This window comes from Bradyrhizobium retamae, from assembly GCF_001440415.1.
Lineage (GTDB): Bacteria > Pseudomonadota > Alphaproteobacteria > Rhizobiales > Xanthobacteraceae > Bradyrhizobium > Bradyrhizobium retamae.
In genome coordinates, this window is the sequence record NZ_LLYA01000113.1 from 1 (window position 1) to 54,079 (window position 54,079).

The window sequence follows — 54,079 nt, forward strand, 5'->3', positions numbered from 1 at the left end:
CCCACGATATGCCGCCTTTCCGATTCCCGCCGTCACCAACTTTGGGCCATAGCTCTTGAATGCCTCGGCGCAATGCGCCTGCTCGCACAGCGTCTTCAAATAGGATGCCTGAGCCCCAGTCATAGGCTCATCGCCGGAGACCCAATCGTCAGGGTCCTTTTCCGTGTTCGAGTCTATGCGCGTCTTGGAAGTCATTGTCATTCTCCTTATCCACGAACGCGTTTGTTCATGTATTGTTCCGTGCGCCATGACGCACCCGTGAAACTCTAGAGAACTCCCGCCGTTCAGCAAACCTGCCCTCCGTACTTGCGGCGCGACGAGGAGGCGAGGGAAGAGCAATGGCACCCTTGTGGCGGATATTGAAGGCCGCCGTTTTGGGCTTTGTGGCCAACGACGCCTTAAGCAGGGGGGCCTCCATTGCGTTTTATGCCGCGACTTCGCTGGCGCCAGTGCTTCTGATCGTCGTCGCAATCGCAGGCTTGGCGTTCGGGCACGAGGCTGCCCGTGCCGCAATAAGCGAGGAACTCGGCAAACTGCTCGGGCCGGCGGGCGGCGAATTCATCAAGACCATCCTCGCGCGCTCAAGTGATCCGACGTCGGGGATGACCGCGACTGTTATCGGGCTCGTTACCGTCCTGATAACGGCATCGGGCGTTTTCGGGGAAATGCGCACGGCACTGAACGTAACCTTCAAGGCCAAGCCGGTCGACGAGCCCATCTCCTCGTTGATTAAGGCTCGCGTCGCTAGTCTCGGCCTGGTGGCTGCCCTTGGCTTCATGCTGATCGTTTCGTTGGCTGCCAGCGCCGCGCTATCGGCCCTGGAACAGTGGTCTGCTGATCAGGTCGTCCTGAGTGCTCTCAACACGGTCGTATCGCTGGCGATATTCACGCTGTTGTTCGCAGCGATCTACCGGGTACTGCCCGATACGACGATCTACTGGCGCCATCTCGTCCTGGGCGCATTTGTCACAGCCATGTTGTTTACCGTCGGCAAGTCGCTAATCGGCTTATACCTCGGTCGCGCGGCGCCGAGTTCGTCCTATGGCGCGGCGGGTGCACTGATCGTCCTCATGTTCTGGGTCTATTACGCGTCGCAGATTTTCCTGTTCGGTGCTGAACTGACCAAGGCGATCGATGACGAGCGCCATCCAGCCACGCGCGACGAGCGCGAGGAACAATTCAATAGCGCGTGAGTTCGTCTTCAAAATCAACAAATTCCAACAGGGCGGTGACGACATGACACGATCCGTAGAGGAGCTACGACGGGACTCCGAGCAAAGCCGCGCGCAGCTTGCGGCGACCGTTGATCGGCTGAGGGAACAGATCACCGACACTGCAGAAGACATCCGCTACAAGGTTTCGCCGGATGGCATCAAGGCGGAGGTTTCCGGTTTCATCAGTCACAAGACCCAGACTTGGCTTGGCGCGCTCAGGCAGCAAGCGATGGAAAATCCGATGCAGGCGATTGCCGCGGGCACCGCGATTGCGGTGCCCGCGTTGCGGCTGGCCCGCGGTTTTCCGCTCCCGCTTTTGATGATCGGCGCGGGCCTCGCCCTGAGTTCGAAAACCGTGCGCGACCGCGCAGCGGAAGCGGCGGCACCCGCCGTCGAAAGAGCCCGGGAAGTGATGGACGAGACCGCGGCACGCGCGCAGTCGGTCGGCGATAGCCTGCGTCAGGCGGTATCCTCCACCCAGAGCCAGGCAGCCGCCACGGCCGGCGACGCACGGGAGGTCGCGGGCGAGATGGCGAGCGAGACGAGGGATCGGGCCGCCGAGACCGCTGATGCCGTCAGCGGCAAGGTCAGGGCTGGCATGGATGCCGCTTCGGAAATGGCAAATGACACTATGGAAATGGCGAAAGAAAAGGTGGAGCGCGCTCGCTCCTCCGCCACCCGCGCGGCGACCGCAGCACCCGCAGCGGCAAGCAAGGTGATCCGCGACAACGCTGCATTGATCGGCGGCCTGGGAGTGGCGATTGGTGCGATCCTTGCTGCTTCGCTTCCAAGTACCAGGGCCGAGGCCGGCGTAATGGGTAAAGCGAGTGACAGCGCTAAACGCGCCGCCGGCACGGCAGCTCAATCCGGATTCGATGCGGCTAAGGACGCCGTTATATCGGCTGCGGACGCCGCGGCGAAAAGCGTTTCCGACGCCGACCTCGGCAAGCACGCCAGTCGGATCACGGAAGGCGTGACCGAGAGGCTCCAAGAAGTGGCCGATGACGTCGTGACGACGGCATTTGATCCTTCCCGCAACCCCGCATAGCAGAAAAGAGACCGCCATGAGCGATTTGGATATCAACACCCGTAACACCAATTCCTCTCAGAACCAGAATACGACGACGTCGCCCCAGGACTTGAAGGACCAGGCTACCGAAGCTGGCGCAGAGATGAAGCAGCGCGCCGGCGACGCGCTGAAGGCGTCGACGGATATGGCGCGCGAAAAATTCAAGGAAGCGGCGGATGCCGCCAAGGACGTGGCGTCAGGAACTGCCGATCGTCTCCAGGAGCAGGCTGGAGAACAACAGCGTACGGGCGCGGATTTCATCGGCCGGCTTGCCGGCGATATCAGGAATGCGGCGCGCGCGTTCGAGAATGACGCACCGTTTGCTGCCCGCGGCATCAATTCCGCGGCTGAATATGTCGACGAGGCCGCCGACAAGATCCGCAACGGAAGTCTCCGCGATCTCGTCGACGGCGCGACAGATTTTGCGAGGCGGCAGCCTGCGGCTTTTCTCGGTCTCTCGGTGCTTGCCGGTTTCGCCGCGGTCCGCTTCCTGAAGGCATCCGGGAATCAGAGCTCTTCACCGCAAAGCTCTTCCTCATCATACTCGCCTTCATCGTACACGCCATCACCCTCCACCTCGTCCTCCTACAAAGCGGAGGCATCATGAGCACCAAAACGGATCTTCGGACGATCTCGAACTTGCTGGGCGATGCCCTTTCGCAATTCGCCAAGCTGTTTCAAAACGAAGTCGATCTCGCCAAGGCTGAGCTTGGCGAGAAGGTTCAGCAAATCGGTGTCGCTGTTGGCCTAGTCGCGGCCGGCGCCATTCTCGTCGTTCCTGCGGTTGTCATGGCCCTGTTTGCCCTTTCAGCCGCCTTGATCGCGGGAGGATGGTCGCAGCCCGTCGCGTATCTGATCTCCGCGATCGTGGCCGCGGTGCTTGCGGCGATCCTGTTTGCGATCGGCATGAACCGGCTGGACGCGCGGAATCTGGCCCCGCGCGAAACGCTGCGGCAACTCGAAAAGGACAAGGATACCGTGAAGGGAATGGTGCGATGAGCGGAACACAAGGGACTTTCATAGATGGCCTGACGGCTGCTGCCCGCGACAATCCGCTTGCTGCGGCCTTGATCGGAGGCGGCGCGCTTTGGCTACTTATCGGCAATGACAAGTTGAAGGTCGCGGCGAACTCGGTCATGGGCGCTGCCGCGCCGCTTGCCGATACAGTTGCGCGCGGTCAACGGGCCGCCGCTTCCAAATTCGAGAACAGCTACAATTCCGCTCGGGATCGAACGTCCCGCATGCAGGACGAAGCCTCGCGAGGCATTAGTGAAACCGTACGCAACGCTCGAAGCGCGGCTTCCGACACGATGGGGGATGCGGCGGATACGATAAGCGATCGGTTTGAGGAGGGCGTCTCCGGTGCGCGGGAAATGTGGGACCGTCTGGGCAGGGCCCTGCCACGGAGGGAAACGCTGGCTCAGGCGCAAACCTCGCTTTCCGATCTCCTCGAACGACAACCGCTGGTCCTCGGTGCTGTCGGTCTGGCGATCGGCGCCACGGTGGCCGGGGCGTTGGCGAAGTCCGGTCTTGAGGACGAGTGGGTCGGCGACCTCAGCGACAGTTTGAAGGCGGATCTAAATACCCGCGCTGGTGCCGTATCGCAAAGCGTGAGAGAGGCTTCCGACACGCTCAAGGCCGAGTTCTCGGATGCCGGTGCCGAACTGGTTGATCGGGTCCAACAGGCGGGGCACGATGCAATGGATGCCGCCCGAGAAAAAGCGGACGTGACGTCCCGGTCGACCAATATCGGTTAAAACAGCAGTTGAATCAGCGGCTTGCGAGAAAGATCTGCCGCGTTCCCGGAGCTAGCCGAAAAATGCGGTGAGGACTGCCATATCCGAGGTCGCGGCGTGTCGCTGCGCAGGTCGGCATCGATCACCCGCCGGCAGGCATCGACGGTGACGGTGTCGCCGAGGTCATGTGCCGCGTCGAGAATGGTCCATGCGGTCTCGCCCGAAGGTCTTTCGTAGTCCTGGCCCAACAGTGCCAAGGTCGTCTCGCTCCCCAGTGGAGCCAGCAGGATATCCAGGAGCTTTTAAAATCGGGATGGCGGCCTTGTGTGCATTTGAGCCGACGCGGTACCGGCGGTTAACCAATGGCTCCGCCCCGGTCGGTCGGCCACCAGCCAGCCGACAAGGGGGCGCGGCACCCCGTACCTTGACCTTTTGCCCGGGCGGCAGTAGATACCCGCCACCTGCTGCCGGCCCGTTGAGATGCGGATATCCGGCGCGGCTTTGAATTCCCCCGAACAATCGAGCCCGCTTGGCGGCTCATCCTTCGAGAGAGGGCTGGGCGCTAGAGGGCTGTTCGGATTCGCTTTAGATCACAACCGTCTCACGAAGGACGCGGTAACCAACGATGGCTTTCAGCCCGTTCAAATTCCTGCAGGAAGTGCGCTCGGAGACCGCCAAGGTCACCTGGCCGACGCGCCGCGAGACGACGATCACCACGATCATGGTCTTCGTCATGGTTGCATTGGCTTCGATTTTTTTCTTCCTGTCGGATTTGATCATCCGCTACGTCGTCACATTCCTGCTGGGCGTCCAATGATGAGCACCGGAACCCTTACGATGGACAAGCGCTGGTATATTGTTCACGCCTATTCGAACTTCGAGAAGAAGGTGGCGGAATCGATCCGCGAGCAGGCGAAGCAGCGCGGCCTCGAGGAACTGTTCGACCAGGTGCTGGTGCCGACCGAAAAAGTCACCGAGGTGCGCCGCGGCCGCAAGATCGATGCCGAGCGCAAGTTCTTCCCGGGCTACGTGCTGGTGAAGATGAAGCTGACCGACGAGGCGTTCCATCTTATCAAGAACACGCCCAAAGTGACCGGCTTCCTCGGCGCAGAAAACAAGCCGATGCCGATCTCCGAATCCGAGGCGATGCACATCCTGCAGCAGGTGCAGGAAGGTGTTGAGCGGCCGAAGGCTACGGTGTCATTTGAAATCGGCGAGAACGTCCGCGTGGCCGATGGTCCGTTCGCGTCGTTCTCCGGCGTGGTCGAGGAAATTGACGAGGCGCGTTCGCGCGTGAAGGTCGCGGTGTCGATCTTCGGCCGCGCCACGCCCGTCGAACTGGAATTCGGTCAGGTCGAGAAGGTCTGATCCGACATCGTCATTCCCGAGGCAGGCCCGGGCATGACGAGAAGAGGAAGCGGCAACGCTTCCGTAATGCCGTGGAAGGGGACTGACGGTCGCCAGCCGTCATGCGAACCGCACCACGGTCCTGTGAAGCTTCCGGATTGTCCGGAGCAACATGAGGAGCTGTAAATGGCAAAGAAAGTGACCGGATACCTGAAGCTTCAGGTGCCGGCGGGTGCGGCCAATCCGTCGCCCCCGATCGGTCCCGCGCTTGGTCAGCGCGGCCTCAACATCATGGAATTCTGCAAGGCGTTCAACGCGCAGACGCAGAAGGAAGAAAAGAACACCCCGATCCCGGTGATCATCACCATCTATGCGGACCGTTCCTTCACCTTCGAGATGAAGACGCCACCGATGTCCTACTTCCTCAAGCAGGCTGCCAAGATCCAGTCCGGCTCGAAAGCTCCGGGCCGCGACAAGGCGGGCCAGGTGACACGCGCGCAGGTGCGCGAGATCGCCGAGAAGAAGATGAAGGATCTCAATTGCGACTCAGTCGAATCGGCCATGAAGATGGTCGAGGGCTCCGCCCGTTCGATGGGTCTGGAAGTTGCGGGGTAACGGACCATGGCAATCGGAAAACGTTTGAAGAAGGTCCGAGAGGGCATCGATCGCGAGAAGCTCTATCCGCTCGCGGATGCCATCAAGATGGTCAAGGAACGCGCCACGTCGAAGTTCGACGAGACGATCGAGATCGCGATCAATCTCGGCGTCGACCCGCGCCACGCCGACCAGATGGTTCGTGGCGTCGTCAACCTGCCGAACGGCACCGGCCGCACGCTGCGCGTCGGTGTGTTCGCTCGTGGCGCCAAAGCGGACGAAGCCAAGGCTGCCGGTGCTGACGTCGTCGGCGCCGAAGACCTGGTCGAGAAGGTCCAGGGCGGCACGATCGACTTCGACCGTTGCATCGCAACCCCCGACATGATGCCGCTGGTTGGCCGCCTCGGTAAGGTGCTCGGCCCGCGCGGCATGATGCCGAACCCGAAGATCGGCACCGTGACGATGGACGTCACGTCGGCCGTGAAGGGCGCCAAGGGCGGCTCGGTCGAATTCCGCGTCGAGAAGGCCGGCATCGTTCAGGCCGGTGTCGGCAAGGCGTCGTTCTCCGAGGAAAAGCTGGTGCAGAACGTCAAAGCGCTCGCGGATGCAGTGGCAAAGGCAAAGCCCGCCGGCGCCAAGGGCACCTACATCCAGCGCGTGGCGGTCTCCTCCACCATGGGCCCGGGCGTCAAGGTCGAGCCGGGCACGCTGCTCGGCTAGTTTGTGGCGGTTTAAGTGAATTGCAGGGGCGGAATCGGGCGACCGATTCCGCCCTTTGCGTTTGATGTCGCTTTTGCGTAATCGTCGCCCCGTCGGACTTGGCAAGGACTCGGCAAGAAGGAAGAACAATGCCCGAGAAAGTCCTGATCTATTCGCGTTTCCCGAAAGCCCAGATGGAGCGCTTTGGCGAACGCTTTGAACTGCTGAATGCCGCAGGCAAGGCGCCGAATGAGGTGTTCTCCGCCGAGCAACTCGCAGACATCAGAGCGCTGATCACGGCGGGCGGCACGCCGCTGCGAGGCGACGCGATGGACATGTTGCCGAAACTAGGCGCGATCATCTGCTACGGCACCGGCTATGACGGCGTCGATCTGGCGGCGGCGGCGAAACGGAAGATCGCCGTCGGCCATAGCCCAGGCGCCAACGCGGCGTCGGTCGCGGATATCGCGGTCACGCTGATGCTGGCGGCCACGCGACGGCTGCTCGCGGCCGACGATTATGTGCGGGGCGGCAGTTGGGCGGCGGCAAAACCATCGCCGATGATGCGCCCGCAGGCGGGCATGCTCGGCCGCAAAATCGGCGTCTACGGCATGGGCGAGATCGGCCGCAAGATCGCGGCGCGGGTGGCCGCGTTCGAAACCGAGGTCGGCTATTTCAGCCGCCGGCAGCACGATGTGCCGTATAGGTATTTTCCGAGCCTGGATGCGCTGGCCGAATGGTGCAGTGTCCTGATGATCGCGGTGCGGGCGGGCGCCGATACCCATCACGTCGTCGATGCCAATATTCTGCGCAAGCTCGGCAAGGACGGTTACGTCGTCAACATTTCGCGCGGCTCGGTGATCGACCAGCCTGCGCTTATCGCGGCGCTGACCGATCAGACCATCGCCGGCGCGGGCCTCGACGTCTACGCGAAGGAGCCGCATGCGCCGGACGTGCTGACGGCGCTGCCCAATGTCGTGCTCTCTCCGCACATCGGCGGCCATACGCTGGAGTCGCATGTGGCCATGCAGAACTGCGCACTCGCCAATCTCGACGCGTTCTTCGCCGGCAACCCGCTGCCGTACAAGGTGCCGCTTGGCTGACGGGCTCAGTGTATCCCGGCAGGTGGGATGTGGCGCAGCTTGTCGGGATTGCGGACGACGTAGATCGCAGCGATTTTCTCGCCATCGATCGCCATGCTCAAAATAAGGTCGAGTTCGCCATCCAGGTAGAGTAGGGCGCCAATGGCGCCGTTGATGACAGCCTGCTCGATACGGACGTCCTGGCCGGCGGTTTTGCCGGCAATGCCAACGAAGAAGCGGGCGACCTTGTCTTTCCCAACAATTGGATTGCGCGCCGCGAATTTACGGCCGCCGCCATCGGTGATCGCAACCGCATCCTCGCGCAGCAATTCGGCCAACCGGCTGACATCGCCGCTGGCGACCGCTTCGCTGAAAGCGTGCAGGAGGCGCGCGTGATTGTCCGGCGCGGCCGCGGGTAGCGGGCGGTTGTCGCGCACCGCTCGGCGCGCGCGCGAGGCAAGTTGACGGCAGGCGGCCTCGCTGTGGTCAAGCATCGCGGCGATCTCGGAAAACGGCGTGTCGAACACATCGTGAAGCAGGAAGGCCGCGCGCTCCATCGGAGAAAGCCGGTCCAACGCCAGCAACAAGGCGAACGATAGATCGTCGGCCAGTTCGGTGGCGGCTTCGGCCGACAGGCTTTCCGCGTCGCACACCGGCTCCGGAAGCCAGGGCCCGATATAGATCTCCCGCTGCGCCTTCGCGCTCTTCAGGCGATCGAGACAGAGCCGGGTCACGACCGTGACGAGAAACGCTTCCGCGTTGCTGACATCCCGGGCGCCGGCAAAGCGGAGATAGGCGTCCTGCACGACGTCTTCGGCGTCGCTCCGGCTGCCGAGCATGCGATAGGCGAGCCCGAGCAGGCGCCCGCGATGGGGCGCCAGCGGGTCGCCGTCATGCGGCCTGTTTGACGACATCGACATCGTGCCCATTCACCGAAACGCGGCGGCACTCCTTGGCATAGCCGAGCCCGGCTTTCACCATCGGGAACATGCGGCCCAGCTGCAGCGCCAGCGTCAGGTCTATCACGCCTTTAGGGCCCCATTGGGCGCGGACGGCGTCGCGAAATTCGTCGTCATCGGTCGAGCGGCGCACCACGGCATCGGCAAAGCGGAACCCGAGCATCGTCGCGTCATTCATCGCGCGCGGATCGCGGCGAAGAACCGCCTCGATCTGGTCCTTGGCCATGCCCGCCTCCAGCGCCATGTCGACGACCAGTTGCGTGCAGGGGCCGCAATCTTCCGCCAGCGCGCCGACGATCTTGGCGGCGAAGCTGGCATCAGTCGGGACCGCCGCGCGGTGCGCGGCCGTCTTCATGATGGGCGCGAACTTGAAAAAGGCGGCAGGCGATTCGTTCAGCATCATTTCGAGATAGCTGACGTCGTAGCCATAGCGTTTGCCGAATACGCGCAAACTGCGGCGGGCGATCCAACTACGCATGTTGTTCTCCTTGGTTGGGGAAGGCGGAATAGAGGGCGAGTGCGGAGGGCAGGACCACGGCAAGAAGATCGAACGCGGCGTGATGGGCGTGCCCGCTAACGATCAGCACCAGATGGATCAGACCGTGCGCGGCGAGGAAGCCGGCGCCCGCCACGGCCGCCGGCCAATAGCGCGGGCGCCATGCCCGCGCGGCCAGCGCCAGACCGGCCACGAGGAACGCCGCACCAATGTCCTGAACGAAATGTGGGTTAAACGGGCCGGTGTCCGGCACGCCGGGCACGGTTTCGTACCAGAGCGGTCCGGCCACGAGCATGGCCAGCCCGTTCAGAAGCATGGGTATCGCAAGAATGGCTGCCAACTGACGCCGCATCAGAACCTCCTGCGGCCAAGACGAGGCGGGCGTCGCCGGTGTGACGGAACCGTCAAAAAATTTCGATATCCGGAACGAAAATTGTGTGTCCGGCCGGTCCGTGAACTGGTGTGAATTTTGCTCTTGGCAAGCCGGGCAAGAGTCGTTAAACAACAGCTTCCAGGCGTGCTGGCCGTAGCTGGCACGTCTGTGTGCGCATTCCGAAAACCCGTTACGGTAGGAGATCATTCCTTTCAGGACATCCGCATGGATTGCTCGAAAGGAACGAAAACTCATCGTTTCGTGGAATGCGGCAGGGGTCCTTCGCTTGCCGAATGGCCCCGATCCTGTCCGAGACTGCAGGCGCCCGCGAAGAAACGCAAGTTTCTCAACGGCTTAATCTTATAGCCTGCATAGACGGGTGAAGACCGGATTTCGCTTTAGCGTCGCCGTGCGCGGCGCTATGGCTGATTTGGTTCGAACCTCGACACCCCGCGCCATCTGGTTCGGGAGGGCAGGCTTTTCAAATATCGTCTGCCCGGCGTGTCCTTGAGACTGGTGTCTAGAGGTCAGGTTTTGGGCGAGACGATGGGTGCAACCCGGCGGTCTCGCTCTTAAGCGAAGGCCGCCAACCGGAGAGAGCTTGCTGTGGAAAGAGCGGCAAAAAAGGACGCGGTTGAGGCGCTGAACGAGGTCTTCAAGACCACCAGCGTTGCAGTCGTCGCCCATTATTCCGGCCTCACCGTGGCCCAGATGCAGAAGCTGCGTACGCAGATGAAGCAGGCGGGCGCGTCGGTGAAGGTCTCGAAGAACCGTCTCGCCAAAATTGCTCTTGAAGGCACGGACGTCGTTGCCATTGGCTCCCTCTTGAAGGGGCCGACCGTGATCGCGACTTCAAACGATCCGGTAGCGGCGCCGAAGGTTGCCATGGAGTTCGCCAAGACGAACGAGCAGTTCGTCATTCTCGGCGGCTCGATGGGTAAAACCGTCCTGGATGTGAACGGCGTGAAGGCACTTGCCTCCTTGCCGTCGCTGGACGAACTGCGCGGCAAGCTTGTCGGCCTCCTGGTGGCGCCGGCGACCAAGATCGCTCAGCTCTCCACTGCGCCCGCGGCCAAGCTCGCGCGCGTCGTCCAGGCCTATGCCTCAAAGAGTGAAGCGGCCTGACCCTTCGCAATCAAATCTGGTTCGAACCAAACCTTTAAGGAACTGATCAATGGCTGACCTACAGAAAATCGTCGACGACCTATCGAGCCTCACGGTGCTCGAAGCTGCCGAGCTCGCGAAGCTCCTCGAAGAAAAGTGGGGCGTTTCCGCCGCTGCCGCGGTGGCGGTTGCCGGTCCCGCGGGTGGCGGCGCCGCTGCTGCTCCCGTCGAAGAAAAGACCGACTTCACCGTCGTTCTCGCTTCCGCCGGCGAAAAGAAGATCGAAGTCATCAAGGAAGTCCGCGCCATCACCGGCCTGGGCCTCAAAGAAGCCAAGGACCTCGTCGAAGGCGCGCCCAAGCCGGTCAAGGAAGGCGTGAACAAGGACGAGGCCGACAAACTCAAGGCCCAGCTCGAAAAGGCTGGCGCCAAGGTTGAGCTGAAATAACGCAGGTTACTTCAGCGAAATCCCGGGCGAGCGTCAGCGCGCCCCGGGATCTCCTGCCAGCGGCGTGGATGGCCGGAGCTTGCAAAGTTTGTGCTGTGGGGTAGTCCGGAGCACGGCGTACACAAAAAAGTGTGGGGATTCGCGGGGTTACCCCTCGAATCTCCACGATCGCCGCCCCATATCGGGTCGGCAGCAGGAAAGCGCGGTAAGGTGGCGGGGACGGCAGGGTTCCCGGCCTAACGCGTTGGGAGACAGTCAGATTTCGGGCTTTTTCAGTCCGTGAAACCACCAGTTATGACGGGCGGGTGCAGTCATGCGCCCGCGCGTCGTTTTGCGTTTTGAAGGTCTAAAGTGCGGGTTCAGGATTTAATTCCTGAAAGTGGGCTTTGTTCCTTTTGAGCGATTCGACAATTCAACCCGGGGGCGATGGCAGTCGCGCTTCGGAAGGTTCGCCTACTAAGGCGACGAAAATGAGAGGCCACAATGGCGCAGCAGACATTCACCGGTCGCAAACGGGTCCGCAAGTTCTTCGGACACATCAAGGAAGTCGCCGAGATGCCGAACCTGATCGAGGTTCAGAAGGCGTCCTACGACCAGTTCCTGATGGTCGATGAACCTCCGGGCGGCCGGCTGGACGAGGGCCTGCAGGCGGTGTTCCGCTCGGTGTTCCCGATCTCGGATTTCTCCGGCACATCGATGCTGGAATTCGTCCGCTACGAGTTCGAGCCGCCGAAATACGACGTCGACGAGTGCCGCCAGCGCGGCATGACCTATGCTGCGCCGCTGAAGGTGACGCTGCGCCTGATCGTGTTCGATATCGACGAGGAAACCGGCGCCAAGTCGGTCAAGGACATCAAGGAGCAGGACGTCTACATGGGCGACATCCCGCTCATGACCATGAACGGCACCTTCGTCGTCAACGGCACCGAGCGCGTCATCGTCTCGCAGATGCACCGGTCGCCCGGCGTGTTCTTCGACCACGACAAGGGCAAGACCCATTCGTCCGGCAAGCTGTTGTTTGCTGCGCGCGTGATTCCGTATCGCGGTTCCTGGCTCGACATCGAGTTCGACGCCAAGGACATCGTGTTCGCGCGCATCGACCGCCGCCGCAAGATCCCCGTCACCTCGCTGATGTACGCGCTCGGTCTCGACGGCGAGACGATTCTGTCCACCTTCTACAAGAAGATCAATTTCAAGCGCGCCAAGGACGGCTGGCGCGTGCCGTTCGACGCCGCCCGTTTCCGCGGCTACTCGACCATCAACGACCTGATCGACGCCGACACCGGCAAGGTGGTGCTCGAGGCCGGCAAGAAGCTGACCGTGCGCGCGGCGCGCCAGTTGCAGGAAAAGGGCCTAAAAGCCCTGCGTCTGTCGGATGAAGAGCTGATCGGCAACTATCTCGCCGAGGATCTCGTCAACCCGAAGACCGGTGAAATCTACGCCGAGGCCGGCGAGGAACTCACCGAGAAGTCGCTGAAGGCATTGAACGAGCAGGGCTACAAGGAGCTGCCGCTGCTCGACATCGACCACGTCAATGTCGGCGCCTACATCCGCAACACCCTGCATGCCGACAAGAACATGACGCGTGAAGACGCGCTGTTCGACATCTACCGCGTGATGCGCCCGGGCGAGCCGCCGACGATCGATTCGGCCCAGACCATGTTCCAGTCGCTGTTCTTCGATCCCGAGCGTTACGACCTCTCCGCGGTCGGCCGCGTCAAGATGAACATGCGCCTCGAACTCGATGCGCCCGACACCCACCGCACGCTGCGCAAGGAAGACATCCTGGCCGTCATCAAGACGCTGGTCGACCTGCGCGACGGCAAGGGCGAGATCGACGACATCGACCACCTCGGCAACCGCCGGGTGCGTTCGGTCGGCGAGCTGATGGAGAACCAGTATCGCATCGGTCTCCTGCGCATGGAGCGCGCGATCAAGGAGCGCATGTCGAGCGTCGATATCGACACCGTGATGCCGCAGGATCTGATCAACGCCAAGCCGGCGGCTGCCGCGGTGCGCGAGTTCTTCGGCTCGTCCCAGCTCTCGCAGTTCATGGACCAGACCAACCCGCTGTCGGAGATCACCCACAAGCGCCGCCTCTCGGCGCTTGGACCGGGCGGTCTGACCCGCGAGCGCGCCGGCTTCGAGGTGCGCGACGTGCATCCGACGCATTACGGCCGCATCTGCCCGATCGAGACGCCGGAAGGTCCGAACATCGGCCTGATCAACTCGCTGGCGACGTTCGCGCGCGTCAACAAGTATGGCTTCGTCGAAACGCCCTACCGCAAAGTGAAGGACGGCCGCGTCACCGACGAGGTCGTGTATCTCTCGGCGATGGAGGAGGGCCGTTATCGCGTGGCGCAGGCCAACGTGCCGCTCGATGCCAAGGGCCGTTTCACCGAAGACCTGATCGTCTGCCGTCACGCCGGCGAAGTGCTGCCGATCACGCCGGACAAGGTCGACTATATGGACGTGTCGCCGAAGCAGCTCGTCTCTGTTGCCGCGGCGCTGATCCCGTTCCTCGAGAACGACGACGCCAACCGCGCGCTGATGGGCTCGAACATGCAGCGCCAGGCGGTGCCGCTGGTTCGCGCCGAGGCGCCGTTCGTCGGTACCGGCATGGAAGGCGTGGTCGCCCGTGACTCCGGTGCCGCGATCGCAGCCCGCCGTTCCGGCGTGATCGACCAGATCGACGCCACCCGCGTCGTCATCCGCGCCACCGAAGATCTCGATCCGACCAAGTCGGGCGTCGATATCTATCGGCTGATGAAGTACCAGCGCTCCAACCAGTCGACCTGCATCAACCAGCGTCCGCTGGTGAAGGTCGGCGACATCGTCAAGAAGGGCGACATCATCGCCGACGGTCCCTCGACCGATCTCGGCGAGCTCGCGCTCGGCCGCAACGTGCTGGTCGCGTTCATGCCGTGGAATGGCTACAACTTCGAAGACTCGATCCTGCTCTCCGAGCGGATCGTGAAGGACGACGTCTTCACCTCGATCCACATCGAGGAGTTCGAGGTGATGGCCCGCGACACCAAGCTCGGACCTGAGGAAATCACCCGCGACATTCCGAACGTTTCGGAAGAAGCGCTGAAGAACCTTGACGAAGCCGGCATCGTCTATATCGGCGCCGAAGTCCGTGCCGGCGACATCCTGGTCGGCAAGATCACGCCGAAGGGCGAAAGCCCGATGACGCCGGAAGAAAAGCTTTTGCGCGCCATCTTCGGCGAAAAGGCTTCCGACGTCCGCGACACCTCGCTGCGCGTGCCTCCGGGCGTGCAGGGCACGATCGTGGAAGTGCGTGTGTTCAACCGCCACGGCGTCGACAAGGACGAGCGCGCGCTGGCGATCGAGCGGGAAGAGATCGAGCGTCTGGCCAAGGACCGCGACGACGAGCAGGCGATCCTTGACCGTAACGTCTACGGCCGCCTCGCCGAGCTACTGGAAAACCGCCAGGGCATCGCGGGTCCGAAGGGCTTCAAGAAGGACACCAAGATCACGCGCGCCGTGCTCGAGGAGTATCCGAAGTCGCAGTGGTGGATGTTTGCGTCACCGAACGATAAGCTGATGGCCGAAATCGAGGCGATGCGGAAGCAGTACGACGAATCGAAGAAGGGCCTTGAACAGCGCTTCCTCGACAAGGTCGAAAAGCTGCAGCGTGGCGACGAGTTGCCGCCCGGCGTGATGAAGATGGTCAAGGTCTTCGTCGCGGTGAAGCGCAAGATCCAGCCCGGCGACAAGATGGCCGGCCGCCACGGCAACAAGGGCGTGGTGTCCAAGATCGTTCCGATCGAGGACATGCCGTTCCTCGAGGACGGTACGCACGCGGATATCGTGCTCAATCCGCTCGGCGTGCCCTCGCGCATGAACGTCGGCCAGATTCTGGAGACGCATCTCGGTTGGGCCTGCGCCGGCCTCGGCAAGCGCATCGGCCAGACCATCGACGGCTATTATCAGAAGCAGGATCTCAAGCCGCTGCGCGAGACCCTGAAGAAGATCTATGGCGACGATGAAACCATCAAGACGCTGAACGACAACGAGCTGATGGAGCTGGGCCGCAATCTGAGCCACGGCGTGCCGATCGCGACGCCGGTGTTCGACGGCGCCAAGGAAGCCGACATCGAGGAGATGCTGAAGCTCGCGGGCTTCGACGCCTCCGGCCAGTCGACCGTCTATGACGGCCGCACCGGAGACGCCTTCGATCGCAAGGTGACGGTAGGCTACATCTACATGCTCAAGCTGCACCATCTGGTCGACGACAAGATCCACGCGCGTTCGATCGGTCCGTACTCGCTCGTCACCCAGCAGCCGCTGGGCGGCAAGGCGCAGTTCGGCGGCCAGCGTTTCGGCGAAATGGAGGTGTGGGCGCTGGAAGCCTACGGCGCGGCCTACACGCTGCAGGAAATGCTGACCGTGAAGTCGGACGACGTTGCCGGCCGTACCAAGGTTTACGAGGCGATCGTGCGCGGCGACGACACGTTCGAGGCGGGTATTCCGGAATCGTTCAACGTGCTGGTCAAGGAAATGCGCTCGCTCGGCCTCAACGTCGACCTGCACAATTCCAAGATGGGACCGGCGCCGACGTCCGAGGCGGCTGAGTAACGCTTGAGATTCCATGTCCGGCCCAAAGCGCGAGGCAAGCCTTCGCGCAAAAGGGCCGGGCATTCGCGCTCCTCTCGGACGTTGAGCGGGGCGCGCACCAAATAAGAGTTTCGAATTTGCTGCCGGTGACGACCGGCACGCGAGGAGAAGACGATGAACCAAGAAATTATGAATCTCTTCAATCCGACGACCCCGGCCCAGGTCTTCGACCAGATCCGGATCTCGATTGCGTCCCCGGAGAAGATTCTGTCCTGGTCCTACGGCGAGATCAAAAAGCCGGAGACCATCAACTACCGGACCTTCAAGCCGGAGCGCGACGGCCTGTTCTGCGCCCGCATCTTCGGGCCGATCAAGGATTACGAGTGCTTGTGCGGCAAGTACAAGCGGATGAAGTACAAGGGCATCATCTGCGAAAAGTGCTCGGTCGAAGTGACGCTGTCGCGCGTCCGGCGCGAGCGCATGGGTCATATCGAACTGGCGGCGCCTGTTGCCCACATCTGGTTCCTGAAGTCGCTGCCGTCCCGCATCGGCCTTCTGCTCGACATGACGCTGAAGGATCTCGAGCGGATCCTGTACTTCGAATACTACGTCGTGCTGGAGCCGGGCCTGACCGCGCTCAAGGACCGTCAGCTCTTGTCGGAAGACGAGTACCTGAAGGCGCAGGACGAATACGGCCAGGATTCGTTCACCGCCATGATCGGCGCGGAAGCGATTCGCGAGCTGTTGAAGGGTCTTGAGCTCGAAAAGCTCGAGCAGTCCCTGCGCGCGGAGATGCAGGAGACCGAATCCGACATCAAGCACAAGAAGCTCGCCAAGCGCCTGAAGATCGTCGAAGCGTTCCGCTATTCCGGCAACAAGCCGGAGTGGATGATCCTGACCGTGGTGCCGGTGATCCCGCCGGACCTGCGTCCGCTGGTGCCGCTCGACGGCGGCCGCTTCGCGACCTCGGACCTCAACGACCTCTACCGCCGCGTCATCAACCGCAACAACCGCTTGAAGCGGCTGATGGAGCTGCGCGCGCCCGACATCATCATCCGCAATGAAAAGCGCATGCTGCAGGAGGCCGTCGACGCGCTGTTCGACAACGGCCGCCGCGGCCGCGTCATCACCGGCGCCAACAAGCGCCCGCTGAAGTCGCTGGCCGACATGCTCAAGGGCAAGCAGGGCCGTTTCCGGCAGAACCTGCTCGGCAAGCGCGTCGACTATTCGGGCCGTTCGGTGATCGTGGTTGGTCCCGAGCTGCGGCTGCATCAGTGCGGCCTGCCGAAGAAGATGGCGCTCGAACTGTTCAAGCCGTTCATCTATTCGCGGCTCGACGCCAAGGGCCTGTCCACCACCGTGAAGCAGGCGAAGAAGCTGGTCGAAAAGGAGCGTCCCGAGGTCTGGGATATCCTCGACGAGGTGATCCGCGAGCATCCGGTGCTGCTCAACCGCGCGCCGACGCTGCACCGCCTCGGCATCCAGGCGTTCGAGCCGGTGTTGATCGAAGGCAAGGCGATTCAGCTCCATCCGCTGGTTTGCGCGGCGTTCAACGCCGACTTCGACGGCGACCAGATGGCCGTGCACGTTCCGCTGTCGCTGGAAGCGCAGTTGGAAGCGCGCGTCCTGATGATGTCGACCAACAACATCCTGCATCCGGCGAACGGTCAGCCGATCATCGTGCCGTCGCAGGACATCGTGCTCGGCCTCTATTATCTCTCGATCATGCGTGAAGGCCTGCCCGGCGAGGGCAAGATCTTCGGCGACATGGCCGAGCTCGAGCACGCCCTGCATTCGAAGGTCATCCACCTCCACACCAAGATCAAGTACCGGTGGGACGGCACCGACGAGAGCGGCAAGGCGACCAAGCGCTGGATCGAAACCACCGCGGGCCGCGTCATGCTCGGCAACGTGCTGCCGAAGAACCCGCGGATTTCGTACGACATCATCAACAAGCTGATGACCAAGCGCGAAATCTCCGGCGTGATCGATCAGGTCTACCGCCACTGCGGTCAGAAGGAGACCGTGATCTTCTGCGACCGCATCATGGCGCTCGGCTTCTACAATGCGTTCAAGGCCGGCATCTCGTTCGGCAAGGATGACATGGTGGTGCCGCACAGCAAGTGGAAGATCGTCGACACCACGCGTACGCTGGCGAAGGATTTCGAGCAGCAGTACAACGACGGCCTGATCACCCATGGCGAGAAGTACAACAAGGTGGTCGACGCCTGGTCGAAGGCGACCGAAGAAATCGCCAAGGAGATGATGAAGGAAATCTCCTCGACCAAGAAGACGCCGAAGGGCGCCGACGCCGACATCAACTCGATCTACATGATGGCGCATTCGGGCGCGCGCGGTTCGCCGGCCCAGATGCGTCAGCTCGCCGGTATGCGCGGCCTGATGGCGAAGCCGTCGGGTGAGATCATCGAGACGCCGATCATTTCCAACTTCAAGGAAGGTCTGTCGGTGCTCGAATATTTCAACTCGACCCACGGTGCCCGCAAGGGTCTCGCGGACACCGCGCTGAAGACCGCGAACTCCGGTTACCTGACCCGCCGCCTGGTCGACGTGGCGCAGGACTGCATCATCACGCAGGACGATTGCGGCACCAAGCTCGGCATCAAGATGCGCGCCATCGTCGATGCCGGCACGGTGGTCGCTTCGCTGGCCTCGCGTATTCTCGGCCGCACCGCGGGCGAGGATCTGCGCGATCCCGCGACCAACAAGGTCGTGGTCAAGCGCGGCACGCTGATGGAGGAGACGCATGTCGACGCCATCCAGCAGGCCGGCATCCAGGAAGTGAAGATTCGCTCGGCGCTGACCTGCGAACTCGTCAACGGCATCTGCGGCAAGTGCTACGGCCGCGATCTGGCCCGCGGCACGCCGGTCAACCACGGCGAGGCGGTCGGCGTTATCGCCGCCCAGTCGATCGGCGAACCCGGCACGCAGCTCACGATGCGCACGTTCCACATCGGCGGCGCGGCGCAGATCAACGAGCAGTCGTTCGTCGAATCGAACTTCGAGGGCAAGGTCACCATCAAGAACAAGTCCATCGCCCGAAACAGCGAGGGTCACTTGATCGCGATGGTTCGCAACATGGTCGTTGCGATCGTCGATGCCGACGGAACCGAGCGTGCGACCCACCGCATTCAGTACGGCGCGCGCATGCACGTCGACGAGGGCGACATGGTCAAGCGCGGCCAGCGCATCGCGGAATGGGACCCGTACTCACGTCCGGTTCTCACCGAAGTCGAGGGCACCATCGGGTTCGAGGACCTGGTCGAGGGTCAGTCGATCTCGGAAACGCTCGACGAATCCACCGGTATCGCCAAACGCGTCGTCATCGACTGGCGTGCGTCGCGGGGCGGGGCGGATCTGCGTCCGGCCATCGTGGTCAAGGGCAAGGACGGCAAGGTGCTCAAGCTCGCCCGTGGCGGCGATGCCCGCTACATGCTGTCGGTCGACGCCATTCTGTCGGTCGATGTCGGCGCAAAGGTCAAGGCCGGCGACATCCTGGCGCGTATCTCGACCGAAAGCGCCAAGACCCGCGACATCACCGGCGGTCTGCCGCGGGTGGCCGAACTGTTCGAGGCCCGCAAGCCGAAGGATGCGGCGATCATTGCGGAAATCGCCGGCACGATTCGTTTCGGCCGCGACTACAAGAACAAGCGGCGCATCGCGATCGAGCCGTTGGACAAGACCGAGGAGCCGCGCGAGTACCTGATCCCGAAGGGCAAGCACATCCATCTGCAGGACGGCGACATCGTCGAAAAGGGCGATTTCATCGTCGAAGGCAATCCGGCGCCGCACGACATCCTGGCGATCAAGGGCATCGAGGAACTCGCTGCCTATCTGGTCAACGAAATCCAGGAGGTCTACCGCCTGCAGGGCGTGCTCATCAACGACAAGCACATCGAAGTGATTGTCCGTCAGATGCTGCAGAAGGTCGAGGTCACCGACCAGGGCGACACTGACATGATCTCCGGTGAGCAGGTCGACAAGATCGAGTTCGACGCGCTCAACCTGAAGGCAAAGGAAGAGGGCAAGAAGCCTGCCACGGGAACGCCGGTTCTGCTCGGCATCACCAAGGCGAGCCTGCAGACCCGCTCGTTCTTCTCGGCGGCCTCGTTCCAGGAGACCACCCGCGTGCTCACCGAAGCCGCCGTCAATGGCAAGGTGGATCCGCTGGAAGGACTCAAGGAAAACGTCATTGTCGGCCGGCTGATCCCGGCGGGCACCGGCGCCTCGATGGCCAAGATCCGGGAAGTCGCCGTCAAGCGCGACAAGCTGATCCTGGACGAACGCGAGAAGCAGTCGGCCATCGTGCCGACCGCTCCGGAAGCCGAACCGCTGGCGCTGCCGCCAGCGGAGTAAGGGTTCCACGCCAATCAACTGAAAAGCCGGCTGCGAAGCCGGCTTTTTCTTTTTGCGAATGAGGATATTGCTTCACCCGGATGGGTGACCGCTGCTATCAAGTCAGGAAATGGCCTCCTGCCATAACGGTAATGTTCGCAATTCCCCATGAGCGATTCGGCTCATTTTGAACCCCTGATCGACCGCATTTACGAGGCGGGGCTCATTCCGTCGCTTTGGCCGGCTGTGCTCGGCGAACTCAGTGCCGCGATCGGCGGCAACGGCGGCTTTCTGTTCGGCGTGCGCGACGGCTACACCAGCGCGGTCAATTCCGCCGAATATGACCAGCTCATGCCGGTCTTCTTGAGAGACGGATGGAGCGAACGCGATCCAAATCTGCCGCGCGCCATTGCCCTCAATCATGCAGGCTTCGTCACTGACTATGACCTCCTCTCGGAGGAGGAGATTGCGACCAACGACGTCTATTGCAATTTTTACCGCAAGCACGGCCTTGGCTACCGCGCCGGGACGATCATTCCGATGCCGAGCGGCGATTCAATCGCGATCGTGATGCCGCGGCATCAGGATCACGGTCCGGTGCCTCGAGACGTCGTCAATCTGTTGGATGGGCTGCGGCCGCATCTGGCCCGGGCTTCGCTTGCGGCAAACCGCATCGGCTTCGAGCGCGCCCGAGCGCAGGCTGATGCGTTGCAGGTGTTGGGGCTGCCGGGCGCGGTGTTGCACGGGCGCGGCCGGGTGTTCGCCGCAAACGGTTTGTTCGAAGCGCTGGTCCCTTCGCTGTTTCAGGATCGTATCGAGCGCGTCACGATGACGGATGTCACGGCGGACGCGCTGCTTGCGGAAGCGCTCGGTCCGCGGTCTCTTGCCGGCGGCCGAACCGTCAAATCGATACCGATCGCTGCGACGGCAGACCGCGTGCCGATGGTATTGCATGTCATCCCCGTGCGCGGCGATGCGCGCGATATCTTCACCCAGGCCACCGCACTGCTGGTGGTGACGCCGGTCGATCGCGCTGTGGTGCCGACGGCGGAAGTCCTGCAAGGCTTGTTCGACCTGACGCCGGCGGAGGCGCGCGTGGCGCGGGGCATCGGCCAGACTGTCACAATCGATGCGCTTGCGGACGCAACCGGCGTCAATCGGGAGACGGTGCGCAGCCAGCTCAAGGCCGTGCTATCGAAGACCGGCTTGTCACGCCAGCAGGAGCTTGTCAGCCTGCTCGCCGGAAAGGCGTTCCGTGGCGGATAGACAACCTTGCCGCGTAGCACTGGAGTCGAGATGGCCGACCAGGCCGCTGCCAGAATGGGGCGCCCGCAAGAATACGGTGCGAAGACAAAAGGTCGGCGCAAGCCGGCCTTCTTGCTGCTTTCTTTCATTGCTGCGTTGCGAGGGCGTGCTTTGTTCATCTTCCCTTCAGGGTGAAAAGGGCTTTTGCTAGCGGTTTAGACCGGCTGCTTTACTAAAGGCAGGGGGAGCCGGAGGGCGACGGAAAGACATGTTGGATCTTGCAATTGTAGGGGGCGGCCCAGGCGGCTTGATGAGCGCCTGGTACTTGAAGAAAAAGCTTGGCGATCTCTGCCGCGTCACGATTTACGAGGCGTCCGACCGCGTCGGCGGCAAGATCGTCTCGCGCAAATTCGATTCCGCGCCGGCGATGTATGAGGCAGGCGTCGCCGAAATCTACGATTATTCGATGACTGGTCCAGACCCCTTACGGGAACTGATCCAGCATTTCGGGTTGCAGACCATACCGATGGACGCCGAGCAGGTGCACCTCGACGGCGTGCTGCTCAACGACGTGCCGGGCATGCGCCGCAAGTATGGTGAGAAGACCGCGGCTGCGATCGAGGCGTTCCGCAAGCGCTGCGCCGACTTGGTGTCGCCGATCGAATATTACGAGGGCGTCGGCGCCCACGATAACGAGCATCCCTGGGCCTACATGACCTGCGAGGAAGTGCTCGACAAGGAAGTCGACGATCCCACGGCCAAACGCTTCTTCAAGGTGATGGCGCGCTCGGATATCGCAACCGAAGCCCACAACACCAATGGCCTGAATGCGCTGAAGAACTTCGTGATGGATATCGACGGCTATATCGGCCTGTACTCGATCCAGAACGGCAATGAGCAGTTGATCGAATGCCTGCGCTCGGAAGTCGATGCTGACATCCAGCTCAATCACCGCGTGCTCAAGGTCGGAAAAACCGCTGCCGGCCGCTATCAGCTTAACATGATGAACGGGAAGGGGCCCGAGACACGGGATTTCGATCTGGTCTTGATGTGTCTGCCGCATTCCTGGCTCGCCACCATGGGCTGGGACGGCGAGGAATTGCGCAAGTCGATGGTCAAGCACGTCGCCTATTTCGACCGTCCGGCGCATTACTTGCGGGTGTCGATCCTGTTCGACGAACCGTTCTGGGGCGACAAGATCTCGGGCGCCTGGTTCATGTCAGAAGCGTTCGGCGGCTGCTGCGTCTACAACGAAGGCGCTCGCCACGACGTCGGCAGGCACGGCGTGCTGAATTGGCTGATCGCGGGCTCGGATGCGCTGGCATTTGCCAATCTCAGCGATCAGGAGCTGATCGATGCCGCCATCAAGTCGCTGCCGGCTTCGTTCGGCAACGCCCGCGATCATTTCCTGGAAGGCAAGATTCACCGCTGGCTATCGTCGGTGAACGCGCTGCCCGGCGGCCTGCCGGTGCGCGACGTCATGACCAACCATCGCCCGGAGCCGAAGCAGCATCCGGGAATTGTGGTGGTCGGCGACTATCTTTTCGATTCGACGCTGAACGGACTGCTCGATTCCTCCGACGCCGCCACCGACATCATTCTGACCGAGATGATGCGGTTGCGCCGCGCGCGTGCGCAACAGGGCGAGGTATCGCCCGACAAGATCGACCGCAGCTATTTCAAGAATTACCGTGGGCTTGGCCCCTACAGCGAAGTCTGGAGCCAGTTTACCGATCCGGCCTATCTGACGGAACTGATCAGGATCGTCTGGAGCAGGGCCAAGGGCTACAAGCTCCTGGTCGCCGGCTCCGCCAGCGGGGAGTTGGTTGGCGCGCTGCGCGAGCGCGGCATCGATGCCTGGGGTATCGAGAGCAATCGGGCGATCCACGCCAAGACGCCGAAGGCGCTGAAGAAGTTCAACAAGCTCGGCTCGATCGTCGACATGCCGTTCAAGGACGGCGAGTTTGATTTCGTGTTCGAGACCAGTCTGTGTCATGTCGCCGAAAAGCAGGTCCGGCGGGCGGTGCGCGAACTGAACCGCGTCGTGAAGACCGGCCTGGTGTTCGGGTCGGTGACGTCGGACATGGCCCCTGCACTGATCGACCGCTACGATCTGTTGCGCGGGGTGAAGAAGCTCGGCACCTGGTGGGAATGGTCTGAATTATTCTTCGGCAACGGATTCGACCTCTCGATGCACCGGCGCGACTGCACCGATGCGGTATGGGCAGCGACGCTGGCTGCCAACAAGGGGCCGGGGCAGTGGTATGCCGACGCCGACAGCCTGCGCTATTCGTTTTTTGACAAGGTCGAATCGGACGATTGAGCACCGACTGGTTGCATTGAGCGTGACCGCTCCGCTGAAGCGGGGCCGGTCACGCCAATGTTTGCCGAATTGATCCCGATCGCTTAGAATCCTTGCGGTAGCGCCCGCCGCTGCCGCGTACGATTTGCGGTCATGCCGGCCGTGCAGCATCGGTTGGTTTCATGGCGCCCAAGCCTCCGTCCTCGGATGATCAGAATCCCGCGCCGGCGGACGATCCCGAGCTTGCGAAGAAGCTCGCGGCCGGGGCTGCCGCTGCGCCCGTTGCCGGTGGTAAGGCGGCCGGCATCCCCCCCGACGCTGACAAGGACGACGAAGAGGACGAGATCGAGCTCGACGACGATGATGATGACGAGGACCTCGTCGTTTTCACCGCCAAGGAAGCCGCCGGCGCGATGGCGACCATCTACGGCTTCGTCAAGCCGTATCTGGGCAATTACAGGAAGCTGCTCGTCTTCGTGACCTTCGGCGTTCTCGTCGAGACACTGTTCAACGTCATCATGCCGTTGAGCCTGAAATTCCTGATCGACGATGCGCTGGGCGAAGAGGATTTTCAGGCGCTCTACAAGATCCTCGGCGTGCTCGCGGTCGCCGGTATCGTCACCTCGATCATCGCGGTCTGGTACGAGCGCTGGGATGCGCGACTGGCAGCGTGCGTCATTGCCGATGTGCGGACGCGGCTGTTCGAGCACGTCCAGAACCTGCCGGCGTCGTATTTTGCCCGCACCAAGCGCGGCGAAATCCTCTCGCGCTTCTCGATCGACCTCGCGGCCTTTGAGGGCTCGGTCAAGACGTTCGCCAACAGCGCCGCTTTGCCGTTCCTGGAACTGATCGCCGGCATCATCCTGATGCTGTTTTTGAACTGGCAACTCGCGGCGGTCGCCCTCCTGGTATTCCCGATCACGCTGATCGGGCCGCGGATCCTGACGCCGAAGGCGGTGCAGGCGAATTACGAGCAGAAGCTCAATGAAGCGGCACTGCTCGGCACGGTGCAGGAAAACGTGGCTGCGCAGGCCGTGATCAAGGCGTTCAGCCTGCAGCGCCGCACGCTCGGCTGGTTCACCATGCGGAACCAGGATGTGCGCATCAAGACGGCGTCCGCCGTGTTCCTGTCGACCATGGTGGAGCGCACCGTCACCATTTCGGTGCTGCTGCTGCATCTCGTGGTGCTGGCGATCGGCGCCTATCTCGCCACCAAGGGCCAGATCACCATCGGCACCTTCGTCACCTTCGAGAGCGCGTTCTGGGAGGTGTCCTACAACATCGCCCATTTGATGCATTTCATCCCGGTGTCGATCCAGTCGGCGGCAGCCGTGCGGCACATGCAGGAACTGCTGGATGAGCCGACCCGCGGCGCCGACCGGCCGGGCGCGCCGGATTTGCCGCCGATCACCAACGACATCACCTTCGACCGCGTCACCTTTGCCTACGAAGGCAGCGAGACGCCGGTGCTCGACAATTTCAGCCTCAAGCTCGATGTCGGCAAGCGCATCGCGATCGTGGGGCCGAGCGGCTCGGGCAAGAGCACGCTGCTCAACCTGATCCTGCGCCTTTACACGCCGGACGAGGGGCGGGTGGCGATCGACGGCGTCGATATCCGCCGCGTGACCCGCGAGTCGCTGCGCGGAGGCATGGCCATCGTGTTCCAGGACAACATGCTGTTCAACATGTCGATCCGCGAGAACATCCGACTTGGCAAGGAAGGCGCCACCGACAAGGAGGTCGAGGAAGCCGCGCGCAAGGCCGAGATTCACCGCTACATCATGAGCCTGCCGCAGAAATACGACACGCCGGTCGGCGAGCGCGGCGACACGCTATCCGGCGGCCAGCGCCAGCGCATCGCGATCGCGCGCGCCATCATCCGCAATCCCTCGCTGCTGCTGCTCGATGAAGCGACCTCGGCGCTCGACCAAACCACGGAAGCCGCGATCAACCGCACGCTGATGAAGGTGGCGGAAGGGCGCACCATGATCTGGTCGACCCACCGCCTGACGTCGGTGGTCGAGATGGACGAGATCATCGTGATTTCAGGCGGCAAGGCGATCGAGCGCGGCTCGCATACGCAGTTGCTCGCGGCCAACGGCGTCTATCGCAAGCTCTGGGACGACCAGGGCCACACGCCGTATAACGCCGCTGCGCAGGCCGGCGTCGACAACGAAGACGACGATGATGATGACGACGAGGACGACGACGAGGAGTGAGCAGGGCAGTTTGACCGCGCTGACGCATCCGCCCGGATCGCGCCGTATTGGCCGCTAGGTAGCCGAATCGCGTGATCCAGTTCTCGCCGTGGTGGCCGAGCGCAGCACCGAATCGGCGATTCCGGTCTGGTAGAAGCCGCCGAGCTGCTCGTCGCAGCTGATTTTTCCGACGCGGAAGTCGGATGGGATAGACCTGATGCCCCGCGCGCCCGAGCATGGCGGCCGCGGTCGAGCCGGCGAGGCCGCCGCCGATGATCGCAATATCGGTGTGTTTCACGAAAAATTTCGGCCTTATTGCGCAAGTTTTTCACCCGGAAATGCGATAAGGGCTTGGTCGGGAAAAACTGGAACCAGAAAATTGTCTTTCTGGTCATATTTACCCGGATGAAAATAAGCGATTCGATCCACCCCGAACAGGCAGGCATCGCCATTTCGGCTTTTCCGATTTCGCGGCAAACGCCGAATCCACAGACGCCATAGGCGTTTCCAGCGTTCTCGTTTTGCTTGACTTAGCTATCCACCGCTTATAGAAGACGCCCACTTAACGACAGGCGGTGAGCTACGCCAACGTCGGAACGGATCACCCTTTCAAATCCTTATGGGCAATTCCTAAAGGTACTGGACGGGCACCAACCTCGACGAATGCCGCTCAAACGCTGTCGATCATATAGCTAGGCAATGCCAGGACGATTTTAGTTCTCTTGAGCACGTCCTCTTGAGAGTGAACTCGGGTGCATGATCTCGGTAGCGGGCCGGACAGCGAACGCTGATCGGCCTTAATTCGCGATCCTCTGTGGCGTCGAAGCGCTTTCCGCTCAGCGATGGGTGGTTGGCGCGATTTCGTTTTGCGCGAATGTTTTTTTTCGCGTGAGGCGGGCCGAACGGAACGGCTAGTTCCGAGAAGAATTTACGAAAGCCATTCAAGGTTTTCGTGTGAACTAAAGGATGAAGGCTGACATGCCGACGATCAACCAACTGATCGCAAATCCGCGTACGGTACAGAAGTCGCGCAAGAAGGTGCCGGCGCTGCAGCAGTCGCCGCAGAAGCGCGGCGTTTGCACGCGCGTCTATACCACGACCCCGAAGAAGCCGAACTCGGCGCTTCGTAAGGTTGCCAAGGTGCGCCTGACCAACGGCTTCGAAGTGATCGGTTACATCCCGGGTGAAGGCCATAACCTTCAGGAGCACTCGGTGGTCATGATCCGCGGCGGCCGCGTCAAGGACTTGCCCGGCGTGCGCTACCACATCCTCCGCGGCGTCCTCGATACCCAGGGCGTCAAGAACCGTAAGCAGCGTCGTTCGAAGTACGGCGCGAAGCGTCCGAAATAAGCGGGAACCGACACGATGTCTCGTCGCCACTCTGCCGAAAAGCGTGAAGTCAATCCGGACCCGAAGTTCGGGAACATCGTCATTACGAAGTTCATGAATTCGATCATGTACGACGGCAAGAAGTCCGCCGCCGAAAACATCGTCTATGGCGCGCTCGCCATGATCGAGGCCAAGACCAAGCAGGGGCCGCTCACGGTGTTCGAGCAGGCTCTGGAAAACGTCATGCCGACCATCGAAGTGCGGTCGCGCCGCGTCGGTGGCGCCACCTACCAGGTGCCGGTCGAAGTGCGTTCGGTCCGCCGCCAGGCGCTGGGCATTCGCTGGCTGATCACCGCCGCGCGCGAGCGGAACGAAAAGACGATGACGGAGCGGCTCTCGGCCGAGCTGCTCGACGCGTCGAACAACCGGGGAAACGCCGTCAAGAAGCGTGAAGACGTGCACCGCATGGCGGAAGCCAACCGCGCCTTCTCGCATTATCGCTGGTAACGGCGAAGAACGGATTTAAGGAACAGCCCATGCCCCGCCAACATGCCATCGAGGACTACCGTAACTTCGGTATCATGGCGCATATCGACGCCGGCAAGACCACGACCACCGAGCGCATCCTCTATTACACCGGCAAGAGCCACAAGATCGGCGAAGTGCACGAAGGTGCCGCGACGATGGACTGGATGGAGCAGGAGCAGGAGCGTGGCATCACGATCACCTCGGCTGCGACCACCGCGTTCTGGAACGGCAAGCGCCTGAACATCATCGACACTCCCGGCCACGTCGACTTCACCATTGAAGTCGAGCGTTCGCTGCGCGTGCTCGACGGCGCGGTATGCGTGCTCGATTCCAACCAGGGCGTCGAACCGCAGACCGAAACCGTCTGGCGCCAGGGCGACAAGTACAAGGTTCCGCGCATCGTCTTCGCCAACAAGATGGACAAGACCGGCGCCGACTTCTTCAAGTGTCTGGCCGACATCGTCGACCGCCTCGGCGCAAAGCCGATCGCGATCCAGCTTCCGATCGGCGCCGAGAACAATTTCAAGGGCCTCGTCGATCTCGTGAAGATGCAGGGCATCATCTGGAACGATGAATCGCTCGGCGCCAAGTTCGACTATGTCGACATCCCGGCCGACCTCCTCGACCAGGCCAAGGAATACCGCGAGAAGATGGTGGAAGCCGCCGTCGAGCTCGACGACGACGCCATGGCCGCTTACCTCGACGGCAAGGAGCCGGACGAGGCGACGCTGAAGCGCCTGATCCGTAAGGCGGTGCTGACCGGCGCGTTCTATCCGGTGCTGTGCGGCTCGGCGTTCAAGAACAAGGGCGTGCAGCCGCTGCTCGACGCCGTCGTCGACTACCTGCCGTCGCCGATCGACGTGCCCGCGATCAAGGGTACCGACGATGACGGCAATGAAGTGGTGCGAAAGGCCGACGACAAGGAGCCGCTGGCTCTGCTCGCATTCAAGATCATGGACGACCCGTTCGTCGGCACCATCACCTTCTGCCGCATCTATTCGGGCATCCTGCAGTCAGGCACCGGGGTCATCAATTCGACCCGCGAGAAGAAAGAGCGTATCGGCCGCATGCTGTTGATGCATGCGAACAACCGCGAAGACATCAAGGAAGCCTATGCCGGCGACATCGTCGCGCTGGCTGGCCTGAAGGAAGCGCGCACCGGTGACACGCTGTGCGATCCCGACAAGCCGGTGATCCTGGAAAAGATGGAATTCCCGGAGCCGGTGATCGAAATCGCGATCGAGCCGAAGTCGAAGGCCGACCAGGAAAAGCTCGGCGTCGCGTTGGCGAAGCTCGCTGCCGAAGATCCGTCGTTCCGCGTGTCGACCGACCAGGAGTCCGGCCAGACCATCTTGAAGGGCATGGGCGAGCTCCATCTCGACATCAAGGTCGACATCCTCAAGCGCACCTACAAGGTCGACGCCAACATCGGCGCGCCGCAGGTGGCGTTCCGCGAGCGCGTCACCAAGCGCGCCGAAGTCAAGTACACGCACAAGAAGCAGACCGGCGGTACCGGTCAGTTCGCCGAAGTGTCGATCATCGTGGAGCCGAACGAACCCGGCAAGGGCTACGAGTTCGAGTCCAAGATCGTCGGCGGCGCGGTGCCGAAGGAGTACATCCCTGGCGTCGAAAAGGGCCTCAACAGCGTGATGGGCTCGGGCGTGGTCGCCGGCTTCCCGGTGGTCGACGTCAAGGTTCAACTCGTCGACGGCAAGTACCACGACGTCGACTCGTCGGCGCTGGCCTTCGAAATCGCAGCGCGCGCGGCATTCCGCGAAGCGCTGCAGAAGGGCAAGTCTGTTCTGCTCGAGCCGATCATGAAGGTCGAAGTGGTGACCCCGGAAGACTATACCGGTTCGGTCATCGGCGACCTGAATTCTCGGCGCGGCCAGATCCAGGGCCAGGACATGCGGGGCAACGCCAACGTCATCAATGCGATGGTGCCGCTCATGAACATGTTCGGGTACGTGAATAACCTGCGCTCGATGAGCCAGGGACGCGCGACCTTCACGATGCAATTCGATCACTACGCTGAAGCGCCGGCGAACGTGTCGGCAGAAGTCCAGAAGAAGTTTGCCTGATTGTCGTTGGTTGCAAGCTAACGACTGAACGGAGAGTCAAATGGCCAAAGCAAAGTTTGAACGTACTAAACCGCACTGCAACATCGGAACCATCGGTCACGTCGACCATGGCAAGACATCGCTGACCGCAGCGATCACCAAGGTGCTGGCTGAAACCGGCGGTGCGACGTTCACGGCGTACGACCAGATCGACAAGGCGCCGGAAGAGAAGGCGCGCGGCATCACCATCTCGACCGCTCACGTCGAGTATGAGACGAAGAACCGCCACTACGCCCACGTCGACTGCCCCGGCCACGCCGACTATGTGAAGAACATGATCACCGGCGCCGCCCAGATGGACGGTGCTATCCTGGTCGTGTCGGCCGCCGACGGCCCGATGCCGCAGACCCGCGAGCACATCCTGCTCGCCCGTCAGGTCGGCGTCCCCGCGCTCGTCGTGTTCCTGAACAAGTGCGACATGGTCGACGATCCGGAGCTGCTCGAGCTCGTCGAGCTCGAAGTTCGCGAACTGCTCTCGAAGTATGAATTCCCGGGCGACAAGATCCCGATCATCAAGGGCTCGGCGCTCGCCGCCCTCGAAGACAAGGACAAGAAGCTCGGCCACGACGCCATCCTCGAGCTGATGAAGAATGTCGACGAATACATTCCGCAGCCGGAGCGTCCGGTCGACCAGCCGTTCCTGATGCCGGTGGAAGACGTGTTCTCGATCTCGGGCCGCGGCACCGTCGTCACCGGCCGTGTCGAGCGCGGCATCATCAAGGTCGGCGAGGAAATCGAAATCGTAGGCCTCCGCGACACCCAGAAGACCATCGTCACGGGCGTCGAAATGTTCCGCAAGCTGCTCGATCAGGGCCAGGCCGGCGACAACATCGGCGCGCTGCTCCGCGGCACCAAGCGCGAGGAAGTTGAGCGTGGCCAGGTGCTGGCGAAGCCGGGTTCGGTCAAGCCGCACACCAAGTTCAAGGCTGAGGCCTACATCCTGACCAAGGAAGAGGGCGGTCGTCACACCCCGTTCTTCACCAACTACCGGCCTCAGTTCTACTTCCGCACCACCGACGTGACCGGCGTCGTGCACCTGCCCGAAGGCACCGAAATGGTGATGCCGGGCGACAACATCGCGATGGAAGTGCACCTGATCGTGCCGATCGCGATGGAAGAAAAGCTGCGCTTCGCGATCCGCGAAGGCGGCCGCACCGTCGGCGCCGGCGTCGTCGCCGCCATCATCGAATAAGCGAATAGGGAATGGCGAGTAGCGAGTGGATTAGTTCCATTCGCTATTCGCTGCTCACCACTCGCCCTACGCGACAAAGAAAGACAAACGGCAATGAACGGCCAAAATATTCGCATCCGTCTCAAGGCGTTCGACCATCGAATCCTCGATACGTCGACCCGCGAGATCGTGAACACGGCGAAACGTACCGGTGCCCAGGTTCGCGGACCCATTCCGCTGCCCACCCGCATCGAGAAGTTCACCGTCAACCGTTCGCCGCACGTCGACAAGAAGAGCCGCGAGCAATTCGAGATGCGCACCCACAAGCGCCTTCTCGACATTGTCGACCCGACCCCGCAGACCGTCGACGCTTTGATGAAGCTCGATCTGGCCGCCGGTGTCGACGTCGAGATCAAGCTCTAAGATTTTTTAGCTCGTCCGACTTTAGCGGACAGAAAGAACAGGAAGCACGCCGATGCGCTCCGGAGTGATCGCACAAAAGGTCGGGATGACGCGGGTCTTTACGGAGGCCGGCGAACATATCCCTGTGACCGTGCTGAAGCTGGGCAATTGCCAGGTGCTGGGCCACCGCACGACCGAAAAGAACGGTTACGTCGCGCTGCAGCTCGGTGCGGGCACCCGCAAGACCGTGTATCTGCCCAAGGCGGAGCGCGGCCAGTTTGCCGCGGCCAAGGTCGAGCCCAAGCGGAAAGTCGCCGAATTTCGCGTCTCGGAAGATGCGCTGATTCCGGTTGGCGCCGAGATCCAGGCGGACCATTTCGTGGTCGGCCAGTTCGTCGACGTCACCGGCACCTCGGTTGGTAAGGGCTTTGCCGGCGGCATGAAGCGCTGGAATTTCGGCGGCCTGCGCGCCACCCACGGTGTGTCGGTTTCGCACCGTTCGATCGGTTCGACCGGCGGACGTCAGGATCCCGGCAAGACCTTCAAGAACAAGAAGATGCCCGGTCATATGGGTGTCGATCGCATCACCACGCTCAATTTGCGTGTGGTGCAGACCGACGTCGAGCGCGGTCTGATCCTGGTCGAGGGTGCCGTTCCCGGCTCCAAGGGCGGCTGGATCTCGGTGCGCGACGCCGTGAAGAAGCCGTTGCCGAAGGAAGCTCCGAAGCCCGGCAAGTTTAGGGTTGCTGGCGGTGAGCAGGCTGCTGCTGCGCCGGCCGAGCAGGAGGGCGCGTGAGATGGAACTAAAAGTCACGACGCTTGAAGGTAAGGAAGCCGGATCGGTCCAGCTCTCGGACGCGATCTTCGGTCTCGAGCCGCGCGCCGACATCATCCAGCGTTGCGTGCAATGGCAGCTCAACAAGCGCCAGGCCGGCACGCACAAGGCGAAGGGGCGCGCCGAAATCTGGCGCACCGGCAAGAAGATGTACAAGCAGAAGGGCACGGGCGGCGCCCGTCACGGCTCGGCCCGCGTGCCGCAGTTCCGCGGCGGTGGCCGTGCGTTCGGTCCGGTGGTTCGCTCCCACGCGACCGACCTGCCGAAGAAGGTGCGGGCGCTGGCGCTCAAGCATGCGCTGTCGGCGAAGGCCAAGGATGGCGGCCTGATCGTGATCGACAGCGCGCAGATCAAGGAAGCCAAGACCAAGGCGCTGGTCGGCCATTTCAACGGCCTTGGGCTCACCAACGCGCTGATCATCGACGGTGCCGAGCTCAACAACGGTTTCGCGACCGCGGCCCGCAACATTCCGAACATCGACGTGCTGCCGATCCAGGGCATCAACGTCTACGACATTCTGCGCCGTCAGAAGCTCGTGCTGACGAAGGCGGCAGTCGATGCGCTGGAGGCGCGCTTCAAATGAAGAATATCGATCCGCGCCATTACGACGTGATCGTAGCCCCCGTCGTCACCGAAAAGGCGACGGTAGCGTCCGAGCACAACAAGGTCGTGTTCAAGGTCGCCAGCAAGGCGACCAAGCCGCAAATCAAAGAAGCCGTCGAGAAGCTGTTCGACGTCAAGGTGAAGAGCGTGAACACCCTGGTCCGCAAGGGCAAGACCAAGGTGTTTCGCGGCAATTTCGGTTCGCAGTCGGACGTCAAGCGGGCTGTCGTGACCCTCGAAGAGGGCCACCGCATCGACGTCACCACCGGACTATAAGGCGACACAGCGATGGCATTGAAAACATACAATCCGACGACGCCGGGCCAGCGCCAGCTGGTGATGGTCGACCGTTCGGCGCTCTACAAGGGCAAGCCGGTGAAGGCTCTGACCGAGGGCAAGCTCGGCAATGGCGGCCGCAACAACACCGGCCGCATCACCGTGCGCTTTCGCGGCGGCGGCCACAAGAAGGCCTACCGCCTGGTGGACTTCAAGCGGAACAAGGTTGACGTTCCCGCCGTCGTCGAGCGCCTGGAATATGATCCGAACCGCACCGCGTTCATCGCGCTGATCAAGTATCAGGACGGCGAGCAGGCCTACATCCTGGCGCCGCAGCGGCTGGCCGTGGGCGACACGGTGGTTGCCGGTAACTATGTCGACGTGAAGCCCGGCAACGTCATGCCGCTCGGCAACATGCCGGTCGGCACGATCGTCCACAACATCGAGATGAAGATCGGGAAGGGCGGCCAGATCGCCCGTTCCGCCGGCACCTACGCCCAGATCGTCGGCCGCGATCAGGAATATGTCATTCTGCGCCTGAACTCGGGCGAACAGCGCCTAGTGCACGGCCGTTGCCGCGGCACCATCGGAGCGGTGTCGAACCCCGATCACATGAACATTTCGATCGGCAAGGCCGGCCGCACGCGCTGGCTGGGCTGGCGTCCGCATAACCGCGGCGTCGTCATGAACCCGATCGACCATCCGCACGGCGGCGGCGAAGGCCGCACCTCGGGCGGCCGCCACCCGGTCACGCCGTGGGGCAAGCCGACCAAGGGCAAGAAGACCCGTTCGAATAAGTCGACCAATCGATTCATCCTCCTAAGCCGCCACAAGCGGAAGAAGTAAGGAACGCCGGACATGGTTCGTTCAGTCTGGAAAGGCCCGTTCGTCGAAGCCTCTCTGCTCAAGAAGGCAGATGCTGCGCGCGCGTCCGGCCGTCACGACGTCATCAAGATCTGGAGCCGCCGCTCGACCATCCTGCCGCAGTTCGTCGGCCTGGTGTTCGGCGTCTACAACGGCCAGAAGCACGTGCCGGTCTCGGTCAACGAGGAAATGGTGGGTCACAAGTTCGGCGAGTTCTCGCCGACCCGTACCTTCCATGGCCACTCTGGCGACAAGAAAGCCAAGAAGGCTTGAGGAATAGACGATGAGCAAACCAAAGCGCGAACGTAGCCTCGCGGACAACGAGGCCAAGGCAGTCGCCCGGATGCTGCGCGTCAGCCCGCAGAAGCTCAATCTTGTCGCGCAGTTGATCCGCGGCCGGAAGGCGTCTGCTGCGCTCGCCGACCTGCAGTTCTCGCGCAAGCGGATCGCGGTCGACGTCAAGAAGTGCCTGGAATCGGCGATCGCGAACGCCGAGAACAACCATGACCTCGAAGTCGACGATCTCGTCGTCGCCGAGGCGCATGTCGGCAACGGCATCGTTATGAAGCGTTTTTCGCCCCGCGGCCGTGGCCGTTCGGGCCGTATCTATAAACCGTTCTCGCACCTGACCATCGTGGTTCGTCAGGTCGAGGCCGAGGCAAGCGCTTAAAGCGGCGCGGGAGAAAACGATGGGTCAAAAGATCAATCCAATCGGACTGCGTCTCGGCATCAACCGCACGTGGGATTCGCGTTGGTTCGCCGGCAAGAACGAATACGGCAAGCTCTTGCATGAAGACGTCAAGATCCGCGAGATCCTGCACAAGGAGCTCAAGCAGGCGGCGGTCGCCCGCATCGTGATCGAGCGTCCGCACAAGAAGTGCCGCGTGACGATCCACTCGGCGCGTCCGGGCGTCGTGATCGGCAAGAAGGGCGCCGACATCGACAAGCTGCGCAAGCGGGTTGCCGACATCACGGCTTCCGACGTCGTCATCAACATCGTCGAAATCCGCAAGCCCGAACTCGACGCCACCCTGGTTGCCGAATCGATTGCGCAGCAGCTCGAGCGCCGCGTCGCTTTCCGCCGCGCCATGAAGCGGGCGGTGCAATCGGCGATGCGTCTTGGCGCCGAAGGCATCCGCATCAACTGCTCGGGCCGTCTCGGCGGCGCCGAAATCGCGCGCATGGAGTGGTATCGCGAGGGCCGCGTGCCGCTGCACACGCTGCGCGCCGACGTCGATTACGGCGTGGCCACGGCGTTCACCACGTTCGGCACCTGCGGCGTCAAGGTATGGATCTTCAAGGGCGAGATCCTCGAGCACGATCCGATGGCCCAGGACAAGAAGATGGCCGAAGGCGATACCGCGCGTCCGCGCCGCGACACCGCCGCAGCGTGAGACATTAGGAAGGTTTGAGGGCTCAAAGCCATGATGCAACCAAAGAAAACGAAGTTCCGGAAGGCGCATAAGGGCCGTATCCACGGCGTTGCGACTTCGGGTGCGACGTTGTCGTTCGGCCAGTTCGGCCTGAAGGCGATGGCGCCCGAGCGCGTCACTGCCCGCCAGATCGAAGCCGCGCGCCGCGCGCTGACCCGCCACATGAAGCGCGCCGGCCGCGTCTGGATCCGCGTGTTCCCGGACGTGCCGGTGTCGAAGAAGCCTGCCGAAGTCCGAATGGGCTCCGGCAAGGGCACGCCGGAATTGTGGGTGGCACGGGTGAAGCCCGGCCGGGTGATTTTCGAGATCGACGGCGTCAACGTGCAGACCGCGAAGGAAGCGCTCACGCTCGCCGCCGCCAAGCTGCCGATCAAGACGCGCTTCGTCGCGCGCATTGCGGAGTAACACTCATGGCCCCGATGAAAGTTGAAGACATCCGCGCGATGAGCGACGACCAGAGGGAGGATGCCGTCCTCAATCTGAAGAAGGAACGCTTTAACCTGCGTTTCCAGCGCGCCACCGGGCAGTTGGAAAACACCTCGCGGCTGCGCGAAGCCCGCCGCGATATCGCCCGCATCAAGACCATCGCCGCGCAGGTTCGCGCGAAGAAGAAGTAAGAGGCCGTATTATGCCGAAACGTACCCTTCAGGGCGTGGTCGTGAGCGACAAGCAAGCCAAGACGGTGGTGGTGCGAGTCGATCGCCGCTTCACCCATCCGATCTACAAGAAGACGATCCGCCGTTCCAAGAACTACCACGCGCACGACGAGAACAGCGAGTTCAAGCCGGGCGACATGGTGTGGATCGAGGAAAGCAAGCCGATCTCGAAGTTGAAGCGCTGGACCGTGGTCCGGGGCGAACAGAAGAAAACCGCCTGAGATTCGTTCGGCCTGGCCGGATGAGTAATCGGGAAAATTTTAGGCGCTAATTCGAGCGCATCAGAAAGAGGACGAGGTGCATCAATGATTCAGATGCAGACCAACCTCGACGTGGCCGACAATTCAGGCGCACGCCGTGTCATGTGCATCAAGGTGCTGGGGGGCTCCAAGCGCCGCTATGCCACCGTGGGCGACGTTATCGTCGTGTCGATCAAGGAAGCGATTCCGCGCGGCAAGGTGAAGAAGGGCGACGTGATGAAGGCCGTCGTGGTGCGGGTCCGCAAGGACATCCGCCGCGCAGACGGTTCGGTCATCCGCTTCGACCGCAACGCCGCCGTCTTGATCAACAACCAGTCGGAGCCGGTCGGCACCCGTATCTTCGGGCCGGTGCCGCGCGAGCTTCGCGCCAAGAACCACATGAAAATCATTTCGCTTGCGCCGGAGGTGCTGTGATGGCTGCCAAGATCCGGAAAGGTGACAAGGTCATGGTGTTGACCGGTCGCGACAAGGGGCGCACCGGCGAAGTATTCGAGGTCCGCCCCGCCGAGAACAAGGCGCTGGTGCGCGGCGTCAACGTGGTGAAGCGTCACCAGAAGCAGACCCAGAACCAGGAAGGCGGCATCATCTCCAAGGAGTCGCCGATCCACCTGTCCAACCTCGCCTATGTCGGCAAGGACGGAAAGCCGACCCGCATAGGGTTCAAGATTCAGGCCGATGGCAAGAAGGTACGCGTTGCCAAGAGCTCGGGAGCAGAGATCGATGGCTGATACCGCTTACGTGCCGCGCCTGCGCGCGGAGTATGACAAGAGCATTCGCGGCAAGCTGACCGAACAGTTCGGCTATGCCAATGTCATGCAGGTGCCGCGGCTGGACAAGGTCGTGCTCAACATGGGCGTCGGCGATGCCGTCAACGACCGCAAGAAGGCCGAGACCGCGGCTGGCGAACTGACGCAGATCGCCGGCCAGAAGGCGATCGTGACCTATTCGCGGATCGCGATCGCGACCTTCAAGCTGCGCGAGAACCAGCCGATCGGCTGCAAGGTCACGCTGCGCAAGGCGCGGATGTACGAGTTCATCGATCGCCTGGTGAACGTGGCGTTGCCGCGCGTGCGCGACTTCCGTGGTCTCAACCCGAAGAGCTTTGACGGCCGCGGCAACTACTCGCTCGGCCTCAAGGAGCACATCATTTTCCCCGAGATCGATTTCGACAAGGTTTCGGAAGCCCGCGGCATGGACATCACGGTCTGCACCACGGCGAAGACCGACGACGAGGCGCGCGCCTTGTTGACCGCATTCAATTTCCCGTTCCGGCAGTGAGACGCAGCTAAGCCTCTCAAACGCGGAAACCCAGGAGCCAAGCATGGCAAAGAAGAGTTCGATCGAGAAGAACAACCGGCGCAAGCGGATGGCCAAGAACGCCGCCCCGCAGCGTGCGAAGCTGAAGGCGATCATCGCCGACAAGAGCAAGCCGATGGAAGAGCGGTTTGCGGCGACGCTGAAGCTCGCCCAGATGCCGCGCAACTCGTCGACCACGCGGATTCGCAACCGCTGCGAACTGACCGGCCGCCCGCGCTCGAACTATCGCAAGAACAAGCTTTCCCGCATCGCGCTGCGTGAACTCGGCTCCAAGGGCCTGGTTCCCGGGCTCGTGAAGTCGAGCTGGTAAGGAGGGTCGTCACGATGTCAACGCACGATCCGATCTCCGATCTCATCACCCGCATCCGCAACGCGCAGATGCGTTCGAAGTCCAAGGTCTCGACCCCGGGCTCGAAGATGCGCGCCAGCGTGCTCGAAGTGCTGAAGGCCGAGGGCTATATCCGCGGCTATGCCAGCGTGGAGCATGCCTCGGGCCGCAGCGAACTCGAGATCGAGTTGAAGTATTTCGACGGCGAGCCCGTCATTCGCGAGATCGAGCGGGTCTCGAAGCCGGGCCGCCGGGTTTACGCCTCGGTGAGGAATCTGCCGCGCGTGAACAACGGTCTCGGCATTTCGGTGTTGTCGACGCCGAAGGGAATCATGGCCGACCACGCCGCGCGAGACGCGAATGTGGGCGGCGAAGTTCTCTTCACGGTGTTCTGAGGAAGGATTTTTAGCCATGTCACGTGTTGGCAAACGGCCTGTGGCGATCCCGTCCGGTGTGACGGCGACCGTCGAGGGACAGACCGTCAAGATGAAGGGGCCGAAGGGCCAGCTTCAGTTCGTCGTGCATGACGACGTCGAGGTGAAGTTCGAGAAGGGCGAGGTCAAGGTCGCGCCGAAGTTCAAGACCAACCGTGCGCAGGCCATGTATGGCACTGCGCGCGCGCAGGTGGCGAACCTGGTCGAGGGCGTCACCAAGGGTTTTGAGAAGAAGCTCGAGATCACCGGCGTCGGCTATCGCGCCGCGATGCAGGGCAAGAACCTGCAGCTTGCGCTCGGCTACAGCCACGACGTGGTTTATGCGATCCCGGAAGGCATCACCATCGCGGTGCCGAAGCCGACCGAGATCACGATTTCGGGCACCGATTCGCAGCGCGTCGGGCAGGTCGCCGCCGAGATCCGCGCCTACCGTCCGCCGGAGCCCTACAAGGGCAAGGGCGTGAAGTACGCCAATGAATTCATCTTCCGCAAGGAAGGCAAGAAGAAGTAACGGAGCCGGTCATGTCACTCAAGGTCACGAATGCCCGGCGCAAGCAGCGAGTGCGCAACTCGCTGCGCCGGTCCGCCAATGGACGCCCGCGTCTGTCGGTGTTCCGTTCGTCGAAGCACATCTACGCCCAGGTCATCGACGACCTGAAGGGCGAGACGCTGGCTTCCGCCTCGTCGCTGGAAAAGGCCATGCGCGAGGCCGGCAACACCGGCGCCAACATCGATGCGGCCAAGGCCGTCGGCAAGCTGCTGGCGGAACGCGCCGTGAAGAACGGCGTCAAGGAAGTGGTGTTCGATCGCGGCAGCTATCTCTACCACGGGCGCGTCAAGGCGCTCGCGGACGCCGCCCGCGAAAGCGGACTGAGCTTCTAACGAACGGTTTTGGATAATTACGAGGACAGGGGCTTTCTTCCCCTAAAGATTGGAAAACACCATGGCAGGTGAACGCGAACGCGGCGGACGCGAACGGAGCAGGGATCGCGAGGAGCGCGACAGCGAGTTCGTCGACAAGCTCGTCCACATCAATCGCGTGGCGAAGGTCGTCAAGGGCGGCAAGCGCTTCGGCTTCGCGGCGCTGGTCGTAATCGGCGACCAGAAGGGCCGGGTCGGTTTCGGCCACGGCAAGGCGCGCGAAGTGCCCGAGGCGATCCGCAAGGCGACCGAGTCGGCCAAGCGCAATCTGACGCGTGTGGCGCTGCGCGAAGGCCGCACGCTGCATCACGACATCGCCGGCCGTCACGGCGCCGGCCGCGTCTACCTGCGCGCCGCTCCGGCCGGTACCGGCATCATCGCCGGCGGTCCGATGCGCGCGGTGTTCGAGACGCTCGGCATCCAGGACGTGGTGGCGAAGTCGATCGGCTCGTCGAATCCCTACAACATGGTTCGCGCGACCTTCGACGCGCTGAAGCATCAGGATTCGCCGCGTTCGGTTGCGGCACGCCGCAACATCAAGGTGTCCACGCTGCAATCGCGCCGCGTCGGCGGCGACGCCGAAGTGGTGGCTGAATAACCGGCGCGAATTTCAAGCGCTCTTTGGAGTTAAGACGATGGCCAAGGCCGCAAAGACGATCAAGGTCGAGCAGACCGGCAGCGCGATCCGCCGCCACCACTCGCAGCGTTCGACGCTGATCGGCCTCAAGCTCAACAAGATCGGCCGGGTTGCCGAGCTGCAGGATACCCCTGAAGTTCGCGGCATGATCAGCAAGGTTCAACATCTCGTCCGCATCGTCGGCGAGAAGTAAGCAAGGAGACAGGGCGATGAAGCTCAGCGATATCGCCGACAACGCCGGCTCGCGCAAAAAGCGCATGCGCGTCGGCCGTGGCATCGGTTCCGGCAAGGGCAAGACTTCGGGCCGCGGCGGCAAGGGCCAGACCGCGCGTTCGGGCGTGCGCATCAAGGGCTTCGAGGGCGGCCAGATGCCGCTGCATCGGCGCCTGCCGAAGCGCGGCTTCAACAACATCTTCCGGCTCGACTTTGCCGAGATCAATCTCGACCGGCTGCAGGAGGCGATCGACGCCAAGCTGGTCGACACCAAGGAAACCGTCACGGTTGAATCGCTGGTGAAGGCTGGCGTGATCCGCCGTGCCAAGGACGGCCTGCGGCTGCTCGGCCGCGGCGAACTCAAGTCCAAGCTCGCGATCGAGGTGCACGGCGCCTCGAAATCCGCGGTTGCGGCGGTCGAGAAGGCCGGCGGCACGGTGAAGATCCTGGCCCCGGCCAAGAAGGAAGGCGAGGCGGCGTAACATCTGCGTCATGCCCGCCTGATCGCGGGCATAGACCAGTGGACTTATCGAAGCCGCGCACCAAATAATGTCCGCTGCCGATTGCCCGCGAAGGGGCGTCGGCCTGGGAGGCGGCGGGAGAAAGCCTGAACATGGTCTCAGCAGCAGAACAACTTGCGGCAAACCTCAATTTCGGCGCTTTGGCCAAAGCCGACGAACTGAAGAAGCGCATCTGGTTTACGCTGGGTGCGCTGCTTGTTTATCGGCTCGGCACCTATATCCCGCTGCCCGGCATCGATCCCGCGGCCTGGGAGCAGGTGTTCAAGTCGCAGGCCGGCGGCATTCTCGGCATGTTCAACATGTTCGCCGGCGGTGGCATCAACCGCATGGCGATCTTCGCGCTGAACATCATGCCGTACATCTCGGCATCGATCATCATCCAGCTCCTGACCACCGTATCGCCCAAGCTCGAAGCCTTGAAGAAGGAAGGCGAGGCGGGCCGCAAGACGCTGAACCAGTATACCCGCTACCTCACGGTGATTCTCGCAACGTTCCAGGCCTATGGCATCGCCGTCGGCCTCCAGGGCGCCGGCAACGTGGTCAGCGAGCCCGGGATGTTCTTCCTGATTTCCACCACGGTCACGCTGACCGGCGGCACCATGTTCCTGATGTGGCTCGGCGAGCAGATCACCTCGCGCGGCATCGGCAACGGTATTTCGCTGATCATCCTGGCCGGCATCGTTGCCGAGCTGCCGTCTGCTCTCGCCAACATGCTGGAATTGGGACGCCAGGGCGCGCTGTCGACTGGTCTGATCCTTCTTGTGATCGCGATGGCGGTCGTCGTGATCGCCTTCATCGTGTTCATGGAGCGTGCGCAGCGCAGGCTTCTGATCCAGTATCCGAAGCGACAGGTCGGCAACAAGATGTTCGAGGGCCAGTCCTCGCATCTGCCGCTCAAGCTCAACACCTCGGGCGTGATCCCGCCGATCTTCGCCTCGTCGCTGTTGCTGCTGCCGGCGACCGTCGCAAACTTCAACGCCGGCCAGGGCCCGGAATGGTTCCAGTGGCTCAACACCCAGCTCAGCCACGGCCGTCCGCTGTTCCTGATCCTCTATCTGGGCCTGATCGTGTTCTTTGCGTTCTTCTACACCGCGATCGTGTTCAACCCGACCGAGACCGCAGACAATCTGAAGAAGCATGGCGGCTTCATACCGGGCATTCGTCCGGGCGAACGCACCGCCGAGTATATCGACTACGTGCTGTCGCGCGTCACCGTGCTGGGCGCGATCTATCTGGCGATCGTGTGCCTGATTCCAGAAATCCTGATTTCCTATGCCTCGGTGCCGTTCTATTTCGGCGGAACCTCGCTTCTGATCGTCGTCAGCGTGACCATGGATACGGTGGCGCAGGTGCAGGGTTATCTGTTGGCCCATCAGTATGAGGGGCTGATCCGGAAATCCAAGCTGAGGGGCCGTCGCCGCTAACTAGCGGAGCGCTCTGAAATCCAATACAAGGTGTGCGGTGTTTCGCTCACCAAGCCGGGGGGCGAGCAGTCATGAGATTGATCCTTTTGGGGCCGCCGGGGTCGGGGAAGGGTACCCAGGCACAGCGGCTGGTGCAGCGCCATGGGATTGTGCAGCTCTCGACCGGCGAGATGCTGCGCGCGGCTGTGGCCGCCGAGACGCCGGTCGGGTTGAAGGCCAAGGACCTCATGGCAAACGGCCAGCTTGTGCCTGATGACGTCGTAGTCGGAATCATTTCTGACAGGATCGATCAACCGGACGCGGCCAAAGGCTTCGTCCTCGATGGGTTCCCGCGCACGGTGCCGCAGGCTGAGGCGCTGGATGAGCTCTTAAAGAAAAAGCATCTCAGGCTCGACGCGGTGGTCGAACTGCGCGTCAATGAGAGCGCGCTGCTACAGCGCGTCGAAACCCGCGTCGCCGAGATGCTGGCGCGCGGCGAGGAGGTGCGTGTTGACGACACGCCGGAAGTGCTGACCAAACGACTCGCTGCCTACCGGTCGCAGACCGAGCCGCTGATTCACTACTATTCCGAGCGCCGGAAGCTCGCGACCGTCGACGGGATGATGACCATCGAGCAGGTAACCCGGGAGGTTAACCGGATCCTCTCCGCAGTCGGCGCGCTGGAACACAAGGTGGTGCCGGCCCGGAAGGCCAAGGCACGGAAGACTGCCAGGCCAGCAGCCAAAAAGGCTGCCAAAACGGCCAAGAAGGCCGTCAAAACGGCGCGTAAGGCCGCCAAATCGGCCTCCAGGGGGGCCAAAACGGCTGGCAACAAAAAGGCTGCTCGGAAGGCCGTTTCCGCGGCCAGAGGGCGAGGGGGCGCGAGGGCCCAAAAGACCGTCCGCAAGGCTGCCAAAAAAGTCACGAAAAAGCGAGCTAAGCGATAGAGGCGGTTGACGAAACCGAGTTGAATCCTTTAATAAGCCCCGCATCCAAGTCGGATAGTTTTTTGACGATGCCGGGCCCCGAAAGAGATGAGGGGAGGGCGTCGTGTTCGCGTTTGCGGACACCTGCCCGAGTTAGCAAGAACATAGCCCGATCCATGAGGGATCGGCGACAGGAGAGAAGTCCGTGGCCCGTATTGCCGGCGTGAATATCCCGACCAACAAGCGCGTTCTGATCGCGCTCCAGTACATCCATGGCATCGGACAGAACAACGCGTCCGAGATCATGGAGAAAGTCAAGATTCCGGCTGACCGTCGCGTCAGCCAGTTGAGCGACCAGGAAGTCCTGCAGATCCGCGAAGTCATCGACCGCGACTATCTGGTCGAAGGCGACCTTCGCCGCGAGACTGGCATCAACATCAAGCGTCTGATGGACCTCGGCTGCTATCGCGGTCTGCGTCATCGCCGCGGTCTTCCGGTGCGCGGTCAACGCACCCACACCAATGCGCGCACGCGCAAGGGCCCGGCCAAGTCGATCGCCGGCAAGAAGAAGTAATTCGGCGAATTGCGAATAGGGAATGGCGAATAGAAATCTATTCGCTACTCGTCATTCGCTACTCGCGTTTTTAGGTGTAGCCGCTGGCAGTACGGCGGCGTTTGAGATACACAGGAAGGTTTTAAGGTAATGGGCAAGGAAGCCACCCGCGTCCGCCGTCGCGAACGCAAGAACATCGCCTCCGGCATCGCGCACGTGAATTCGTCCTTCAACAATACGACCATCACCATCACCGATGCGCAGGGCAATACCATTGCCTGGTCCTCGGCCGGCACGATGGGTTTCAAGGGCTCGCGCAAGTCGACCCCCTATGCCGCGCAGGTCGCGGCCGAAGACGTTTCCAAGAAGGCGCAGGAACACGGCATGCGCACGCTGGAAGTGGAAGTTGCCGGCCCCGGTTCGGGCCGCGAATCGGCGCTTCGCGCGCTGCAGGCCGCGGGCTTCACCGTCACGTCGATCCGCGACGTGACCACGATCCCGCACAATGGTTGCCGTCCGCGCAAGCGCCGGCGCGTTTGATATCCGGTCGCGGGCGGTTATGCCGCTCGCGATTGCTTTTGGAATTTTCCGCGGACTGATCCGCGATCTCCAACGCCAGTGATCTGAAGGCAGATCGACTGGCCGGTCTATTGACCCGAAGGGGTGACAAAGTGACGATCCAGAAAAATTGGCAAGAACTTATTCGACCGAACAAGCTGCAGGTAACGCCGGGCGGCGATGCGACCCGGTTTGCGACCGTCGTCGCCGAGCCGCTCGAGCGCGGTTTCGGCCAGACGCTCGGTAACGCGCTGCGCCGCATCCTGTTGTCGTCGCTGCAGGGCGCCGCCGTGCAGTCGGTGCACATCGACGGCGTGCTGCACGAGTTCTCCTCGATCGCAGGCGTTCGCGAGGACGTCACCGACATCGTGCTCAACATCAAGGACATCTCGATCAAGATGCAGGGCGAAGGCCCCAAGCGCATGGTCGTGAAGAAGTCGGGTCCGGGCGTCGTTACTGCCGGCGACATCCAGACCGTCGGCGACATCGTGGTGCTCAATCCCGAGCTGCAGATCTGCACGCTGGACGAGGGCGCTGAAATCCGCATGGAGTTCACGGTCGCCGCCGGCAAGGGCTACGTCGCCGCCGAGCGCAACCGGCCTGAGGATGCGCCGATCGGCCTGATCCCGGTCGACAGCCTGTTCTCGCCCGTGCGCAAGGTCTCCTACAAGGTCGAGAACACCCGCGAGGGCCAGATCCTCGACTACGACAAGCTGACCATGACGATCGAGACCAACGGCGCTATCTCGCCGGAGGACGCGGTGGCCTATGCCGCGCGCATCCTGCAGGATCAGCTCAACGTGTTCGTGAACTTCGAAGAGCCGCGCAAGGAAGTCGCGCAGGAGATCATTCCCGATCTCGCCTTCAATCCGGCGTTCCTCAAGAAGGTCGACGAGCTCGAGTTGTCGGTGCGTTCGGCAAACTGCCTGAAGAACGACAACATCGTCTATATCGGCGACCTCGTGCAGAAGTCGGAAGCGGAAATGCTCCGCACCCCGAACTTCGGCCGCAAGTCGCTGAACGAGATCAAGGAAGTGCTGGCCCAGATGGGTCTGCATCTCGGCATGGAAGTACCGGGCTGGCCGCCGGAGAATATCGACGAGCTCGCCAAGCGCTTCGAGGATCACTACTGAGCGAATAGGGAGTGGCGAATAGCGAATAGGAGCTATTCGCTACTTGCCATTCGCTACTCGCCACACTGGGGCGAACGCAGGCAGCCCACCTGAGCAACAAGTCCGACGAACCGTCGCGACGAAGACAAATCAAGGAATACATCAATGCGTCACGGCAAGGTTCATCGTAAGCTCAACCGCACCGCCGAGCATCGCCGCGCGATGTTCGCCAACATGTGCGCCGCGCTGATCAAGCACGAGCAGATCGTCACCACGCTGCCGAAGGCCAAGGAACTGCGCCCGATCGTCGAGAAGCTCGTTACCCTCGGCAAGAAGGGTGGGCTGGCCATGCGCCGCCAGGCGATCTCCGAAATGCGCGATGTCGACCAGGTCAAGAAGCTGTTCGACACGCTGGCGCCTCGCTACAAGGACCGCCAGGGTGGCTATACCCGCATCATCAAGGCCGGTTTCCGCTACGGCGACAACGCCCCGATGGCCGTGATCGAATTCGTCGACCGCGACGTTGACGCCAAGGGCCAGGATTCTGGTCCGGTGGAGGAGAAGTCCGCCGAAGCGGCGTAACTCCTCCAAATCGCAATTTGTCAAAGGCGGCGCCAAAAGCGCCGCTTTTTTGTTGCCCGGCGCGCCCGCGATCGCGGCCGGCACGTGACTTCACAGGAACGTCTCGGGCCGCCAAACGTTTGACTTGCATGAGTAGGGCGTTCGTCAAGGACACAGAGGACGTCGAAGGTCTGCCTGACCGGCCAATCTCCGATCTTCCGAATGACGTGACGGCTGAAGGTCTCAGCCGGATCGAGCAGGCATTGGCCGCGGCCGAGGCGGCCCAGGCTGCGGCGCAATCCGCCGGCGATCGCGAGGCGCTGGCCAGCGCTCGCCGTGACTTCCGCTATTGGAATGCTCGCCGCGCCACGGCAAGGGTGGCCCCCGAGCCATCAGACAATTCCGTCGTGCGCTTCGGCCACACCGTCACCATCGTGCGCGAGGACGACCGGCGACAGACGTTCCGGATCGTCGGCGAAGACGAGGCCGAGCCCGCACACGGGACGATCTCGCACGGCTCGCCGCTGGCGCGCGCGCTGTTCGGCAAGGGTGTCGGCGATGTCGTCGCCATCGCCGGAGGCGAAGCGGAGATCGTCGAAATCCGGTGATGCGTAACACCGTCCGTGAGGCGAAGGATGTCAGCTTACGTTATTTCCGAAGTCGATGATGTGCGCGATCCGGCAGAGTTCGAAGTCTACCGCAGCCTTGCCGCGAAGGCGATCGCGCATTATGGCGGCCGCTATCTGATCCGTGGCGGCGCCGCCAATTTGATCGAAGGTGGCTCACCGCCGAAAGACGTCATTGTTGTCGAATTTCCGACGATGGAGCGTTTGCGCGAATGGTACGCCTCGCCGGAATACGCGGAGGCTCTGAACGTGCGACATACCGCGTTCGCTCGGCGGCTGATCTTCGTTGAGGGCGTCCCGTCGGCTTGAGCTTGCACTGCAATGTCGCGCTGGCAACGGGTGCGTCGGCGATATTGCTGCGCGCTCAACGCGTTGCTGTGCCGCATTCTTCCCGGAACAAGTGAGTGGAAAATCTGTTTTTCCTGTAGCCGCGCTTATGCGGTTTGAGGAGGAACTAGATGAAGAAGCTGTTCATGATTGCGGCGGCAGCGTCGCTGGTTGCGACGATGGCCAATGCACAGACCACCACAGTTGAGACGACGACCGGAGCTGCGGGCGCCACGGTTCGGATCGAACCGGAATATCGCACGAAGATCAGGAGCTACGTGACCGAGCACAAGATCCGGCCCGTGGAAACACGGGAAAGGATCGTGGTGGGCGCCAAGGTGCCGACTGACGTCGAACTCGAGGCAGTGCCTTCGGATTGGGGCCCGTCAGTAACCAAGTATCGCTATGTCTACTCGAACAATCGCGTGATGCTGGTTGACCCTGCCACGCGTACGGTGGTGCATGAGATCGACTGAGGTGTTCTCGTCGCTCCATGCAAAAGGGCCGCCATGCTGGCGGCCCTTTTCATTTCCAGATCACCAATGATGCCAGTGGCGGCGATGGTAAAATCGCGGACCATAGAATCGCGGACCGCCATAGTAGGCGAATGCCGGGCGAACCACGCGACGGTAGCGAACAACGGGATAATAAGGCTCGTCGTAATATCCGCCGTAGTAGGCCGGCGCATAACCGCCGTAATAACGCGGGTAACCGCCATAATATCCGTAACCCGGACCGTAGGCGTAGGCGTTCGAAGCCAGTCCGCCAATCACGGCGCCCGCGATCAGTCCGCCAGCCACGGCCGGGAAAAATCCCCCTCCGCGCCAGTGGGCTTCCGCAGTCGACGGTGCCGTTACCGCCGTCAAGCCCAGGACCGCCGCTGCGGCCAAGGCCAAAGGTGCTTTCCTCATGGATTACTCCTTTCCGTAATTCAGACGCCCAATACTTTACATTCGAGCGAAGTTCGCTCTTTCGCAAAAACAGACACGTACTAAACACATTCGAGTGAAGTTCGTTGCCCAAGTGCCGGCCTGCAGACCGCTCTGGCGTCAGATTTAACTTTGATGAACGAGCGTTCAGGTGACGGCTTCGAATGGAGCCGGATCAATCGAAATCCAGAAAACCTGGCCGGCCGGACATCGGTGGCTGGCGGCGCAGCCAGGCGAGATCGGGGACGGGACGGGCCGTCTCCGGATTGGCGTCAAGCAGGGCTTCGATCTCGCGGGCAACCGAAAGGGTTGCGACATCGCCGCCTCGCGGCCCAATGATCTGGATGCCGAACGGCAATCCGGCGCCGTCGCGGCCGGCCGGTATCGCCGCCGCCGGGTGTCCGGCATTGGTCACGGCATAGGCCAACGCCAGCCAGTGGAAATAGTTTTTGGTCGGCGTGCCATCGATGGTGGCCGGGTAAAGCTCGGACCAGGGCCGCGGGCTGATCGTGACTGTCGGCGCGATGATAAAATCGTGCTCGCCGAAAAATGTCTGCCAGCTCCGATAAAGCGCGGTCTGCAGCGAAAGCGCGCGTGCCACGTCGAGGGCGGAATAGCCGAGCCCCTCGGCCACGTTGTCGCTGACATTGGGACCCACTTTGTCCGGATATTTTTCGGCAAGCTCTCGGTGCCGGCCTAAAAATGCGACGGCGCGCAAGATCCGGAACACCTCGTCGGCATGGCTGCAATCCGGATGGGTCCATGCGACGCGGCGGAATGCCGATCCGAATGTCGCGAGCTTCGTTTTGAACGTCTCGGCGATGACGCGTTCCGTCGGCGCAAACCCGAAATCGCAGGTCGCCGCGATGCGCAAGCTGGCGAGATCGGTCCGTGGCGGATCGCGATAGGTCTCGCGCACGGGCGTTCCGCCGGCGTGAAGGATGGCCGACAACGGATCGCGCGCGTCGCGATCCAGCATGCACGAAAGCATCAGGCACGCGTCCGATACGTTTCTCGCCATCGGTCCGAGTTGCGAGATCTGCAGCCAGGCCATGTTGCGGCTGTTGCTGGCGATCAACCCGGGGGAGGGGCGGAATCCGACGACGCCGCAAAAGGCGGCGGGGTTCCTGACCGAGCCGCCGGTGTCCGAACCGGTCGCCAGCGGCACCATGCCGGTCGCAAGCGCTACCGCCGATCCGCCGGACGAGCCGGCGGCGGAGCGCTCGGGATCGAAGGGATTGCCGGTGGCGCCATGAAGCGCATTGCGGGTGTTGCCGCCCGCGCCCCATTCGGGGACGTTGGTCTTGCCGATGACGATGGCGCCGGCGCGCTTGAGCATAGCGACGATTGCTTCGTCCTCGGCCGGGATGTTGTCGGCGAACAGCATGCTGCCGAAGCTCGTTGGCAGCCCCTTGGCGTCGATCAGATCCTTGACCCCGAGCGGGAGCCCGTGCAGCGGCCCGAGTGCATCGCCGCGCATCACGGCAGCCTCGCTTTCCCGCGCCGCCGCGCGCGCCGTATCGAACGAGCGCGCGATGATCGCATTGACGGCCGGATCGATTTCCTCGATGCGGCGGATGCAACTGTCCACGAGTTCGACCGGCGAAAGCTTGCGCTCGCCGATCAGCGCCCGGGCCGTTACCGCGGGCAGATCGCACGGCTCGGTCATGTCAAGCTTACTCTTCCTTGATCCCGCCCTTGCGGGCCAGTTCCTTCATCTCGGCCGTTTCCTTGGCGATGAAACCCGGCCAGTCCGGATAGCGCTTGAAGCCGGCTTCGTATCCGACCTTTTTAAAGCGCTCGATCACCGAAGGACTTGCTATTGCCTCTTCCAGCACCGACGCCAGCCGGTCGCGTATGGCCGGAGGGATTCCCTTGGGCGCGACCACGGTACCCCAGGAGACGAGGTCGATATTGGGATAACCGAGTTCGGCGAGAGTCGGAACGTCGGGAAGGAATTGCGAGCGCTTGGCGGAGAACACCGCCAGCGGGCGAACCGTGCCGGCTTCGAGCTGCGGCCTGATCGCGATCACGGTGTCCACGTGGTACTCGATGTGCTTGCCTATCAGGTCGTTCATCGCCGGCGCGCTGCCCTTGTAGGGCAGGTGCAGCATCTTGATGCCGGCGCTCGACTTGAACAGTTCGCCGGCGAAATGCGAAATGGTGGCTACGCCGAAGGACGCCAGCGACAGCTTGTCCGGATTGGCCTTCGCCGCCGCGACAAGCGCCGCAACGTCCTTGATCGGGCTGTCGCGATGCGTGACCAGCACCATGGTCAGGGTACCGGTCTGGGCGATCGGCTCGAAATCCCTGCCGCTGTCGTACGGCACGTTCTCCTTTACGGCGTGCTGCAGGGTGAAGGTCGAATTCGAACTGGTGAGCAGGGTATAACCGTCGGGTGCCGCCTTGGCGACCTCTTTGGCGGCGATCGTCGTGCCGCCGCCGGGGCGATTGAGCACGATCACGGGCTTGCCCAGACGCGTCTCGAGCTCGCCGGCAATGATGCGCCCGACGACGTCGCCAGCTCCGCCTGCCGGATAGGGCACAATCAACTGCAGCGATTTTTCGGGATAACTGCCTTGTGCCGTTGCGATCGACACGCAACCCACCACGCAGGACGACGCCAGCGCGGCCGCCAGAAACATTCGTATCATGTCGAACAGGTCTCCTGTCTTCCGTGTTCCCCGGCAATTCGCGCCGGGGTTTTTCGGCGACAGCCATCCCGGATCGATGGAACAGGCTCCCTTGAATCGACCGTCAGATCAACCCCGTTGTTGGGCCGCTACCAGCCCTCCAGCACGATCTTGCCGCGCGACTTGCCGCTTTCCAAAAGCGCATGGGCCCGTTTCAGATTGGCGGCGTTTATCGTTCCAAAGGTCTGGTCCAGCGTGGTGCGCAGTACGCCCTTGTCGAGAAGGTCGGAGACGTCGTTCAGGAGGTGATGCTGAGCGATCATGTCAGGCGTCTGGAATGACGAGCGCGTGAACATTGACTCCCAGTGGATCGAGATCGCCTTGCCCTTGAAGGCAGAGACGGTGAATTCCGGGGGATCGTCGATCAGGCCGAACTTGCCTTGTGGCGCCATGAAATCCGCGATCGCCTTGTAGTGCTGGTCGGTGAAGGTGAGGCTCGCGACCAGCGCGACCGGCGGCACCTTCAACTTTTCGATCTGCTCCTTCATCGGCTGGGAATGATCGATCACGGCATGCGCGCCGAGATCGCGGCACCATTTCTGCGACTCCGGACGCGTGGCGGTAGCGATTACCGTCAACCCGGTGAGGCGGCGCGCGAGCTGGATCAGGATCGAGCCGACGCCGCCGGCGCCGCCGGTGATCAGCAACGTGCACGGATCAAGGCTCTTGCCCGGCGCGGCGCCGAGCCGGTCGAACAGCAATTCCCAGGCGGTGATCGAGGTCAGCGGCAGTGCCGCGGCCTGCGCGAACGACAGCGATTTCGGCTTGCGGCCAACGATTCGCTCGTCGACCAGGTGAAATTCCGCGTTCGTGCCCTGGCGCAGGATCGAGCCGGCGTAAAATACTTCATCGCCTGCCTTGAACAGCGTCACGTCCGGGCCGACGGCATCGACGATGCCGGCAGCGTCGTAGCCCAGGATTTTCGTCTCGCCCTCGGGCGGGGCGGCGCGCTTGCGGACCTTGTAATCGACCGGGTTGGCCGAGACCGCCTTGACGGCGACGCGGATGTCGCGGCCCGTCGGTTCCGGCTTGGCGGCCTCAAAATCAATCAGCGCATTCGCGTCCTCGATGGGGAGCGATTTTTTGTATCCGACGGCCTTCATGTCCGTGCGTCCTCCGTTTGAAAGATTGACTGCCTAACTGTCGCTCTAGCATCTGCTTGGCAAGTACTGTAAATTTGGGGAACTAGTCCCTGTTTGGATACTATTGGGGAAACTCCAGGAAAAACTCATGAAACGGCGGAATTTTGCCCGTCGACCGGGCTGCGCGGTTGAAGCGACGCTCGATCTGATCGACGGCAAGTGGAAAGGCGTGATCCTGTTTCACCTGCAGGCCGGCACCCAGCGCTTCGGGGAGTTGCGGCGGCGGATGCCGGGGATTACCCAGCGCATGCTGACCAAGCAGCTTCGCGCGCTCGAGGACGACAAGCTCGTGATCCGCAAGGTCTATGCCGAGGTGCCGCCGCGAGTCGAATACTCGCTGTCGGAGATCGGCGAGAGCCTGCGGCCGGTGATCGAGACGCTCAGGGCATGGGGCGAGGGCCATCAGGAAAGGCTATCCTGTGCGCCGGCCTCCGATACCGCGAAAGTGCCCGATCGCGCGGCCTGACCGGCAGTATTGTGTACCGCCTTATCTTCTCTCGTTGCTGCCTCGCATCTATATCTGAGGCCATCAATTTTGGGATTCTTGCATGACGTTGACGATCCGCTCTTTCGCCTTGCTGCTGGTTTCCGCAGTCGTTGCAACGCCGGCGCTGGCGCAGGACCGCCGCGTGCCATCCTCGGGCGCCGAGCTGCGGCTGTCATATGCGCCGATCGTGCAGCGTGCGCAGCCGGCAGTCGTGAACGTCTATGCCGCCAAGACCGTCCAGAATCGCAACCCGCTGCTGGACGATCCGATCTTCCGCCGCTTCTTCGGCGTGCCTGGAATGCAGCCCGAGCAGATGCAGCGCTCGCTGGGATCGGGCGTGATGGTCGATGCCTCGGGGCTCGTGGTCACCAACAACCACGTCATCGAGGGCGCCGATCAGGTCAAGATTTCGCTCGCCGACAAGCGCGAGTTCGAGGCCGAGATCGTGCTGAAGGACAGCCGCACGGATCTGGCCGTACTGCGCGTGAAGGACGGACGCGAGAAATTTGCGACGCTGGACTTTGCCAATTCCGATGAACTGCTGGTCGGCGACGTCGTGCTCGCGATCGGCAATCCTTTCGGCGTCGGCCAGACCGTGACCCACGGCATCGTCTCGGCGCTGGCCCGCACCAAGGTCGGCGTCACCGATTACCAGTTCTTCATCCAGACCGATGCCGCGATCAATCCCGGCAATTCCGGCGGCGCGCTGGTCGACATGACCGGCAAGCTGGTCGGCATCAACACCGCCATCTTCTCGCGTTCCGGCGGCTCGCAGGGTATCGGCTTTGCGATCCCCACTAACATGGTGCGCGTGGTCGTGGCCTCCGCCAAGAGCGGCGGCAAGGCCGTCAAGCGGCCGTGGCTGGGTGCGAAACTGCAGGCGGTGACGCCTGAAATCGCCGAGACGCTGGGGCTGAAACTGCCGAACGGCGCCCTGGTCGCCAATGTCGCACCAAACAGTCCGGCCGCACGCGCCGGTCTGAAACCGTCCGATCTGATCGTCGCCATCGAAGGGCAGCCGATCGACGAACCCAACGCGTTCGACTACCGCTTCGCCACAAGGCAACTCGGCGGCGCCGCACAGATCGACGTGCAGCGTGGCGGAAAGACCGTCAAGGTCACGGTGCCGCTGGAGACCGCCCCCGACACCAACCGCGATGAAATCGTGCTCACCGCGCGCTCGCCGTTCCAGGGCGCCAGGATCGCCAATATTTCGCCGGCGATTGCCGACGAGCTGCATCTGGATTCCCAGGCCGAGGGCGTCGTGGTGATCGATCTCGCCGACGGTGGTACTGCGGCAAGCGTCGGCTTCCAGAAAGGCGACATCATTCTTGCGGTCAACAATCAGAAGATCAGCAAGACCAGCGACCTCGACAAGGCTTCGAAAGCTTCGTCCAGGCTCTGGCGCATCGTCGTGGTGCGCGGCGGCCAGCAGATCAACGTGACGCTCGGCGGATGAGCCCGAAGAAACCCCGCGAGGCGACCAATCTCTTTGCCGCGGCAGGGATGGAGGAGGATGCGCCGCGTCCGCTTCCCGACCGGCTGCGTCCGCGCTCGCTCGCCGATGTCGTCGGCCAGGATCACATTCTCGGCCCCGATGGCGCGCTGACGCGGATGCTGGAGACGCGCACGCTGGGCTCGCTGGTGTTCTGGGGGCCGCCCGGCACCGGCAAGACCACGGTGGCGCGGCTGTTGGCGGATGCCACCGAACTGCATTTCGAGCAGATTTCGGCGGTGTTTTCCGGCGTCGCCGATTTGAAGAAGGTGTTCGACGCCGCGCGCGCCCGGCGCGAGACGGGCAAGGGCACGCTGTTGTTCGTCGACGAGGTGCACCGCTTCAACCGCGCGCAGCAGGATTCGTTTCTGCCTGTGATGGAAGACGGCACCGTGGTGCTGGTCGGCGCCACCACGGAAAACCCCTCATTCGAGCTCAACGCCGCGCTTCTGTCGCGCGCGCGCGTGCTGGTGTTTCATTCGCTCGATGCTGCCGCGATCGAAAAGCTCTTTGCCCATGCCGAGAGGGTCGAGGGACGAAAATTGCCGCTCGATGCGGAGGCGCGCGCCGTGCTGGTGCGGATGGCCGACGGCGACGGCCGCGCCGCGCTGACGCTTGT

The 54,079-nt window shown here is 62.4% G+C and carries 64 protein-coding genes and 1 pseudogene (1 of these 65 cut by a window edge); 55 read left to right on the forward strand and 10 right to left on the reverse strand.

Annotated features, from left to right (window positions below; all coding sequences use genetic code 11):
* On the reverse strand, positions 1 to 201 hold a 201-nt coding region (locus tag CQ13_RS41065), incomplete at its 3' end, for a DUF3072 domain-containing protein (RefSeq protein WP_156433676.1).
* A 137-nt stretch (positions 202 to 338) separates the two neighbouring features.
* Here CQ13_RS41065 and CQ13_RS14495 point away from each other — a divergent pair.
* From CQ13_RS14495 to CQ13_RS14515, 5 genes are all read left to right on the forward strand, one after another.
* The gene (locus tag CQ13_RS14495; RefSeq protein ID WP_057843558.1) at positions 339 to 1,193 is read left to right on the forward strand and encodes a YihY/virulence factor BrkB family protein; all 855 of its coding nucleotides are present in this window, start codon (positions 339 to 341) and stop codon (positions 1,191 to 1,193) included.
* A 43-nt stretch (positions 1,194 to 1,236) separates the two neighbouring features.
* Positions 1,237 to 2,262 carry a DUF3618 domain-containing protein gene (locus tag CQ13_RS14500; RefSeq protein WP_057843667.1) on the forward strand — a complete coding sequence of 342 codons (1,026 nt, stop codon included), beginning with the start codon at positions 1,237 to 1,239 and terminating at the stop codon, positions 2,260 to 2,262.
* 16 nt (positions 2,263 to 2,278) lie between these two features.
* On the forward strand, positions 2,279 to 2,890 hold the full coding sequence (locus tag CQ13_RS14505) for a hypothetical protein (protein WP_057843559.1): 612 nt from the start codon (positions 2,279 to 2,281) through the stop codon (positions 2,888 to 2,890).
* On the forward strand, positions 2,887 to 3,282 hold the full coding sequence (locus CQ13_RS14510; protein ID WP_057843560.1) for a phage holin family protein: 396 nt from the start codon (positions 2,887 to 2,889) through the stop codon (positions 3,280 to 3,282). The genes CQ13_RS14505 and CQ13_RS14510 overlap by 4 nt, the downstream gene beginning before the upstream one ends.
* 68 nt (positions 3,283 to 3,350) lie before the next feature.
* Complete coding sequence (locus CQ13_RS14515; protein ID WP_347337040.1) at positions 3,351 to 4,040, forward strand: hypothetical protein; 690 nt, start codon at positions 3,351 to 3,353, stop codon at positions 4,038 to 4,040.
* Here the strand turns inward: CQ13_RS14515 and CQ13_RS14520 are convergent.
* The gene (locus CQ13_RS14520; RefSeq protein WP_245309182.1) at positions 4,037 to 4,276 is read right to left on the reverse strand and encodes a hypothetical protein; all 240 of its coding nucleotides are present in this window, start codon (positions 4,274 to 4,276) and stop codon (positions 4,037 to 4,039) included. The genes CQ13_RS14515 and CQ13_RS14520 overlap by 4 nt on opposite strands.
* 368 nt (positions 4,277 to 4,644) lie before the next feature.
* Here CQ13_RS14520 and secE point away from each other — a divergent pair, with 368 nt between their 5' ends.
* From secE to CQ13_RS14545, 5 genes are all read left to right on the forward strand, one after another.
* Positions 4,645 to 4,836 carry a preprotein translocase subunit SecE gene (gene secE / locus CQ13_RS14525; protein ID WP_028349074.1) on the forward strand — a complete coding sequence of 64 codons (192 nt, stop codon included), beginning with the start codon at positions 4,645 to 4,647 and terminating at the stop codon, positions 4,834 to 4,836.
* Between the two features lie 20 nt (positions 4,837 to 4,856).
* Positions 4,857 to 5,387 carry a transcription termination/antitermination protein NusG gene (gene nusG / locus CQ13_RS14530; RefSeq protein WP_028349073.1) on the forward strand — a complete coding sequence of 177 codons (531 nt, stop codon included), beginning with the start codon at positions 4,857 to 4,859 and terminating at the stop codon, positions 5,385 to 5,387.
* Between the two features lie 165 nt (positions 5,388 to 5,552).
* Complete coding sequence (gene rplK / locus CQ13_RS14535) at positions 5,553 to 5,981, forward strand: 50S ribosomal protein L11 (RefSeq protein WP_028349072.1); 429 nt, start codon at positions 5,553 to 5,555, stop codon at positions 5,979 to 5,981.
* 6 nt (positions 5,982 to 5,987) lie between these two features.
* Positions 5,988 to 6,680, forward strand: a complete 693-nt coding sequence (gene rplA, locus CQ13_RS14540; RefSeq protein WP_057843562.1) for a 50S ribosomal protein L1 — start codon at positions 5,988 to 5,990, stop codon at positions 6,678 to 6,680.
* A 128-nt stretch (positions 6,681 to 6,808) separates the two neighbouring features.
* Positions 6,809 to 7,762, forward strand: coding sequence for a 2-hydroxyacid dehydrogenase (locus tag CQ13_RS14545; RefSeq protein WP_057843563.1), 954 nt, complete (start codon positions 6,809 to 6,811; stop codon positions 7,760 to 7,762).
* Between the two features lie 5 nt (positions 7,763 to 7,767).
* Here CQ13_RS14545 and sigJ read toward each other — a convergent pair whose 3' ends face one another.
* The 3 genes from sigJ to CQ13_RS42955 all read right to left on the reverse strand — a co-directional run bounded on the left by sigJ (position 7,768) and on the right by CQ13_RS42955 (position 9,824).
* On the reverse strand, positions 7,768 to 8,655 hold the full coding sequence (sigJ, locus tag CQ13_RS14550; RefSeq protein WP_197427342.1) for an RNA polymerase sigma factor SigJ: 888 nt from the start codon (positions 8,653 to 8,655) through the stop codon (positions 7,768 to 7,770).
* The gene (locus CQ13_RS14555) at positions 8,633 to 9,103 is read right to left on the reverse strand and encodes a carboxymuconolactone decarboxylase family protein (RefSeq protein WP_156433677.1); all 471 of its coding nucleotides are present in this window, start codon (positions 9,101 to 9,103) and stop codon (positions 8,633 to 8,635) included. Before CQ13_RS14555 ends, sigJ begins: the two co-directional genes overlap by 23 nt.
* 67 nt (positions 9,104 to 9,170) lie before the next feature.
* Entirely contained in the window at positions 9,171 to 9,824 is a 654-nt protein-coding gene (locus CQ13_RS42955) for a hypothetical protein (RefSeq protein ID WP_156433678.1), read from the reverse strand.
* Between the two features lie 351 nt (positions 9,825 to 10,175).
* Between CQ13_RS42955 and rplJ the strand changes: the two genes are divergently transcribed.
* The 8 genes from rplJ to CQ13_RS14595 all read left to right on the forward strand — a co-directional run bounded on the left by rplJ (position 10,176) and on the right by CQ13_RS14595 (position 25,821).
* Complete coding sequence (rplJ, locus tag CQ13_RS14565; protein ID WP_057843567.1) at positions 10,176 to 10,694, forward strand: 50S ribosomal protein L10; 519 nt, start codon at positions 10,176 to 10,178, stop codon at positions 10,692 to 10,694.
* Between the two features lie 49 nt (positions 10,695 to 10,743).
* On the forward strand, positions 10,744 to 11,121 hold the full coding sequence (gene rplL / locus CQ13_RS14570) for a 50S ribosomal protein L7/L12 (protein WP_057843568.1): 378 nt from the start codon (positions 10,744 to 10,746) through the stop codon (positions 11,119 to 11,121).
* Positions 11,122 to 11,604: 483 nt separating this feature from the next.
* Positions 11,605 to 15,723, forward strand: a complete 4,119-nt coding sequence (gene rpoB / locus CQ13_RS14575; protein WP_057843569.1) for a DNA-directed RNA polymerase subunit beta — start codon at positions 11,605 to 11,607, stop codon at positions 15,721 to 15,723.
* Between the two features lie 153 nt (positions 15,724 to 15,876).
* Entirely contained in the window at positions 15,877 to 20,076 is a 4,200-nt protein-coding gene (gene rpoC / locus CQ13_RS14580) for a DNA-directed RNA polymerase subunit beta' (protein WP_057843570.1), read from the forward strand.
* Positions 20,077 to 20,223: 147 nt separating this feature from the next.
* The gene (locus tag CQ13_RS14585) at positions 20,224 to 21,321 is read left to right on the forward strand and encodes a helix-turn-helix transcriptional regulator (RefSeq protein ID WP_057843571.1); all 1,098 of its coding nucleotides are present in this window, start codon (positions 20,224 to 20,226) and stop codon (positions 21,319 to 21,321) included.
* A gap of 30 nt (positions 21,322 to 21,351) precedes the next feature.
* Positions 21,352 to 21,495 (forward strand): hypothetical protein, encoded by a 144-nt coding sequence (locus CQ13_RS42960; protein ID WP_156433679.1) that lies wholly within the window; start codon positions 21,352 to 21,354, stop codon positions 21,493 to 21,495.
* Positions 21,496 to 21,568: 73 nt separating this feature from the next.
* Positions 21,569 to 23,623, forward strand: coding sequence for an FAD-dependent oxidoreductase (locus CQ13_RS14590; protein ID WP_057843572.1), 2,055 nt, complete (start codon positions 21,569 to 21,571; stop codon positions 23,621 to 23,623).
* Between the two features lie 161 nt (positions 23,624 to 23,784).
* A complete protein-coding gene (locus tag CQ13_RS14595) occupies positions 23,785 to 25,821 on the forward strand; it encodes an ABC transporter ATP-binding protein (protein WP_057843573.1) in 2,037 nt (678 codons plus the stop codon).
* A gap of 55 nt (positions 25,822 to 25,876) precedes the next feature.
* Here CQ13_RS14595 and CQ13_RS45635 read toward each other — a convergent pair.
* A pseudogene (locus tag CQ13_RS45635) lies at positions 25,877 to 26,098 on the reverse strand (FAD-dependent oxidoreductase); the annotation flags it as partial.
* 680 nt (positions 26,099 to 26,778) lie between these two features.
* Between CQ13_RS45635 and rpsL the strand changes: the two are divergent.
* From rpsL to CQ13_RS14775, 34 genes are all read left to right on the forward strand, one after another.
* Complete coding sequence (rpsL, locus tag CQ13_RS14610; RefSeq protein ID WP_027536823.1) at positions 26,779 to 27,150, forward strand: 30S ribosomal protein S12; 372 nt, start codon at positions 26,779 to 26,781, stop codon at positions 27,148 to 27,150.
* A gap of 15 nt (positions 27,151 to 27,165) precedes the next feature.
* Positions 27,166 to 27,636, forward strand: a complete 471-nt coding sequence (rpsG, locus tag CQ13_RS14615; RefSeq protein ID WP_057843576.1) for a 30S ribosomal protein S7 — start codon at positions 27,166 to 27,168, stop codon at positions 27,634 to 27,636.
* Between the two features lie 29 nt (positions 27,637 to 27,665).
* Positions 27,666 to 29,738, forward strand: a complete 2,073-nt coding sequence (fusA, locus tag CQ13_RS14620) for an elongation factor G (protein WP_057843577.1) — start codon at positions 27,666 to 27,668, stop codon at positions 29,736 to 29,738.
* Between the two features lie 40 nt (positions 29,739 to 29,778).
* The gene (gene tuf, locus CQ13_RS14625; protein WP_057843578.1) at positions 29,779 to 30,969 is read left to right on the forward strand and encodes an elongation factor Tu; all 1,191 of its coding nucleotides are present in this window, start codon (positions 29,779 to 29,781) and stop codon (positions 30,967 to 30,969) included.
* A gap of 93 nt (positions 30,970 to 31,062) precedes the next feature.
* The gene (gene rpsJ / locus CQ13_RS14630) at positions 31,063 to 31,371 is read left to right on the forward strand and encodes a 30S ribosomal protein S10 (protein WP_002712302.1); all 309 of its coding nucleotides are present in this window, start codon (positions 31,063 to 31,065) and stop codon (positions 31,369 to 31,371) included.
* 52 nt (positions 31,372 to 31,423) lie between these two features.
* Positions 31,424 to 32,146: a 50S ribosomal protein L3 gene (gene rplC, locus CQ13_RS14635; protein ID WP_057843579.1), complete on the forward strand. Its 723-nt coding sequence runs from the start codon at positions 31,424 to 31,426 to the stop codon at positions 32,144 to 32,146.
* 1 nt (position 32,147) lies between these two features.
* Entirely contained in the window at positions 32,148 to 32,768 is a 621-nt protein-coding gene (gene rplD, locus CQ13_RS14640; RefSeq protein ID WP_057843580.1) for a 50S ribosomal protein L4, read from the forward strand.
* Entirely contained in the window at positions 32,765 to 33,064 is a 300-nt protein-coding gene (locus tag CQ13_RS14645) for a 50S ribosomal protein L23 (RefSeq protein ID WP_028349056.1), read from the forward strand. Before rplD ends, CQ13_RS14645 begins: the two co-directional genes overlap by 4 nt.
* A 12-nt stretch (positions 33,065 to 33,076) precedes the next feature.
* Entirely contained in the window at positions 33,077 to 33,910 is an 834-nt protein-coding gene (gene rplB, locus CQ13_RS14650) for a 50S ribosomal protein L2 (RefSeq protein WP_028349055.1), read from the forward strand.
* Positions 33,911 to 33,922: 12 nt separating this feature from the next.
* Complete coding sequence (rpsS, locus tag CQ13_RS14655; RefSeq protein WP_025588653.1) at positions 33,923 to 34,201, forward strand: 30S ribosomal protein S19; 279 nt, start codon at positions 33,923 to 33,925, stop codon at positions 34,199 to 34,201.
* 10 nt (positions 34,202 to 34,211) lie between these two features.
* Positions 34,212 to 34,598, forward strand: a complete 387-nt coding sequence (rplV, locus tag CQ13_RS14660) for a 50S ribosomal protein L22 (protein WP_028349054.1) — start codon at positions 34,212 to 34,214, stop codon at positions 34,596 to 34,598.
* Between the two features lie 19 nt (positions 34,599 to 34,617).
* Positions 34,618 to 35,322, forward strand: coding sequence for a 30S ribosomal protein S3 (gene rpsC / locus CQ13_RS14665; RefSeq protein WP_057843581.1), 705 nt, complete (start codon positions 34,618 to 34,620; stop codon positions 35,320 to 35,322).
* A 30-nt stretch (positions 35,323 to 35,352) separates the two neighbouring features.
* A complete protein-coding gene (gene rplP / locus CQ13_RS14670; RefSeq protein ID WP_057843582.1) occupies positions 35,353 to 35,766 on the forward strand; it encodes a 50S ribosomal protein L16 in 414 nt (137 codons plus the stop codon).
* Positions 35,767 to 35,771: 5 nt separating this feature from the next.
* Positions 35,772 to 35,978: a 50S ribosomal protein L29 gene (gene rpmC, locus CQ13_RS14675; RefSeq protein WP_028349051.1), complete on the forward strand. Its 207-nt coding sequence runs from the start codon at positions 35,772 to 35,774 to the stop codon at positions 35,976 to 35,978.
* 11 nt (positions 35,979 to 35,989) lie between these two features.
* On the forward strand, positions 35,990 to 36,238 hold the full coding sequence (gene rpsQ, locus CQ13_RS14680; RefSeq protein WP_057843583.1) for a 30S ribosomal protein S17: 249 nt from the start codon (positions 35,990 to 35,992) through the stop codon (positions 36,236 to 36,238).
* An 84-nt stretch (positions 36,239 to 36,322) separates the two neighbouring features.
* Complete coding sequence (gene rplN, locus CQ13_RS14685; RefSeq protein WP_011473865.1) at positions 36,323 to 36,691, forward strand: 50S ribosomal protein L14; 369 nt, start codon at positions 36,323 to 36,325, stop codon at positions 36,689 to 36,691.
* Positions 36,691 to 37,005 carry a 50S ribosomal protein L24 gene (rplX, locus tag CQ13_RS14690; protein WP_057843584.1) on the forward strand — a complete coding sequence of 105 codons (315 nt, stop codon included), beginning with the start codon at positions 36,691 to 36,693 and terminating at the stop codon, positions 37,003 to 37,005. The genes rplN and rplX overlap by 1 nt, the downstream gene beginning before the upstream one ends.
* Positions 36,998 to 37,555 carry a 50S ribosomal protein L5 gene (gene rplE, locus CQ13_RS14695; RefSeq protein ID WP_057843585.1) on the forward strand — a complete coding sequence of 186 codons (558 nt, stop codon included), beginning with the start codon at positions 36,998 to 37,000 and terminating at the stop codon, positions 37,553 to 37,555. The genes rplX and rplE overlap by 8 nt, the downstream gene beginning before the upstream one ends.
* Before the next feature lie 43 nt (positions 37,556 to 37,598).
* A complete protein-coding gene (gene rpsN / locus CQ13_RS14700; protein WP_057843586.1) occupies positions 37,599 to 37,904 on the forward strand; it encodes a 30S ribosomal protein S14 in 306 nt (101 codons plus the stop codon).
* A gap of 14 nt (positions 37,905 to 37,918) precedes the next feature.
* A complete protein-coding gene (gene rpsH, locus CQ13_RS14705) occupies positions 37,919 to 38,317 on the forward strand; it encodes a 30S ribosomal protein S8 (RefSeq protein ID WP_057843587.1) in 399 nt (132 codons plus the stop codon).
* 16 nt (positions 38,318 to 38,333) lie between these two features.
* Complete coding sequence (gene rplF, locus CQ13_RS14710) at positions 38,334 to 38,867, forward strand: 50S ribosomal protein L6 (RefSeq protein ID WP_057843588.1); 534 nt, start codon at positions 38,334 to 38,336, stop codon at positions 38,865 to 38,867.
* A gap of 11 nt (positions 38,868 to 38,878) precedes the next feature.
* Positions 38,879 to 39,238: a 50S ribosomal protein L18 gene (gene rplR / locus CQ13_RS14715; protein WP_057843589.1), complete on the forward strand. Its 360-nt coding sequence runs from the start codon at positions 38,879 to 38,881 to the stop codon at positions 39,236 to 39,238.
* A 61-nt stretch (positions 39,239 to 39,299) separates the two neighbouring features.
* Positions 39,300 to 39,875, forward strand: coding sequence for a 30S ribosomal protein S5 (gene rpsE, locus CQ13_RS14720; protein WP_028349043.1), 576 nt, complete (start codon positions 39,300 to 39,302; stop codon positions 39,873 to 39,875).
* 37 nt (positions 39,876 to 39,912) lie between these two features.
* Entirely contained in the window at positions 39,913 to 40,107 is a 195-nt protein-coding gene (rpmD, locus tag CQ13_RS14725) for a 50S ribosomal protein L30 (protein ID WP_028349042.1), read from the forward strand.
* Between the two features lie 16 nt (positions 40,108 to 40,123).
* On the forward strand, positions 40,124 to 40,609 hold the full coding sequence (rplO, locus tag CQ13_RS14730; protein WP_057843590.1) for a 50S ribosomal protein L15: 486 nt from the start codon (positions 40,124 to 40,126) through the stop codon (positions 40,607 to 40,609).
* Positions 40,610 to 40,740: 131 nt separating this feature from the next.
* A complete protein-coding gene (secY, locus tag CQ13_RS14735; RefSeq protein ID WP_057843591.1) occupies positions 40,741 to 42,072 on the forward strand; it encodes a preprotein translocase subunit SecY in 1,332 nt (443 codons plus the stop codon).
* Between the two features lie 71 nt (positions 42,073 to 42,143).
* A complete protein-coding gene (locus CQ13_RS14740) occupies positions 42,144 to 42,998 on the forward strand; it encodes an adenylate kinase (RefSeq protein ID WP_057843592.1) in 855 nt (284 codons plus the stop codon).
* Between the two features lie 184 nt (positions 42,999 to 43,182).
* Positions 43,183 to 43,551, forward strand: a complete 369-nt coding sequence (gene rpsM / locus CQ13_RS14745) for a 30S ribosomal protein S13 (protein WP_057843593.1) — start codon at positions 43,183 to 43,185, stop codon at positions 43,549 to 43,551.
* Positions 43,552 to 43,680: 129 nt separating this feature from the next.
* Entirely contained in the window at positions 43,681 to 44,070 is a 390-nt protein-coding gene (gene rpsK / locus CQ13_RS14750) for a 30S ribosomal protein S11 (protein WP_006021048.1), read from the forward strand.
* A 110-nt stretch (positions 44,071 to 44,180) separates the two neighbouring features.
* Positions 44,181 to 45,221, forward strand: a complete 1,041-nt coding sequence (locus CQ13_RS14755; protein WP_176722005.1) for a DNA-directed RNA polymerase subunit alpha — start codon at positions 44,181 to 44,183, stop codon at positions 45,219 to 45,221.
* Between the two features lie 144 nt (positions 45,222 to 45,365).
* Positions 45,366 to 45,782 carry a 50S ribosomal protein L17 gene (rplQ, locus tag CQ13_RS14760; protein WP_028349036.1) on the forward strand — a complete coding sequence of 139 codons (417 nt, stop codon included), beginning with the start codon at positions 45,366 to 45,368 and terminating at the stop codon, positions 45,780 to 45,782.
* A gap of 128 nt (positions 45,783 to 45,910) precedes the next feature.
* Positions 45,911 to 46,369, forward strand: a complete 459-nt coding sequence (gene greA / locus CQ13_RS14765; protein WP_057843594.1) for a transcription elongation factor GreA — start codon at positions 45,911 to 45,913, stop codon at positions 46,367 to 46,369.
* A gap of 27 nt (positions 46,370 to 46,396) precedes the next feature.
* Positions 46,397 to 46,696 carry a DUF1330 domain-containing protein gene (locus tag CQ13_RS14770; protein WP_057843595.1) on the forward strand — a complete coding sequence of 100 codons (300 nt, stop codon included), beginning with the start codon at positions 46,397 to 46,399 and terminating at the stop codon, positions 46,694 to 46,696.
* A gap of 149 nt (positions 46,697 to 46,845) precedes the next feature.
* Positions 46,846 to 47,190, forward strand: coding sequence for a DUF1236 domain-containing protein (locus CQ13_RS14775; RefSeq protein WP_057843596.1), 345 nt, complete (start codon positions 46,846 to 46,848; stop codon positions 47,188 to 47,190).
* Between the two features lie 60 nt (positions 47,191 to 47,250).
* Here CQ13_RS14775 and CQ13_RS14780 read toward each other — a convergent pair whose 3' ends face one another.
* The 4 genes from CQ13_RS14780 to CQ13_RS14795 form a co-directional block, all read right to left on the reverse strand.
* Positions 47,251 to 47,625: a hypothetical protein gene (locus tag CQ13_RS14780; protein WP_057843597.1), complete on the reverse strand. Its 375-nt coding sequence runs from the start codon at positions 47,623 to 47,625 to the stop codon at positions 47,251 to 47,253.
* A 193-nt stretch (positions 47,626 to 47,818) separates the two neighbouring features.
* Entirely contained in the window at positions 47,819 to 49,312 is a 1,494-nt protein-coding gene (locus tag CQ13_RS14785; RefSeq protein WP_057843598.1) for an amidase, read from the reverse strand.
* A gap of 7 nt (positions 49,313 to 49,319) precedes the next feature.
* Complete coding sequence (locus CQ13_RS14790; RefSeq protein WP_057843599.1) at positions 49,320 to 50,297, reverse strand: Bug family tripartite tricarboxylate transporter substrate binding protein; 978 nt, start codon at positions 50,295 to 50,297, stop codon at positions 49,320 to 49,322.
* A gap of 128 nt (positions 50,298 to 50,425) precedes the next feature.
* Positions 50,426 to 51,439 (reverse strand): zinc-binding alcohol dehydrogenase family protein, encoded by a 1,014-nt coding sequence (locus CQ13_RS14795; protein ID WP_057843600.1) that lies wholly within the window; start codon positions 51,437 to 51,439, stop codon positions 50,426 to 50,428.
* A 127-nt stretch (positions 51,440 to 51,566) separates the two neighbouring features.
* Here CQ13_RS14795 and CQ13_RS14800 point away from each other — a divergent pair, with 127 nt between their 5' ends.
* From CQ13_RS14800 to CQ13_RS14810, 3 genes are all read left to right on the forward strand, one after another.
* Positions 51,567 to 51,944: a winged helix-turn-helix transcriptional regulator gene (locus CQ13_RS14800; protein ID WP_057843601.1), complete on the forward strand. Its 378-nt coding sequence runs from the start codon at positions 51,567 to 51,569 to the stop codon at positions 51,942 to 51,944.
* 82 nt (positions 51,945 to 52,026) lie between these two features.
* Positions 52,027 to 53,424 carry a DegQ family serine endoprotease gene (locus tag CQ13_RS14805; RefSeq protein WP_057843602.1) on the forward strand — a complete coding sequence of 466 codons (1,398 nt, stop codon included), beginning with the start codon at positions 52,027 to 52,029 and terminating at the stop codon, positions 53,422 to 53,424.
* Positions 53,421 to 54,079, forward strand: partial view of a replication-associated recombination protein A gene (locus tag CQ13_RS14810; RefSeq protein WP_057843603.1) — the 5' portion only. 679 nt of this gene lie beyond the right edge of the window; the window shows 659 of its 1,338 coding nt (coding positions 1–659); the start codon lies at positions 53,421 to 53,423; its stop codon lies beyond the right edge, outside the window. Before CQ13_RS14805 ends, CQ13_RS14810 begins: the two co-directional genes overlap by 4 nt.

Excerpts from the sequence above, each read along its gene's own strand:
- CQ13_RS14495 (WP_057843558.1), top strand. The coding sequence starts at position 339 with ATGGCACCCTTGTGGCGGATATTGAAGGCCGCCGTTTTGGGCTTTGTG.
- CQ13_RS14500 (WP_057843667.1), top strand. The coding sequence starts at position 1,237 with ATGACACGATCCGTAGAGGAGCTACGACGGGACTCCGAGCAAAGCCGC.
- CQ13_RS14505 (WP_057843559.1), top strand. The coding sequence starts at position 2,279 with ATGAGCGATTTGGATATCAACACCCGTAACACCAATTCCTCTCAGAAC.
- CQ13_RS14510 (WP_057843560.1), top strand. The coding sequence starts at position 2,887 with ATGAGCACCAAAACGGATCTTCGGACGATCTCGAACTTGCTGGGCGAT.
- secE (WP_028349074.1), top strand. The coding sequence starts at position 4,645 with ATGGCTTTCAGCCCGTTCAAATTCCTGCAGGAAGTGCGCTCGGAGACC.
- nusG (WP_028349073.1), top strand. The coding sequence starts at position 4,857 with ATGGACAAGCGCTGGTATATTGTTCACGCCTATTCGAACTTCGAGAAG.
- rplK (WP_028349072.1), top strand. The coding sequence starts at position 5,553 with ATGGCAAAGAAAGTGACCGGATACCTGAAGCTTCAGGTGCCGGCGGGT.
- rplA (WP_057843562.1), top strand. The coding sequence starts at position 5,988 with ATGGCAATCGGAAAACGTTTGAAGAAGGTCCGAGAGGGCATCGATCGC.
- CQ13_RS14545 (WP_057843563.1), top strand. The coding sequence starts at position 6,809 with ATGCCCGAGAAAGTCCTGATCTATTCGCGTTTCCCGAAAGCCCAGATG.
- sigJ (WP_197427342.1), bottom strand. The coding sequence starts at position 8,655 with ATGTCGTCAAACAGGCCGCATGACGGCGACCCGCTGGCGCCCCATCGC.
- CQ13_RS14555 (WP_156433677.1), bottom strand. The coding sequence starts at position 9,103 with ATGATGCTGAACGAATCGCCTGCCGCCTTTTTCAAGTTCGCGCCCATC.
- CQ13_RS42955 (WP_156433678.1), bottom strand. The coding sequence starts at position 9,824 with ATGAGTTTTCGTTCCTTTCGAGCAATCCATGCGGATGTCCTGAAAGGA.
- rplL (WP_057843568.1), top strand. The coding sequence starts at position 10,744 with ATGGCTGACCTACAGAAAATCGTCGACGACCTATCGAGCCTCACGGTG.
- rpoB (WP_057843569.1), top strand. The coding sequence starts at position 11,605 with ATGGCGCAGCAGACATTCACCGGTCGCAAACGGGTCCGCAAGTTCTTC.
- rpoC (WP_057843570.1), top strand. The coding sequence starts at position 15,877 with ATGAACCAAGAAATTATGAATCTCTTCAATCCGACGACCCCGGCCCAG.
- CQ13_RS14585 (WP_057843571.1), top strand. The coding sequence starts at position 20,224 with ATGAGCGATTCGGCTCATTTTGAACCCCTGATCGACCGCATTTACGAG.
- CQ13_RS42960 (WP_156433679.1), top strand. The coding sequence starts at position 21,352 with ATGGCCGACCAGGCCGCTGCCAGAATGGGGCGCCCGCAAGAATACGGT.
- CQ13_RS14590 (WP_057843572.1), top strand. The coding sequence starts at position 21,569 with ATGTTGGATCTTGCAATTGTAGGGGGCGGCCCAGGCGGCTTGATGAGC.
- CQ13_RS14595 (WP_057843573.1), top strand. The coding sequence starts at position 23,785 with ATGGCGCCCAAGCCTCCGTCCTCGGATGATCAGAATCCCGCGCCGGCG.
- rpsL (WP_027536823.1), top strand. The coding sequence starts at position 26,779 with ATGCCGACGATCAACCAACTGATCGCAAATCCGCGTACGGTACAGAAG.
- rpsG (WP_057843576.1), top strand. The coding sequence starts at position 27,166 with ATGTCTCGTCGCCACTCTGCCGAAAAGCGTGAAGTCAATCCGGACCCG.
- fusA (WP_057843577.1), top strand. The coding sequence starts at position 27,666 with ATGCCCCGCCAACATGCCATCGAGGACTACCGTAACTTCGGTATCATG.
- tuf (WP_057843578.1), top strand. The coding sequence starts at position 29,779 with ATGGCCAAAGCAAAGTTTGAACGTACTAAACCGCACTGCAACATCGGA.
- rpsJ (WP_002712302.1), top strand. The coding sequence starts at position 31,063 with ATGAACGGCCAAAATATTCGCATCCGTCTCAAGGCGTTCGACCATCGA.
- rplC (WP_057843579.1), top strand. The coding sequence starts at position 31,424 with ATGCGCTCCGGAGTGATCGCACAAAAGGTCGGGATGACGCGGGTCTTT.
- rplD (WP_057843580.1), top strand. The coding sequence starts at position 32,148 with ATGGAACTAAAAGTCACGACGCTTGAAGGTAAGGAAGCCGGATCGGTC.
- CQ13_RS14645 (WP_028349056.1), top strand. The coding sequence starts at position 32,765 with ATGAAGAATATCGATCCGCGCCATTACGACGTGATCGTAGCCCCCGTC.
- rplB (WP_028349055.1), top strand. The coding sequence starts at position 33,077 with ATGGCATTGAAAACATACAATCCGACGACGCCGGGCCAGCGCCAGCTG.
- rpsS (WP_025588653.1), top strand. The coding sequence starts at position 33,923 with ATGGTTCGTTCAGTCTGGAAAGGCCCGTTCGTCGAAGCCTCTCTGCTC.
- rplV (WP_028349054.1), top strand. The coding sequence starts at position 34,212 with ATGAGCAAACCAAAGCGCGAACGTAGCCTCGCGGACAACGAGGCCAAG.
- rpsC (WP_057843581.1), top strand. The coding sequence starts at position 34,618 with ATGGGTCAAAAGATCAATCCAATCGGACTGCGTCTCGGCATCAACCGC.
- rplP (WP_057843582.1), top strand. The coding sequence starts at position 35,353 with ATGATGCAACCAAAGAAAACGAAGTTCCGGAAGGCGCATAAGGGCCGT.
- rpmC (WP_028349051.1), top strand. The coding sequence starts at position 35,772 with ATGGCCCCGATGAAAGTTGAAGACATCCGCGCGATGAGCGACGACCAG.
- rpsQ (WP_057843583.1), top strand. The coding sequence starts at position 35,990 with ATGCCGAAACGTACCCTTCAGGGCGTGGTCGTGAGCGACAAGCAAGCC.
- rplN (WP_011473865.1), top strand. The coding sequence starts at position 36,323 with ATGATTCAGATGCAGACCAACCTCGACGTGGCCGACAATTCAGGCGCA.
- rplX (WP_057843584.1), top strand. The coding sequence starts at position 36,691 with ATGGCTGCCAAGATCCGGAAAGGTGACAAGGTCATGGTGTTGACCGGT.
- rplE (WP_057843585.1), top strand. The coding sequence starts at position 36,998 with ATGGCTGATACCGCTTACGTGCCGCGCCTGCGCGCGGAGTATGACAAG.
- rpsN (WP_057843586.1), top strand. The coding sequence starts at position 37,599 with ATGGCAAAGAAGAGTTCGATCGAGAAGAACAACCGGCGCAAGCGGATG.
- rpsH (WP_057843587.1), top strand. The coding sequence starts at position 37,919 with ATGTCAACGCACGATCCGATCTCCGATCTCATCACCCGCATCCGCAAC.
- rplF (WP_057843588.1), top strand. The coding sequence starts at position 38,334 with ATGTCACGTGTTGGCAAACGGCCTGTGGCGATCCCGTCCGGTGTGACG.
- rplR (WP_057843589.1), top strand. The coding sequence starts at position 38,879 with ATGTCACTCAAGGTCACGAATGCCCGGCGCAAGCAGCGAGTGCGCAAC.
- rpsE (WP_028349043.1), top strand. The coding sequence starts at position 39,300 with ATGGCAGGTGAACGCGAACGCGGCGGACGCGAACGGAGCAGGGATCGC.
- rpmD (WP_028349042.1), top strand. The coding sequence starts at position 39,913 with ATGGCCAAGGCCGCAAAGACGATCAAGGTCGAGCAGACCGGCAGCGCG.
- rplO (WP_057843590.1), top strand. The coding sequence starts at position 40,124 with ATGAAGCTCAGCGATATCGCCGACAACGCCGGCTCGCGCAAAAAGCGC.
- secY (WP_057843591.1), top strand. The coding sequence starts at position 40,741 with ATGGTCTCAGCAGCAGAACAACTTGCGGCAAACCTCAATTTCGGCGCT.
- CQ13_RS14740 (WP_057843592.1), top strand. The coding sequence starts at position 42,144 with ATGAGATTGATCCTTTTGGGGCCGCCGGGGTCGGGGAAGGGTACCCAG.
- rpsK (WP_006021048.1), top strand. The coding sequence starts at position 43,681 with ATGGGCAAGGAAGCCACCCGCGTCCGCCGTCGCGAACGCAAGAACATC.
- rplQ (WP_028349036.1), top strand. The coding sequence starts at position 45,366 with ATGCGTCACGGCAAGGTTCATCGTAAGCTCAACCGCACCGCCGAGCAT.
- greA (WP_057843594.1), top strand. The coding sequence starts at position 45,911 with ATGAGTAGGGCGTTCGTCAAGGACACAGAGGACGTCGAAGGTCTGCCT.
- CQ13_RS14770 (WP_057843595.1), top strand. The coding sequence starts at position 46,397 with ATGTCAGCTTACGTTATTTCCGAAGTCGATGATGTGCGCGATCCGGCA.
- CQ13_RS14775 (WP_057843596.1), top strand. The coding sequence starts at position 46,846 with ATGAAGAAGCTGTTCATGATTGCGGCGGCAGCGTCGCTGGTTGCGACG.
- CQ13_RS14780 (WP_057843597.1), bottom strand. The coding sequence starts at position 47,625 with ATGAGGAAAGCACCTTTGGCCTTGGCCGCAGCGGCGGTCCTGGGCTTG.
- CQ13_RS14785 (WP_057843598.1), bottom strand. The coding sequence starts at position 49,312 with ATGACCGAGCCGTGCGATCTGCCCGCGGTAACGGCCCGGGCGCTGATC.
- CQ13_RS14790 (WP_057843599.1), bottom strand. The coding sequence starts at position 50,297 with ATGATACGAATGTTTCTGGCGGCCGCGCTGGCGTCGTCCTGCGTGGTG.
- CQ13_RS14795 (WP_057843600.1), bottom strand. The coding sequence starts at position 51,439 with ATGAAGGCCGTCGGATACAAAAAATCGCTCCCCATCGAGGACGCGAAT.
- CQ13_RS14800 (WP_057843601.1), top strand. The coding sequence starts at position 51,567 with ATGAAACGGCGGAATTTTGCCCGTCGACCGGGCTGCGCGGTTGAAGCG.
- CQ13_RS14805 (WP_057843602.1), top strand. The coding sequence starts at position 52,027 with ATGACGTTGACGATCCGCTCTTTCGCCTTGCTGCTGGTTTCCGCAGTC.